This window comes from Catenuloplanes japonicus, assembly GCF_000717135.1.
Taxonomy (GTDB): domain Bacteria; phylum Actinomycetota; class Actinomycetes; order Mycobacteriales; family Micromonosporaceae; genus Catenuloplanes; species Catenuloplanes japonicus.
Genome location: NZ_JNXY01000038.1, coordinates 1 through 57,671 on the forward strand (window position 1 = coordinate 1; position 57,671 = coordinate 57,671).

Annotated in this window: 43 protein-coding genes (1 of these 43 running past the window's edge); 30 read left to right on the forward strand and 13 right to left on the reverse strand. The window is 70.2% G+C overall.

The annotated features are described in order from the left end of the window. Positions 1-2,087: 2,087 nt before the first annotated feature. The 3 genes from OP04_RS41080 to OP04_RS41090 all read right to left on the reverse strand — a co-directional run bounded on the left by OP04_RS41080 (position 2,088) and on the right by OP04_RS41090 (position 4,751). Positions 2,088-2,447 (reverse strand): hypothetical protein, encoded by a 360-nt coding sequence (locus tag OP04_RS41080; protein ID WP_033345434.1) that lies wholly within the window; start codon positions 2,445-2,447, stop codon positions 2,088-2,090. A gap of 398 nt (positions 2,448-2,845) precedes the next feature. Continuing rightward, positions 2,846-3,226 carry a hypothetical protein gene (locus OP04_RS41085; protein WP_157241043.1) on the reverse strand — a complete coding sequence of 127 codons (381 nt, stop codon included), beginning with the start codon at positions 3,224-3,226 and terminating at the stop codon, positions 2,846-2,848. A 79-nt stretch (positions 3,227-3,305) separates the two neighbouring features. Further along, the gene (locus OP04_RS41090; protein WP_157241045.1) at positions 3,306-4,751 is read right to left on the reverse strand and encodes a hypothetical protein; all 1,446 of its coding nucleotides are present in this window, start codon (positions 4,749-4,751) and stop codon (positions 3,306-3,308) included. Positions 4,752-5,197: 446 nt separating this feature from the next. Between OP04_RS41090 and OP04_RS41095 the strand changes: the two genes are divergently transcribed. The 8 genes from OP04_RS41095 to OP04_RS41130 all read left to right on the forward strand — a co-directional run bounded on the left by OP04_RS41095 (position 5,198) and on the right by OP04_RS41130 (position 19,935). After that, entirely contained in the window at positions 5,198-6,391 is a 1,194-nt protein-coding gene (locus tag OP04_RS41095; RefSeq protein ID WP_157241047.1) for a hypothetical protein, read from the forward strand. A gap of 418 nt (positions 6,392-6,809) precedes the next feature. Further along, positions 6,810-7,817, forward strand: a complete 1,008-nt coding sequence (locus tag OP04_RS41100) for a TauD/TfdA dioxygenase family protein (RefSeq protein ID WP_033345437.1) — start codon at positions 6,810-6,812, stop codon at positions 7,815-7,817. A 122-nt stretch (positions 7,818-7,939) separates the two neighbouring features. Beyond that, entirely contained in the window at positions 7,940-8,536 is a 597-nt protein-coding gene (locus OP04_RS41105) for a DUF6875 domain-containing protein (protein WP_033345438.1), read from the forward strand. Then, positions 8,533-15,621: a non-ribosomal peptide synthetase gene (locus tag OP04_RS41110; protein ID WP_033345439.1), complete on the forward strand. Its 7,089-nt coding sequence runs from the start codon at positions 8,533-8,535 to the stop codon at positions 15,619-15,621. Before OP04_RS41105 ends, OP04_RS41110 begins: the two co-directional genes overlap by 4 nt. A gap of 53 nt (positions 15,622-15,674) precedes the next feature. Beyond that, positions 15,675-16,664, forward strand: a complete 990-nt coding sequence (locus OP04_RS41115) for an ATP-grasp domain-containing protein (RefSeq protein WP_033345440.1) — start codon at positions 15,675-15,677, stop codon at positions 16,662-16,664. A 32-nt stretch (positions 16,665-16,696) separates the two neighbouring features. Beyond that, positions 16,697-17,191, forward strand: coding sequence for a nitroreductase family deazaflavin-dependent oxidoreductase (locus tag OP04_RS41120; RefSeq protein WP_063746857.1), 495 nt, complete (start codon positions 16,697-16,699; stop codon positions 17,189-17,191). After that, positions 17,178-18,251 (forward strand): acyl-CoA dehydrogenase family protein, encoded by a 1,074-nt coding sequence (locus OP04_RS50670; RefSeq protein ID WP_085067176.1) that lies wholly within the window; start codon positions 17,178-17,180, stop codon positions 18,249-18,251. Before OP04_RS41120 ends, OP04_RS50670 begins: the two co-directional genes overlap by 14 nt. A 193-nt stretch (positions 18,252-18,444) precedes the next feature. Further along, complete coding sequence (locus OP04_RS41130) at positions 18,445-19,935, forward strand: IMP dehydrogenase (protein ID WP_033345441.1); 1,491 nt, start codon at positions 18,445-18,447, stop codon at positions 19,933-19,935. 557 nt (positions 19,936-20,492) lie between these two features. Here OP04_RS41130 and OP04_RS41135 read toward each other — a convergent pair. Beyond that, a complete protein-coding gene (locus OP04_RS41135; RefSeq protein WP_033345442.1) occupies positions 20,493-20,705 on the reverse strand; it encodes a DUF397 domain-containing protein in 213 nt (70 codons plus the stop codon). Further along, the gene (locus OP04_RS41140) at positions 20,695-21,585 is read right to left on the reverse strand and encodes a helix-turn-helix domain-containing protein (RefSeq protein WP_051799856.1); all 891 of its coding nucleotides are present in this window, start codon (positions 21,583-21,585) and stop codon (positions 20,695-20,697) included. Before OP04_RS41140 ends, OP04_RS41135 begins: the two co-directional genes overlap by 11 nt. 612 nt (positions 21,586-22,197) lie before the next feature. Here OP04_RS41140 and OP04_RS52515 point away from each other — a divergent pair. Continuing rightward, positions 22,198-23,526 (forward strand): inositol monophosphatase family protein, encoded by a 1,329-nt coding sequence (locus OP04_RS52515; protein ID WP_198154162.1) that lies wholly within the window; start codon positions 22,198-22,200, stop codon positions 23,524-23,526. Positions 23,527-24,892: 1,366 nt separating this feature from the next. On the opposite strand, the gene OP04_RS52520 is transcribed toward OP04_RS52515, so the two are convergent. The 8 genes from OP04_RS52520 to OP04_RS50675 all read right to left on the reverse strand — a co-directional run bounded on the left by OP04_RS52520 (position 24,893) and on the right by OP04_RS50675 (position 31,032). Next, the gene (locus OP04_RS52520) at positions 24,893-25,345 is read right to left on the reverse strand and encodes an NUDIX domain-containing protein (protein ID WP_085067178.1); all 453 of its coding nucleotides are present in this window, start codon (positions 25,343-25,345) and stop codon (positions 24,893-24,895) included. A 399-nt stretch (positions 25,346-25,744) separates the two neighbouring features. Continuing rightward, on the reverse strand, positions 25,745-26,413 hold the full coding sequence (locus OP04_RS41155; RefSeq protein ID WP_033345445.1) for a 3'-5' exonuclease: 669 nt from the start codon (positions 26,411-26,413) through the stop codon (positions 25,745-25,747). A 21-nt stretch (positions 26,414-26,434) separates the two neighbouring features. After that, on the reverse strand, positions 26,435-27,676 hold the full coding sequence (locus tag OP04_RS41160) for a radical SAM protein (protein WP_033345446.1): 1,242 nt from the start codon (positions 27,674-27,676) through the stop codon (positions 26,435-26,437). Next, positions 27,673-28,263 carry a nucleoside-diphosphate kinase gene (locus OP04_RS41165; RefSeq protein WP_051799857.1) on the reverse strand — a complete coding sequence of 197 codons (591 nt, stop codon included), beginning with the start codon at positions 28,261-28,263 and terminating at the stop codon, positions 27,673-27,675. The genes OP04_RS41160 and OP04_RS41165 overlap by 4 nt, the downstream gene beginning before the upstream one ends. Then, the gene (locus OP04_RS41170) at positions 28,194-29,240 is read right to left on the reverse strand and encodes a thymidylate synthase (RefSeq protein WP_198154163.1); all 1,047 of its coding nucleotides are present in this window, start codon (positions 29,238-29,240) and stop codon (positions 28,194-28,196) included. The genes OP04_RS41165 and OP04_RS41170 overlap by 70 nt, the downstream gene beginning before the upstream one ends. 197 nt (positions 29,241-29,437) lie before the next feature. After that, positions 29,438-30,289 carry a helix-turn-helix domain-containing protein gene (locus tag OP04_RS41175; RefSeq protein WP_033345448.1) on the reverse strand — a complete coding sequence of 284 codons (852 nt, stop codon included), beginning with the start codon at positions 30,287-30,289 and terminating at the stop codon, positions 29,438-29,440. Then, the gene (locus tag OP04_RS41180) at positions 30,270-30,788 is read right to left on the reverse strand and encodes a DUF6879 family protein (RefSeq protein ID WP_033345449.1); all 519 of its coding nucleotides are present in this window, start codon (positions 30,786-30,788) and stop codon (positions 30,270-30,272) included. The genes OP04_RS41175 and OP04_RS41180 overlap by 20 nt, the downstream gene beginning before the upstream one ends. After that, positions 30,772-31,032 carry a hypothetical protein gene (locus OP04_RS50675; RefSeq protein WP_232323931.1) on the reverse strand — a complete coding sequence of 87 codons (261 nt, stop codon included), beginning with the start codon at positions 31,030-31,032 and terminating at the stop codon, positions 30,772-30,774. Before OP04_RS50675 ends, OP04_RS41180 begins: the two co-directional genes overlap by 17 nt. Before the next feature lie 315 nt (positions 31,033-31,347). Between OP04_RS50675 and OP04_RS52525 the strand changes: the two genes are divergently transcribed. The 21 genes from OP04_RS52525 to OP04_RS41275 form a co-directional block, all read left to right on the forward strand. Next, on the forward strand, positions 31,348-32,562 hold the full coding sequence (locus OP04_RS52525) for a helix-turn-helix domain-containing protein (protein WP_085067180.1): 1,215 nt from the start codon (positions 31,348-31,350) through the stop codon (positions 32,560-32,562). 360 nt (positions 32,563-32,922) lie between these two features. Beyond that, positions 32,923-35,346 (forward strand): sensor histidine kinase, encoded by a 2,424-nt coding sequence (locus tag OP04_RS41185; protein ID WP_198154164.1) that lies wholly within the window; start codon positions 32,923-32,925, stop codon positions 35,344-35,346. Continuing rightward, on the forward strand, positions 35,336-35,737 hold the full coding sequence (locus tag OP04_RS41190; protein ID WP_033345451.1) for a roadblock/LC7 domain-containing protein: 402 nt from the start codon (positions 35,336-35,338) through the stop codon (positions 35,735-35,737). The genes OP04_RS41185 and OP04_RS41190 overlap by 11 nt, the downstream gene beginning before the upstream one ends. After that, a complete protein-coding gene (locus OP04_RS41195; RefSeq protein ID WP_051799860.1) occupies positions 35,734-36,345 on the forward strand; it encodes a GTP-binding protein in 612 nt (203 codons plus the stop codon). Before OP04_RS41190 ends, OP04_RS41195 begins: the two co-directional genes overlap by 4 nt. An 18-nt stretch (positions 36,346-36,363) precedes the next feature. Continuing rightward, positions 36,364-37,560 carry an ABC transporter substrate-binding protein gene (locus tag OP04_RS41200; RefSeq protein WP_033345452.1) on the forward strand — a complete coding sequence of 399 codons (1,197 nt, stop codon included), beginning with the start codon at positions 36,364-36,366 and terminating at the stop codon, positions 37,558-37,560. 38 nt (positions 37,561-37,598) lie between these two features. Further along, on the forward strand, positions 37,599-38,420 hold the full coding sequence (locus OP04_RS41205; RefSeq protein WP_033345453.1) for a class I SAM-dependent methyltransferase: 822 nt from the start codon (positions 37,599-37,601) through the stop codon (positions 38,418-38,420). Positions 38,421-38,454: 34 nt separating this feature from the next. Then, the gene (locus OP04_RS41210) at positions 38,455-39,327 is read left to right on the forward strand and encodes a branched-chain amino acid ABC transporter permease (RefSeq protein ID WP_033345454.1); all 873 of its coding nucleotides are present in this window, start codon (positions 38,455-38,457) and stop codon (positions 39,325-39,327) included. Beyond that, on the forward strand, positions 39,324-40,310 hold the full coding sequence (locus OP04_RS41215) for a branched-chain amino acid ABC transporter permease (protein WP_063746856.1): 987 nt from the start codon (positions 39,324-39,326) through the stop codon (positions 40,308-40,310). Before OP04_RS41210 ends, OP04_RS41215 begins: the two co-directional genes overlap by 4 nt. Continuing rightward, positions 40,307-41,836 (forward strand): ATP-binding cassette domain-containing protein, encoded by a 1,530-nt coding sequence (locus OP04_RS41220; protein WP_033345455.1) that lies wholly within the window; start codon positions 40,307-40,309, stop codon positions 41,834-41,836. Before OP04_RS41215 ends, OP04_RS41220 begins: the two co-directional genes overlap by 4 nt. A gap of 359 nt (positions 41,837-42,195) precedes the next feature. Continuing rightward, complete coding sequence (locus OP04_RS41225) at positions 42,196-42,996, forward strand: SAM-dependent methyltransferase (protein ID WP_033345484.1); 801 nt, start codon at positions 42,196-42,198, stop codon at positions 42,994-42,996. 342 nt (positions 42,997-43,338) lie between these two features. After that, complete coding sequence (locus OP04_RS41230; RefSeq protein WP_033345456.1) at positions 43,339-43,662, forward strand: SAM-dependent methyltransferase; 324 nt, start codon at positions 43,339-43,341, stop codon at positions 43,660-43,662. After that, positions 43,653-44,591: an SAM-dependent methyltransferase gene (locus OP04_RS41235; RefSeq protein WP_157241049.1), complete on the forward strand. Its 939-nt coding sequence runs from the start codon at positions 43,653-43,655 to the stop codon at positions 44,589-44,591. Before OP04_RS41230 ends, OP04_RS41235 begins: the two co-directional genes overlap by 10 nt. Further along, complete coding sequence (locus tag OP04_RS50680) at positions 44,588-45,574, forward strand: HAD family hydrolase (RefSeq protein WP_198154166.1); 987 nt, start codon at positions 44,588-44,590, stop codon at positions 45,572-45,574. The genes OP04_RS41235 and OP04_RS50680 overlap by 4 nt, the downstream gene beginning before the upstream one ends. A gap of 111 nt (positions 45,575-45,685) precedes the next feature. Beyond that, a complete protein-coding gene (locus OP04_RS54075) occupies positions 45,686-45,934 on the forward strand; it encodes a hypothetical protein (protein WP_157241053.1) in 249 nt (82 codons plus the stop codon). Continuing rightward, positions 45,924-47,819, forward strand: coding sequence for an HEXXH motif domain-containing protein (locus OP04_RS56615; RefSeq protein WP_085067182.1), 1,896 nt, complete (start codon positions 45,924-45,926; stop codon positions 47,817-47,819). Before OP04_RS54075 ends, OP04_RS56615 begins: the two co-directional genes overlap by 11 nt. Continuing rightward, positions 47,816-50,464, forward strand: coding sequence for a DEAD/DEAH box helicase (locus OP04_RS41250; RefSeq protein WP_033345458.1), 2,649 nt, complete (start codon positions 47,816-47,818; stop codon positions 50,462-50,464). Before OP04_RS56615 ends, OP04_RS41250 begins: the two co-directional genes overlap by 4 nt. Before the next feature lie 82 nt (positions 50,465-50,546). Next, the gene (locus tag OP04_RS41255) at positions 50,547-51,464 is read left to right on the forward strand and encodes a hypothetical protein (RefSeq protein ID WP_033345459.1); all 918 of its coding nucleotides are present in this window, start codon (positions 50,547-50,549) and stop codon (positions 51,462-51,464) included. Continuing rightward, positions 51,461-52,819 carry a hypothetical protein gene (locus tag OP04_RS41260; protein WP_033345460.1) on the forward strand — a complete coding sequence of 453 codons (1,359 nt, stop codon included), beginning with the start codon at positions 51,461-51,463 and terminating at the stop codon, positions 52,817-52,819. The genes OP04_RS41255 and OP04_RS41260 overlap by 4 nt, the downstream gene beginning before the upstream one ends. A gap of 802 nt (positions 52,820-53,621) precedes the next feature. Beyond that, on the forward strand, positions 53,622-55,583 hold the full coding sequence (locus OP04_RS41265; RefSeq protein WP_033345461.1) for an NB-ARC domain-containing protein: 1,962 nt from the start codon (positions 53,622-53,624) through the stop codon (positions 55,581-55,583). 377 nt (positions 55,584-55,960) lie between these two features. Next, on the forward strand, positions 55,961-56,917 hold the full coding sequence (locus OP04_RS41270) for a S1 family peptidase (RefSeq protein ID WP_157241057.1): 957 nt from the start codon (positions 55,961-55,963) through the stop codon (positions 56,915-56,917). A gap of 529 nt (positions 56,918-57,446) precedes the next feature. Next, positions 57,447-57,671: the 5' portion of a hypothetical protein gene (locus OP04_RS41275; protein WP_157241058.1), read on the forward strand. 342 nt of this gene lie beyond the right edge of the window; only the first 225 of its 567 coding nucleotides appear in the window; its start codon is at positions 57,447-57,449; its stop codon lies beyond the right edge, outside the window.

The following is a 57,671-nucleotide window of genomic DNA, read 5'->3' on the forward strand; positions in this document are numbered from 1 at the left end:
ATCTTGGTCGACTGCTGTCTTACCTGGAGCCTCGCCCTTATCGATACCCGGGCCACCCACACCTGCCGTGAACAGCACCGCCAGGTTGAAAAAGGCTCAGTGCACACCCGGCTTGCAGACGATTCTGATCGGGCAAGTCGAAAGACCGGACTGCGGCCGAGAGTAATCGCATTAGAGCAGCGCGATTATCTATTCTAGTTACGTTGCTGTGTTTTGTTCGCTCTGTTAATGTGCGGAACTGGCCCTGCGCCGAGCGGACAACTCGGCGCAGGGCGGTAGAAGGGCCCCTCGGTGAATCTGACAAGTTAAGCATGAGGGGGATTTGCGAGTATGAAGCCCTGGTTGACGGTCAGGTCAACCAGGGCCACCGCCGGGTGCGATGAAGGCGAAGATCTGCACCACCGCAGCAGTCAACTGGACGGTGCAGATGATCACTTCACCTGCGTTGCGCCAGGTAAAGTGACGTAGAAACGTCTTTCGTGGGCTTCTTCGCCTGGGTGGGCGACGCGAACTCGGCGCCAGTGGAGTCTCCTCTAAGAGTAGAAATCCCGCCGTCCCGCATCGAGGATCCTTCTCCTCCTTGTTGCCGTGTAGCGGGGCCGGAATGGGCTGACGGAAATCACTCTAGATGATTCCGGCGACCATCATGGAGCCGTGATCCCGTATACTCCTTTATCGATACGCACGCTGTTGACGGGTAAAACTCCAGGCGCTATCGGGCGGCATGTTCCGCGCCCGAAATATCGGTATATTTCGGGCGCCCGCGAGTGTTTGTAAAATGTGCTACGCGTCACGTGTGGGCGGCTGGTGCATGTGCTGAGCGCGGGCGGCATCCGCAATCTGATCCGTTTCCAATCTGTCCTCCGGATTACGAGTGCCGCACGTCGAGCGGCCGCTGCGCAGTCGGCGCCTTCTGAGCCGATCAGTGCGGGCGACACGAGCTCTCCGGCGTGGCGTCGACCGCCGCCACCACGTGTCCGGTCCGCGCATCGGCGCGGCCGTCCTCGGTGCAGCCCGGCGGGTGCACCTCAAGACCCTCGATCATCCCGCCGGGCCCATAGGCAGACAGGACCGTACCGGGACTGACGACGTCATCCAGCGACCCGCCGCCGCGTGCCGACGGGCCGTTGCTGTGGCCTGGGGCGGACGACACGGAAGAGTGAGGGCGGGGCGGCGGCGTCCTGCGCGCGGCTAGGCTTCACTCGCCAGTCAGGTACGGCGGCCCGCGCTCCCACGGACGTGGTCGAGCGCGGGCCTGACCGGGAGATTGTCGTGATCGAGATGAGCCCAGCATCCCGGTTCCGGCTCGGCGGCCGGCACCAGCTGCTCTATCGTCCCGGCTGATGTGTTTCACCTGCTGTCGAATGCGCGCCATCCGTCTGAGTGCTTCACGGCCGCGCGGACCTGCCGGCCATCGACGTGTGCGACGGGCGATGTCCATGCAGGCCGGGAACCGGGATGGCGGACACGCCGTGGCCGGCAGCGTCCGGTAGCCGGGAACCACCCGATCGCCGGCATACCGCATCCCGCCTGCCGTCAGCGAAGCCGGCATCTTCGCCGGGGCGCGCCCGGCGCGGGCGAGCTGCGCGACGGCGGACTGTGGGGCGGGAACGCGAGCGGCGGAGAGCTGTCTCCCGCGATCTGTCCGGATGTGGCGGTGAGCCGGCGCGGCGCGTGCGCATCATTCAGGCTTGCGTCGGCCGTAACGATCTGCTGAGGCGAGCGGACTGGTTCGCGAAGAGGCCCGGGTGGCGGGAGGATGGTGTCGTGACCAAGTTGAGTCGTTGCGCGCCGGGCGCTGGGTGGTGAAGCCGGACATGGCACCCGCTTGCTGCCCGTCCTGCCGCCGACTGGAGGCGACGAAGGAGACGAAGGACGAGTGGGCGGTCTATGGGGCTGCTGACATCGGCTCGTGCCCGGACGTCGGCTGTCTGTGGGGTGCCGACAGATGCTGGGCCTCGCAGACGTGCACGTTTACCGCGGAGACGGTGCGTGAGGTGGTCGTGGCGGCGCGCAGAGTGCGTGGCCGGCGTCGCTGGGCCGACGTGGCGCATCCGGTGCCCGCGTCCTGAGCCGGCGCGGTGCTGTCACCGGCCGGTGCTTGCGGGGTCGGTGGTGTTGCCGGTGGCGGGTGCGGTGGCCCGCCTGGTGCTCAGGAGAGCGTCGTAGCGGGACAGGTCGGTCGGTGGCCGGGTATCGGCGGGTAGTGGGCGTCGGTGTGTTTCGGCGATGCGCCGGCACACTGCGGCCGCGTGGATGATGGCGTCGGCTGCGGCGGCGAGTTCGCCAGCCTCGCTGTCGCTGAGGGTGTCCCGCGTGCGTGGATGGGCCAGGCTCGTCTGGAGCGCTCGTACCGCCTTGTCGGCGTGGCCGGCGGCGAAGACCAGCTCCAGCAGATGCGGTGGCAGCGCGACGGCCCACGGGATGGAGCCAGCGTCGCCGGTCATAGCCCGCATCGTATGCGCGGCCCGGTACGACCTGGGACATCTGGCACCTGTGAGTCCCCCGCCAGAGTGATACAGCTGGAGAACACCGCCGGAAACCAGCGTTGCCGCTGCGCCGCAGGGCTGCCTCCCGGATCGGCGGCGGGCTTCGCGGGCGCGTTGTCTCGGTCAGCGTGTGCGGGCGAGGGCGACGAGGACAGCCGGTTGGGGGCGGGGCGTTGCGGTCCTCGGGGGTCGGGATGCCAGCCGATGGCGGCGACGACCTGATGACGGCCAGTACGCAGTCAGCCGTCGTAGTCACCGGCCCGCGCGGCGTAGGCGCGTTGAATCTGTCTGTAGAGTTGGCAGCTGATGTGCATGTTCGATCCCGTTCGCATGCTGTCGGGGGTCGTGGGCGATCCTTACGCAGGCAGCAGGTGTACCCGCGGGCCGTCATCCGCGGCCCCGGCATCGTCCATTAGGTACAGCGCGAGCAGCCGGCCGCCCTCTGCTGCGGGCTGGGCGGTGCGCACGCGCGCTGTGTGATTCCGCGCTTCTTCGCTGTCGAACCGGCGTGGGATCTCCTTGCGGCCCAGCTGGTGTACCGCCGTGACGGCTCTGGGCTGGGACGCCGGAGCCGGCCAGGCGTGGGCCGAGCCCACCTGCCGAGCGGGGTGCTGCGGCGCCGCTTCGTTGGCGTGCCGGCCCGGCGAGAGCTGCCAGGTGGCGTAGTGCCCGGTATGGGCGATCACCATCGCCGCGAGAAGCAGCGGCACTATAGGTCCGTATTCGTCGGTATTCACGCTTCCAGGATGACGGAAAGGTGCATCCTTTTCGCGATGTAGCGTCGAACGGCGGGTGGCGCACTGCTGGGGAGATCCTCTACACGGTGCGTGGCGTGGCTGGCGCGCGGAGCATCTCGTCGGCGTCGAGACAGAAGTCGCGGACGACTGGGGTTCGGTGGTACGGGCGTAGGTGGTGGACGAGATCGCGTAGGTGGGTGACGCAGCGAGGGGAGTCGACCTGGCCGCTGAGGGTGGCCAGCGCCTGGTTTCCCAGGCCGCACGCGCGCCCGAGGTCGGGCCGGTCCTGTCGGGCGTATGTCGTGGCGAGCAGGACGTCGCGGAGTGCGCCTTCGCGGGCGGATTCCTGGTGGTGCTGTTTGCTGGAGCGGATCAGGTGTTGGCGAGCACGGTTCCAGTCGCCGAGCTGCATGTAGCAGTACCCGGCCTGAGCGTCGCCGTGTGCGGGCGTGAGCCAGTAGGACCAGGCGGGGTCGCCGAAGCTGTCCGGGCTGCCGTCGAGGCTGTCGAACGCCGCGTCGATCGCCGCTCTGGTTCGGCCGGTGTCCTGGGCGTTGGCGTGGGCCTCGGCGATGCGGAAGCCGAGGATCGCCGCCACCTGGGGAGACCGGCCCTTGTATCCGGTCCGAGCCGTTTCGGCGAAGCTGATCGCTGCGCGGATCTGCCCGATGTCCTTGGCCAGGCAGCTCTGGAAACCGAGAATGTTCGCGCCCAGGGCCCTGTCGCCGGCGGCGTGGGCGGCGCGCAGCGCGGCGTCCCAGAAGCGTTGCGCCTGGGCGTGCCGGCCGGCGTCGAACGCCAGCCAGCCCGCGAGACGCAGCATCTCTCCCGCGCTGCCGTACAGGCGCCGACCGACCTGATCGCCGTAGCGCCGGGTCTCGATGATCTCGATGGTGGTATGCAGATGCATCCGCACGAGGTCGAATGCCTGCGTGCCACCGAGCTGGTCGTCCATGCGCCGGAGGCTGCCGGTCATCACGTCCAGGCAGTCCACAATCTCCATCGGCAGCGGGTGCCCGGCGCGGCGTGAGACGTCGCCGGCGGGGTGGGCAATCAGCCACTCGAGGGCCGATTCGGTCATGCCGGAGCCGAGCACGGCCAGGAACATCGTCCGTCGCCGCATGGCCCCCTCCTCCATCACCGCCTTGCACGCGCGCACGGCGCCCAGGTCGTTCCAGGGACCGTCGAGGCCCGCGGTGGCGGGCATCAGCTGCGTCCCTTCATCCTTCCAGCCCAGGTCCGACGCTTCGATGATCCGCTGAAGTCGCTCGCTGAGCAAGGCGCACGTCAATGTCGGCCACGGTGCGCGCGGCCCGCTTCCCTTGATCCACTTATAGGGGGTCTTGCGGTGCACTCGCGTGGCGTATCCGTGAAGGCCGGCGAAGCGGTTCAGCCTGTCCGCCAGATCCTCTGGGCGCCATCCGACCTGGACGAGCAGGGTGCCGAGTTGACCATCTATGTCCGTCATCGCGGCCACCTCACCGGCAGCGCGCCGGCCGGAGGCGTGATGCCGCTCCGTTCGCATCGGTGACACCTCCGACGAATCGTTGCCGAGTGGCGGTGAAGGCTGGGTACTCCGCGCAGGCACACAGCATCAAGGCCAGCACCGCGTCGATCTCACTCACCGTGCGTTTCAGGGTGGCCGAGAGCGGGGTGCCGGAAAAGAGCAACGGTGTAGTCCGCCTGTAGCCTCTCGTTGAGCAAAAGCCGCGAATGCGGGAAAAGCAATACGCGCTGCGGACCCGCCGCAGGAGAGTTGGGCACTCTTCCGCAGGTGCCTGAGCTGCGAAAATTCCGCTCATGGAAGTTTCATGGATCGATGGTTTCGGACAGTGCCGTGTTGGCTTCCATTCCGGCCGGAGAGTGGGTATGACTCAGGGTGCAGGAGTTGGTGTTCACTAGACGACGAGGTGAAGAGTGACCGGTGCGGCGCATCCACTCACGGTCATACGGTCCCAGCGGGGGTGGTCGTTGAGTGAGACCGCCCGCCGGATCGCCAACCGGGTGCCAGGGATGGCCGTGCACCGGGAGAAGGTCTGGCGCTGGGAGAACAGAGGCGTCGTCCCGGACGACGCTGCGCAGCGCGCGCTCGCGGCCGAGTTCCGGATCAGCGAGCGGCTGGTCGCCGATCATCCGTGGCCCCAGTGGCTGGTCTTCGCCTGCGACGCCGAGCCCACCGGCGGGGTCTGGGACGCGGGGAGCGCGGCTGAGGTTCTCGACAGGGTCCTGTCGTCGGTGGAGGTGGATCGGCGCGATTTCCCGGTCTACGACGCGATGACTATCGGCCACATGGCATGGACCTGGTCGCAGTCGATCATTACGTTGACCGAGAGCCGGGAGAGCGTGAGCCGCCACGTCACCGACTACCTGCAGACCCGTATCGCCCAGTTGTGGCTGCTCGACGACCAGATCGGCGGAGAGCCCTGCTTCGAGGCCGGACTCGGGGAACTACGCCTCGTGACCACGCTGCTGCGTAAAGGCCGGCACGAGCCCGGGGTGCAGCAGCACCTGCTACGGCACCTCGCCGCGCTGGAGCGGTTCACCGGCTGGGCCGCCTTCGACGCAGGCCGGGAGGCCGCCGCGCAGCGGCTGTGGCACGCCGGCCTGCGCACGTCTGCAGCCGCAGGCGATCCCGATCAAGGCGTCTACATCCTGTCCTGCGTAGCGCTGCAGGCCGCCTACGCCGGGGACGGCACCACCACCCTTGATGCGCTCGACGCCGCGCGCAGCCAGGCCGACCCCGCGCAGGACACCGTCCTGGCGATGCTGGACTGCTGGTCCTCGCGTGGGCACGCGTTGCTCGGCGACGCACGACGCACCGCGCATGCGCTGCACCAGGCCGACGCCCACTGGGAGGCGCGCTCGCCCGGTGATGACCCGGACTGGGCGTATTGGATGCCCCAGCCGTCGGCGACCTGTGAGGCCGGCACGGCGCTGCTGCACGTCGGGGAGCTTCAGGCCGCCGAGCAGGCATTGACCGCCGGGCTGGCAGCCCTCGGCGCCGACGACGCGCGCGACCGCGCGCTCTACCTCGCACGGATGGCGGAACTGCACTACGCCGCCGGCCGCCGCGATCAGGCCGACGCGCTCGCCGTGACCGTGTCCGCACAGCTGGAGCAGGTGCATTCACAGCGCGTACGCAACCAGATCGCCAAGATCGCCTAGGAGCGGCGGCGCGCGTCGTGCCGCGGTTGGCATCGCAGCAGTGCGTCATGCGCTCGCCGCAGGGTTCCCCACTTGATCGGCTCGGCAGCCCAGGCGATCACCGAGTCGCGCCGGGACTCGTACGCCTCGATCAGTGCAGCCGGCCGCGGTCACCACTCCGCTGGGTGGGGCGAGTCTGTTTCGGTCGGTAACCGGTGGTGCGCGCGCCGTGCTGGAACCTTTGCTGCTCGCCGCGGGCGGCCGCGGCGAGCTCTCATTCGCGCCTGACGGACGGTAGCGGCTCACGGTGCGTATGGCGGCCGACGCCGTCGAAGGGCACCAACTCGCACCTCCGGCACCAGGTCCCTCTTGGCCTCGTCTGCACTGAGCTGGAAGCAGCCGGATCACTCGACCCGGCTGAGACCAGGAGGCGAAGACGATGCTGGAAACACCAACCGTCACGAAGCTTGACGTGCGCCGTGCCGCCGGGCACATCGGTGCGTACGTCGATGGCGTCGACCTGGCGTCCGACCTCGGCACCGGCACGGCCGCCGAGCTGCGCCGCCTGCTGTTGCAGCACCGGGTGCTGTTCTTCCGTGACCAGCCGATGGACCACGCGGCGCAGGTGGCGCTCGGCAGGCGGTTCGGGACCTTGCACGTGCGGCCGCGCACGCAGGACACGGAGGAACTCGCCGCGTACCCGGAGATTCTGACGCTGTCGCCGCAGCTGGACCAGAAGTTGGTCGGCGCGAACTACGAGGCGGTCTTCCGCAACAAGTGGGAGACCAGCATCAGTGGCTGGCACATCGACACCTCACAGGTGGTGAACCCGCCGGCGATAGCGATCCTGCGCGCGGAAAAGGTTCCCCCGTTTGGTGGGGACACGCACTGGACGAACCTGGTGGCCGCCTATGCCGGGCTGTCGGCGCCGATCCGGAGGCTGTGCGACGGGCTCCAGGCGGAGCACACCTTCTGGGCGGCACACCGCATGGACACCTCCGACCCGGTCGAGAAGAAGGCCGTCGACATGATCGGCAACCAGCGGATCGCCGTGCACCCGGTGGTGCGGGTGCACCCGGAGACCGGGGAGCGGTCACTGTTCGTCAATCCGTCGAGGACCGCCCGGATCATCGGGCTGAACCCGGTCGAGAGCCGTCAGTTGCTGCACCTGCTGTTCGAGGAGCTGACCAGGCCGCAGTACACGACCCGGTTCACCTGGGCGCCGGGGTCGGTGGCGATCTGGGACAACCGGTTCACCGCGCACCTGGCTGCCGCGGACATCGACCATCTCGAAGGCGCCGACGCGGTGCGGATCATGCACCGCGTGTCGACCGTCGGTGAGACACCTGTCGGCCCGGACGGATTCACCTCGCACGCGGTGACGGGCGAGCCGCTGATCGAGCCGTCCGCGCAGCCTGCGGAGGCCGTCAGCACCTCGGCGCGGTGACCTCGGCGGCCATGCCCGGACCAGCGCTCCCGGCGACGGCCCCGTCGGTCGTCCCCGGGTCGCTGGTCCGCGCTACTGAAGCGCAGGCTGCCTTCGATCGGTTCCCGGCATACCGGGCGGGGATGCGCTGGCTGACCGAGTTCGTCACCCAGCCGCACCCCGATCTTGGCCGGGCGGGCGCCGTCTGCCCGCGGCTGGCACCCGCCCTGCACCTCGGCACCGTCTGGCTGGTCGCGATCAGAGTCCACCGCGCGCACCCTGACGACGCCGTCGAAGCCGGGCGGCTGCTGATGCGGGTGTTCGACGCACTGCCCGGCACCGGTGAGCGGTCCTCGCACGCGCTGCTGGGGTTCTTCCCTGACCTGGCGGCCACCGCCGCAGCCGCGTTCATCGACGTCGGGCACCGGCTGTTACGTCCGGAAGTCGCCGCGCGCGGGCTGATGCTTGGTGAGTTCCACCCCGCCAGCACCGTCGGCGGTGTGCACAACCGGGACTTCCCGGTGATGCGCTGCCCGGTGCCGATGTTCGCCGTGCGGGTCATGACCCCGCACGACCTGCTCTTCGCCGACCAGCCCGGGACCCCGCCTGCGGACCGGCTGGCCTACCTGGAGCAGTTCGCCCGGCACGTCGGGCCCCGGCTGCGTCCCCCCGGTCAGGACGACCTGCGTGCCCGTCTCACCGCTGCCCGCGACGCCTTGCCCCCTGGAGACCCGCTGTGACCCCCAGCTTGCCCGCCCTCACCGACGCCCCGCCGACTCTCGGCGCCGCCCTGAACACCGCTTTCGCCCGCTATCGGACCGCTGCGGCAATCGTCGCCGGGACGACGACGTGGACGTATGAGGACCTGGCCGCGCGCGTCCGCGCGGTCGCCGCCGGCGTCGCGGCCCACACCGACGGGCAGGCGCCGATCGTGGCGGTTGTCCTCGAGCGCTCGCCCGAGTTCGTCGCCACGGTCCTCGGTGTGCTCGACGCCGGGGCGGTGTATCTGCCGCTCGACCCGGACGCGCCCGACGCCTACCTACGGCAGGTTTTCGAGGCGGCGCGGCCGGGGCTGGTGATCACCAGCCCCGGCCGCGCCGCTCAGCTGACCGCCACCACCAGCGCACCCGTCCGCACTGTTCCCGGCCTGGTCACACCACCGGCGACTGCGCGGGCCGCGACGGCGCCGGAACCGTCGTCGCCGGCGTACCTGATCTACACGTCCGGGTCGACCGGCACCCCGAAGGGCGTGCTCGTGCCGCACACGGCGTTGCTGCACTCCACCGTCGGCCGCACCGACCGGTACGGGCCCGCGGGCCGGGTGCCGCTGCTGCACTCCCCGGCATTCGACCTGACCACCGGGGTCATCTTCTGGGTCCTGCTGACCGGCGGCACCCTGGTCGTCAATCCTGCGCCGCTGGCCGACGTCGCCGCGACCCTGGACCTGATCCACCAGCACGACATCACGCATCTGATCTACCCGGCGTCGCTGTACGGCGTCCTGCTGGACCGCGCCGCCGACCGGCCGCCGGTCACCCTGCGCGCCGTCGGGATCGGCAGCGAGCGCTGGAGCCCGGTCCTCATCGACCGGCACGCCACGGTGCTGCCCGGCACGGCTCTGATCAACGAGTACGGGCCGACTGAAGCCTGCGTCTGCTCCAGCTACGCCCTGGTCTACAACCCCACCAACCCCAGCACCAGGCGCAAGCTGCCGTTGAGCCTCGGCCAGCCGGTCCGCGGCACTCGATACCTCGTCCTCGACGGCGCCGGGAACCCGGCCGGCACCTCCGGCGAACTCGCCATCACCGGCGCGAACCTCGCCCTCGGCTACCTTGGCCAGCCCGAGCTGACCAGCGCGCGGTTCGTCACCATCGGCGGCGAGCGCGCCTACCTCACCGGTGACCTCGTCACCTACGACCGGGACGGCCACCCCGTGTTCCTGGAACGCGCGGACCGGCAGGTCCAGGTCGGCGGTCACCGGGTCGAACCCGGGCACGTCGAGACAGTCCTGCTGGGGCACCCCGCGATCCGGCAAGCCCATGTCACCGCCCGCCCCGGACCCGCCAACACCGGCTCGGCCACGCTCATCGCGTACGTGGTGCCGATCCCCGGCACCGGCATCCCCGACGGATCGCGCGGCGAGGTCTGGGACGACTACCTGCGCGAACGGCTGCCGGCCTACCTGATCCCCCGCGCGTACGTCGTCCTGGACGATCTCCCTCGGACACCCGCCGGGAAGATCGACAGCAGCCGCCTGCCGCACCCTGGCGAGGACCGCCTCGCGCCAGGCCCGGACGACCTCAGCGACCCGCTGCTGCGCTACCTCACCGAGACCACTGCCGGCATCCTCGGCGTCGACCACGTGGGTGCGCACCAGCCGCTCGCGGCGCTCGGCGCCAGCTCTCTGGCGCTGATCCGGCTCGCCGCCGCGCTCGCCGCGGATCACGGCGTGGACGTGCCGATCAGCGCGCTGTTCACCGCCACAACGCTCACCGGCATCGCCGGCCTGGTCCGTGACGCCCGCCCGGTCACCCGCCGGCTCCTGCCCCGCCCCGGCGACGCCATCGGCAAGGCATTCCCGCTCAGCGGCCAGCAGGAACAGATCTGGGTCCTGACCCAGCTGGCCCCGCACGCGCGCGCCTACAACACCCAGTTCTCCCTGCACCTGCACGGCCCGCTGGACATCGACGCGCTGCAGGCGGCGCTGTCGCTGATCGTGGACCGGCACGAAATCCTGCGGACCACGTTCCACGACCACCCGGACGGCCCCGTCCAGGTCGTACACGCCCCCTGGCCGGCCGTCGTGGACGTCGTGGACCTCACCGGCCTCGACGACCACGCGCGCGAGACGCAGCTGACCGGCCGTATGCAGGCCGCGGTCGGCGACGGTTTCGACGTGGGCCGGCTGCCGCTGGTGCGCTGGCACCTGTTCCGCCTCGGACCCGACCGGTGGCAGCTGCTGCAGGTCGAGCACCACTTCGCGCACGACGGCTGGTCGGCGCAGCTGTTCCTGGCCGAGCTCCGCGACGCCTACACCTCGCTCGCCGCCGACCGGGAACCACAGCTTGCCGTCCTGCCGGCGCAGTACCGCGACGTCGCGGTCTGGTACCGCCGCTGGCGGGACACCGACGACCACGCCGCCCAGCTCGGATACTGGCGCAGCCAGCTCGACGGCTGCCCGGACGAAGGCCCGACGTTCACCCCGGACCGCCCGCGCCCGGCAGCGCGGTCGTTTCGCGGCGGCCGGCTGACCGCGCACCTGCCCGCACACGTCGTGCAGCAGCTCGACGACCTGGCCGCACGGCACGGGGTGAGCCGGTTCGCGGTATTCCTGACCGGGTTCGCGCTGCAGGTGTGGCAGCACACCGGCGCGCACGACATCGTCCTCGGATCGGCGCTGGTCAACCGGCGTCTGCCCGGCACCGCACCGCTGCTGGGCATGTTCGTCAACGCGCTACCGCTGCGGGTCACCGTCGACCCGGACGCGCACCTCGGCGCCGTGCTGCAGGCGACCATGCGGATGCTGCTCGGCGCGCAGGACCATCAGGAGCTGCCGCTGCTCGACCTGCTCGCCGATCTTGGCCGGCGGCGGGATCCCGGCCGCAACCCGCTGTTCCAGCTCATGTTCGCCTTCCACGACACACCCCGGCCGACGCTGCAGATGGGCGAGATGACAGCCATGCTGTCCATCGAGCACAACGACACCGCCAAAGGCGACCTCAACGTGGTGTGCGTACCCGACCCGTCCGGTGACGGCCCGGCAGGGATGACGATCCTCTGGGAGTACGACGCGGACCTGTTCGACCCCGACACCGCCGCCGCGCTGCTCACCGCCTTCACCACGCTCCTCACCCAGCTGGCCCAGGCCGACGACCAGCCCATCCGGGATCTGGACCTGCTCGGCGCGGCCGAGACCGCCCGCATCCTCGCGCTGTCCACCGGCCCGCAGGACCCGGCCCCGTTCACGAGCCTGCATGCCGGGTTCGACGCCGCAGCCACCATCCACCCGGACGCCGTCGCCGTCGCGCACGCCGGCACCCAGCTCACCTACCGCGCACTCGCCGCATCCACCACCCGGCTCCAGGCGCACCTCACCACGCGCGGCATCCGCGCCGGCAGCATCGTGGCGATCGCCTGCCCCGCCGGGATCGAGCTGGTCACCGCGATCCTCGCCACGCTCCGCGCGGGCGCCGCCTACGTCTGCCTCGACCCGACCCAGCCGCCCACCCGTACCACCGCAATGCTTGACGACGCCGACCCTGACCTCATCATCACCACCCGCCGGAGCGCCACTGTGCTGGGACGGCCGCACTCGAGCACGGTGCTGTACGCCGACGATCTCCCACCCGCACCGCCCACAACCGCCGCGGTCACGGCGGATGCCGGCCCGGACGACCCGGCGTACCTGGTCTATACCTCCGGGTCCACCGGCGCACCGAAGGCGGTCGTCGCGACGCACGGCAACGCGTGCGTCGCCGTGCATGCCCGCACCCGGTTCCTGCACAACGCCGGCCCTCGCACCGGCACGGTGCGGACGCTGATCACCCTTCCGGTGATCTTCGACGTCGCACCGCACATGATCATGTGGACGCTGTGGTCCGGTGGGACCGTCGTCATCCCGGACAAGGTCGGCCAGGTCCAGGACCCGGACGGCCTCCTCGACCTGATCGACCGGGCCGCGATCACGCACGTCAACTTCACCGCGTCGTTCTACCGTCATCTGCTGCCGCGGATACCGGACGGCTGGCGGCCGGCGCTGCAGGTCGTCGCCGTCGGCGGTGAAGCCTGCCACCCGCAGGACATCACCGCGCACGCCGCCCGGCTGCCGGGCGTGGCGCTCGACCACGAGTACGGCCCGACCGAGACCACCGCCTGGTGCGCCGCCCGCCGCCTGCACCCGCACGCACCGGACGCGCCGGGGCGGGTGAGCGTCGGAGGGCCCCTGACCGGTTACACGATGACGGTCCTCGACACCGGCGGGCGCCTGCTTCCGGCCGGAGCCGCCGGGGAACTGTTCATCGGCGGTGCCGGGGTCGCCGCCGGCTACCACCGCCGTCCCGACCTGACCACCGCCCGGTTCGTCACCCCCGGTACCGGGCCGCTCGCCGGCCAGCGGCTGTACCGCACGGGGGACCGGGCCCGCCTCACCCGGGCCGGCTTCGAGATCCTCGGCCGAGACGACGGCCAGGTGAAGATCCGCGGGTTCCGGGTCGAGCTCGGCGAGGTCGCCGCGTGCCTTCGACGGCACCCTGCCGTCACCGACACCGCGGTGCTCTGCCACGGCGACGGTGACACGGCCCGGCTCGTCGCCTACATCGCGGTCCCGGACCCGCGCGAGGACGTCGCCGCCCGGTTGCAGGCCTGGGCCGCCCAGCACCTTCCCCCGTACATGACCCCGGCCGCGTACGTGGTCACCGACAGCCTCCCCCGGACCGCGACCGGCAAGCTCCAGTCCGCCCGCCTGCCCGACCCGCCGCTGGCGGATGGTCACGGTGCCTGGCCTGCCACGGACCGGCAGTGGCTGCTGACTCGGGTATGGCGCGAGACGCTGCAACAGCCCGCGCTCGGCATCGACGACGACTTCTTCGCCTCCGGCGGCGACTCCCTGCTGGCGATCCGGGCCGCCGCCCGCGCCACCATCCTCGGCGCACCGGTCAGCGTCGCGGACCTGATCGCCGCACCCACCGTCCGCGCGCTGGACAACCTGATCACCGACCGTCCCGCACCGGAGCCCGCGCCGGTCGTCGCGCGCCGCCCGGCCGGCACCATCCTCGCCCTCACCCCGATCCAGGAGTGGTTCTTCAACCAGGAGTTCGCTGACCCGGATCACCTCCACCAGGCCCGGCTCTTCACACTCGGCACGGACTACGACCGCGGCGTGCTCACCGCCGCCCTGGAGTGGGCGCTGGCCCGCCATGACGCGTTCCGGACCCGGTTCACCCACGCTGACGACACCTGGACCGCGCGCCTGGACGACCAGCCCCTCCCTGACCTGATCGGACACCACACCCTCACCGACCCTGGCGCACCGGACCCGGCGCTGGACGTCCTGCTGCGGGATCTGCACCACACGATCAGCATTGAGGGCGGCCGGCTCGCCACGTGCGCCATCGTCGATGATCCGGCCGGCCGGGCGTGGCTGTACCTGATCGCGCACCACCTGATCATCGATGCCGTCTCCTGGCAGACCCTGGCCGCCGACATCGGACATGCCTACCGGCTGCTCGCCGACCGGCAGCCCGTGCCGGACGGCGCCGCGCCCGGCCTCCCCGGCCACGACCACGCTGCCCCCGTTGTCGCGGACTCGCGCCGCTGGCACCGCCTCGCGGCCTCGGAGAAACCGCGCCTGGCCGGCGCCACCACCGTGACCCCCGCCCCGGCCGGATCCCGGATCCAGGTGACGCGGCGCCTGTCCAGCCGGGCCGGCGCGTATCTGCGCCTGGACGTCCCCCGTCTGCACGGTATCGGCGCGCAGGCCGTCCTGCTCGCGGCGCTGCGGCGCGCGCTCAGCCCGCACACCCACGGCACCGGCCTGTACGTGTGGCTGGAGGGCCACGGCCGCACCGGCGTGGCAACCGGCGGCCTTGCTCACGTCGTCGGCTGGCTGACCACTCTCCACCCGGCCTTGTTCACCGGCGGCGACCCCGACCCGGTCCGACTGGTCGACGCCGCCGCCGACATCCATCAGCAGCTGGCCGCGGCCCCGGACGACGGCATCAGTTTCGGTGAAGCCGTCCTGCGGCATCCCGGCTCGGAGCTGGCACAGCACCTGACCGCCGCCGGCCTGCCGCAGATCACGTTCAACTACCTCGGGCAGCCGCCCGGCCCCGTCGACCAGCTCCTGCAACCCGCCCCGGCACCGCACGCCGCGACGATCGGCCGCGCGAACGTGCTGCCCACCCCGTTCGACGTGACCATCAGCCCCGCCACCGACGGCACGGTGACCTGCGACTTCTCGGCCGATCCAGGTCTTCTGCCGGGCGCCGACCTACACCAGGTCGCCGACCGGCTCGCCGACCAGATCGAGACCGCCGCCCGACTCGTCCCGCTCACCCCCGCAGCCCGCCGCCGCCCGGCAGCCCGCACCCTGTTCCTCATCCACCCGGTCGGCGGGCTGCTCGACTGGTACACGCACCTCGTCGACGGCCTCGGCGGTTCCTGGGACTGCTACGGCATCCCGCACGACCGGACCACCGACGACCTGACGCTCCCGGCCATGGCACGCCGATACCTGCACCGCATCCGCGCCGCGGCCCCATCCGGCCGGTACACGCTGGCCGGCTGGTGCCTGGGCGGGCCCATCGCCTACGAGATCGCCCGGCAGGCACACACCGACGGCGACAGCGACCGCATCGACGACGTGGTCCTCATCGACCCGCCGCGCGCCGAAACGCCCCGTAACCCCCACGAGGTGCTGATCACCCACATCCACAACGCGTGCCCGCACCAGAGCACCGAGAGCGTGGTCCGCGCGCTGCAGGCGACCGCGCATCTGCCGGTCGAGGAACGCGCCGTCGCGCTCGTCGGCCTGCTCGGCCCGGCCGGTCCCGGAAGACCCGACTTCCCGCTGCTGAGCCAGCTACGCACCCGGCTCTCCTGCCACGCGGCGATGTCCGCCTGGCGGCCCGCCGGCCGGGTACGGCACCTGAGCGTGCATCTGCCGCGCACACCCAACCCGGACAACACCGGCGCCAGCGGCACCTGGCAGGCCTACGGCGACGCCCTGACCGTGACCACCATCCCCGGAGACCACGAAACCATGCTCACCACCGACGAACTGCGCTCCGCCGTCGACGGCCCGCACCGGCCGGACGGTCTCCGATGAACCAGCGGGAAGAAGCCCCGCCACGCCGGTGGCGCGGCATCGAGGAGAGTGACGTGCGCAACCGCCCGTATCTGATCGTCGTGTTCCGTCCCGATGACTTCGAGCCCACCTACCTGCGCACAGCCACCGACCGGTTCTTCGCCGCAGCAGCCGCAGACGCCCACCATGCCGGCCTGCGGTTCCGTGCCATCCCGCACCACGCCCTGATCCCCGGCGCCGGCGACGGGCCGCAGCTCTGGTGCGACGGCGAGGACCTGCTACGGCACAAGCACCTGTTCCAGGTGGATGAGTTCAGCTGGATGCCGCAGGCACATCACCACCTGCACGCCATCCGCCGCACGGTCATCGCCAGCGACTCGATCCTGCTCAACCACCTGCCAGGCACCCCCGACCATCTGACGACCGACAAGCTGGCGATCGTCCACCACGCTGCCGGGCTGGGTATGCCCGCCCTGCCGACGATCGCGATCCCGTTCGGCCGCTACGCCCGCACCGCGCTCTCCCACGTACAAGAGCTGATCGGGGACGGTCCGTACATTCTGAAGCCGCGCGAGATGGGCATGGGATTCGGTGTACTGCGATGCGACACCGCAGAGCAGCTGGCTGCGGCGATCGACATCACCGCGCAGACCGGGGCGGGATACATCGTCCAGCCGTACCTGCCCAACGACGGCGACGTGCGGATCTTCACCGTGGACGGGTCCGTCGTCGCCACCCAGCATCGCCGTCCGGCCGCAGACCACTATCTGGCCAACATCAGTCAGGGAGGCAGCAGCACCGATGGTTCCGGCCTGGCCGATCTGAACGACATGACCGAGCAGATCGCCGGCAGCCTGGGCAGCGGTTTCATCTACGTCGACTGGCTGCTGACCGACGTCGGCCCGGTCGTCAACGAATGGAGCTGCGGATTCGGAGGCCACGTCTCGCTCCCTGAGCAGGATCGCACACGCGTGAGCAAAGCCTGCCTGGACTGGGCGCGGATGCTGTGGGACGGCCCGGCACGCCAGGACACCGCGCACGACGACCCAGTGGCGGCGCCGTGAACCGGTCCGGCGACGCCGCAGACAGCCGCGTCATGAACGACATGGCCACCCCGACGGACAGCCGTGTTCCCGCCGTTGCGCAGCACGCCCACGCATATGCCGCGACCGACGGCGCCGACGGCCACATCTGGCACGGTGTCCCGACGCTGCTGCTGACCACCACGGGTCGCAGAAGCGGCGCCGCCCGCCGCACCGTGCTCATCTACGGCCGCCACGAGGGCCTGCTCCTGCTCGCTGCCTCCCACCGCGGGGCGGCACACCACCCCGACTGGTACCTCAACTTGCAATCCAACCCCCTGGTGACGGTGCAGATACGCGGCGAGCGGCTGCCGGCGCGCGCCCGGACCCTCGCCGGGCCGGCGCGCGAGCAGGCCTGGACGACCATGGCGCAGCTGTACCCGGAGTACGTCCGGTACCAGGCACAAACGTCGCGGATCATCCCCGTCGTCGCGCTGGAGCCCATCGGGCCAGCCACACCAGAAGCCACCACACCTACACCGTCTGGGAGTCCTCATGCACAGACTTGATGTCGCCGCGGCGGCCGCGTGCGCTGCGGCGCACGCGGATCGTGACGGTGAACTGCACCCCGACGTCATGACCGCCATCCGTAGCAGCGGTCTGCTGCGGCACTTCACCCCGCGGCAGTGGGGCGGCGGCCCGGACACGTTCGCGGACGCCGCCGAAGCCCTCAGCCGGCTCGGTCACGCCGACCCGGCCGCCGGCTGGTGCACCGCGGTCATGATGTCCGCGGCACGGATGGCCACCCACCTGCCACCCGCCGGACAGCAGATCCTGTGGGAGGACGACCCTGACGCCATGATCGCGTCCACGCTCAGACCCGAAGGCACCGCCGTACCGGTCGAAGACGGCTGGCTGATCGACGGCACGTGGCGCTACGTCAGCGGCATCACCCACTGCCAATGGGTGCTGCTGTCGACCCGCAGCGGTACCGAAAACCGATTCATGCTGGTCCCGCACCGCGCATGGTCCGTCCAGGACACGTGGGACGCGGTGGGACTGCGCGCCACCGGCACGCACACGGTCAGAGTCGCCAGCACCTTCGTACCCGCGGCGCTGTCGTTCACCCGGCAGCAGCTGATGGACGGCCACAGCACCACGACCCGCAGCGTGCCGCACGAAGCGGTGTCCGGCCTGTTCTTCGTCGCGCCCCTGCTCGGCGCGGCCAGACAGTTTCTCCACACCAGCCAGCAGGACTGGCGCGGCAGAGCAGGCGAGGCCGGCAGCGAGGGCCGCGCTCTGGCCCTGGGGAACGGGACCGGCTACCTGGCCGCGGCCGAGTCGCTGCTGATGCGCGCCGCCCGGACCGCAGACGCCGACCAGATCAGCCCCGCCGCGACCCAACGACTCCGGCTGGAACACGCGACGATCGCCGACATCCTCGCCCGCACCGTCGGCATGCTGTTCCGCGAAGGCGGCACCCGAGCCGCCGCCAACGCCAGCCCGCTGGCCCGCCTCTGGCGAGACATCAGCACCGGCCTGCTCCACCCCGCGCTCAACCTCACCCGGATCGCCATCGAATATGCGCAGTCCGCGCCACCACCTCACGAGACGGACTCACCGGCATGACCGGTACGGCCCGCCGCCGACCGATGTCACCACCTTCACCACCGGTGTCCCGCCCAGGCCGGGGACTGGCCCCGCGAACCGCTCGAAAGAGGGAATTCAGCCATTCGATGTCTGATAACGGCGGCTGGTAACGTCATCCGATCACATCCCAACCCCGACAAAGCCGCCATATCGACCGTCAAGGAGTACGTCAGTGCGGATCCTGTCCGAGATCTCCCGCACCTTCGGTGAATACCTTCTCCTGCCCAATCTCACCGATGAGCGCTGCACTCCGGACAACGTGGACATGTCCGCGCCACTGGTCCGGCACAAGGTCGGCGAGCAGCCCGCGATCTGGATCGCCACCCCGCTCGTCAGCGCAATCATGGGCGCCGTGTCGTCCCCCCGGCTCGCGATCGCGCTCGCGCAGGTCGGTGGCATCTCCTTCATCCACCAGAACCAGACGATCGCCGAGCAGGCCGAGATGGTCGCCGCGGTCAAGCGGCACAAGGCCGGGTTCCGGCACAATGACGTCAACATCAAACCATCGGCCACACTCGGTGAAGCCGACACGCTGCTGCAGACCGCCGACGGGAATGTCGTCGTCGTCACCGACGACGGCACGGCATCCGGGACGTTCCTCGGGCTGATCGCCGCCCAGGACTTCAACTTCCACCGCCACCACCGCGACGACAGCGTCGAATCCCGGATGCGCCCGCGCGCCGACCTGGTCACCGGCACCGCCGGAACGTCCCTGACCACCGCGAACGCCCTGCTGTGGGACTCCCGCCAGGACGTCCTGCCGATCGTCGACGGCGACGGCCGCGTCACCGCGCTCGTGCAGCGCCGTGACTACGAACTGCACCAGCAGTTCCGCACCGAGACCGTCGACGACGCCAAACGATTCCGCGTCGGCGCCGGCGTGAACTCCCGCGACTACCGCGAGCGGATCCCGGCGCTGGTCGAAGCCGGCGCCGACGTACTCTGCCTGGACTCCTCCGACGGCTACTCGGTCTGGCAGAAGAACGTCCTCGAGTTCGTGCGCGACTCCTACGGCAACACCGTCCGGATCGGGGCCGGCAACGTCGTGGACGGAAAGGGCTTCCGCTACCTCGCCGACGCCGGCGCCGACTTCGTCAAGGTCGGCATCGGCGGCGGATCGATCTGCATCACCCGCGACCAGAAAGGCATCGGCCGCGGCCAAGCCTCCGCGCTCGCAGAGATCGTTACAGAGCGCGACGCCTACGCCCAGCAGACCGGCGACTACGTACCGCTGTGCTCCGACGGCGGCATCATCCACGACTCGCATATGGCCGTCGCTTTCGCGTTCGGCGCCGACTTCCTCATGCTGGGCCGGTACTTCGCCCGATTCACCGAAAGCCCCGCACCACAGGTCAAGGTCAGCGGGAAAATCCTCAAGGAATACTGGGGCGAGGGCAGCACGCGCGCCCGCAACGCGGCCCGGTACGGCCAAGGCGACACACTCGCCTTCGAGGAAGGCGTCGACGGATTCGTCCCCTACGCGGGCAGCCTGTACGACAACGTGAAGGTCACCCTCGCCAAAATCCGATCGACCATGATCAGTTGTGGCTCCGTCAGCCTGCGGGAGTTTCACGACAGCGCCACGCTCGTGCAGGTGTCCCAGCAGACCTTCGCGCAGAACTCCGAGGACATCGACCGAAACGAGCGCCCTTCCGTCGTCTGAGAAGGACTTGTACCAATCCCATATGGCCCCGGCTTTTCGCGCGTTGCAGTCGAGGAGTGTTGATGAGCCGGGCCTTCTCGGCCCGGCGGATCGCCGACCAGATACGGCAGAGTGCGACATCTGCCCGGGTTCTCGTGCCCTCAGTGCATCATGCTCACGGCCCCCTGGTCGGGCAGGGTGGGCCGGGCGCCGTGCAGGCGCCGGGACTTCAGCCGGTCGAGGGTGAACGCAAGCCCTTCGTCGTGCGCGTGTAGTGCTCTGAGCAGGGAGAACAAGGTTTCCGTTTGCTGGGGTCCGTAGTCCAGCATTCGAGGCGTGGCTGGCGCCGTCGGGCCGAGGTGATCGGCGAAGTAGCTCTTCCCGTCAAGGCGCCTACCTCTCCGTACCGCTGTTGCGGTGTGGGTTCCGCACCGCAACAGCGACAAGCCTTCGACTGTCCACCTGCGGTCCAGGATCGACCCGGCGTCAGCCTGCCGGTGGAAGGTGCTGGCGCCGATGGCTGGTGGCGTGTGCTGCTTCGTTTCCGCGGCCCGGGGGTACGGGACGACGAGGTCGGGTCAGGGGCGGTAGTGGCTGTGGTTGATGCCGCCGAGGAACCTCTGCCAGGTGGCGGTGCTGAATGTGAGTGTGGCCCGGGTGCGGTTTTTGCTGTCCCGGATGTCGGCGCCGGTGGGTGTGCGGCGGGCTTCGAGGCATTGGCCACTCGCCCCGCTGCGGGTGGAGGTGGTCCAGGTGCCGTCGTGGGGGAGTCCGGTGTGGTCAGAACGCATGTGCTCGTTCCTTCATGAATGCGAGGGAGTCGGCCGGTGGCATGGCCAGGGTTTTCAGTGTGTCGTGGACGCCGATGACCCGTGAGACCTGGTCGGGGTCCTCAAGGAAGATCTGTCCGCCGAGGGTTTCGAAGTAGGCCATGTGGGGTTCGTCGGGGCCGAAGCCGAGGATGGTGAACGAGTGGCTGTCGGCGCGGTGCGGGCCGGCTGCGAACCGCAGGACCTGGACCGTGACGTGCGGCAGGGTGGCGGCGATCTCGGTGACGTGCAGGATCTGTGCGCGCATGACGTCCGGTCCGCCGACGACGGTGTGCAGGACGGTCTCGGAGATGACGGTGTGCAGCCGCAGTGGTGGGCGGACATCCTCGCCGTGGAGGAGTTTCTGTCGTGCCATGCGGGTGTGGAGCAGGCTCGTGAACTCCGGTGAGTCCGGCGGGTGGCCGGCGGCGATGACGGCGCTGGCGTAGTCGCGGGTCTGGAGCTGGCCGGGGAAGACGTGCGCCTCGAAGGTGGACAGGTCGGTCGCTTCGTCCTCGTAGCCGATATACATCTGGTACTCGCCGGCCAGGGCTTTGCCGTGTCCGGCCCACCAGTCGGGTGTCGTCGCTGCGCGTGCCGTCGCCACGAGGTTCTGGAACTCCGGGGAGTCTTTGCCGAGACCGTAGACCTCGAGCATGCTCATCAGCGTGCCGATCGGTGGCACGACCTGGCCGGTCTCGTAGCGGCTGAGCGCGCTCGCGGTCTTGACCTGCGCGCCCGGCCTCTTCGCGAGCTCGACCAAGGCCTCGGCCTGGCTGAGGCCGGCGTCGCGCCGTAGCTGGGTCAGCCGTCGGCCCAGGCGTCGGGTGCGCGGGGTCACCGGGTAGGCGCGGCCGGCCATGACAGGTGCCTCCTGCTCGTGTGTGGGCGCGCTATTCGTAGCACATTCTCCGCGACCGACCGCCGCCCACGCACGTCATCCCCACGCACTAGGCCTACACGCAAATGCGCGTGCGCACTTGCGCAGACCGTATGTGTGCGGGAAGGTGGGTTCCACGAAGCGCGCGGAACGGCCGGAGGCCTCGCCTGCGGCTGAGCTGCGACCTCACCGCTGGTGGGTGCGGGCCGTTCCGCGCAGCTCCGGCCCCACCGCGCCCGCAGCTCAAGGGCGGATCCTTTTCTCCGTGACCTCCAACCACCACGGGAGCAGTCATGAACGACGACATCCCGCAACCCACGACCGCGGCCCAGCGCCCGCCGGGCCTACCCGCACCGGCACCCGTCCGGCCGCAGACATCTGGCACGGAGCCGGCATCGCATGGCGAGTCCGAGGCGGCGCTGATGCACGGCAACGACCGCTGGCTCCATCTCGCGGACCGGACTTGCTGGGAGGGCGGCATGTGTCATCCGTGCGCTACGCGCCGCTCGACCTGGCACACACGCCGACTGTCGATCACCGTCGATGTCTAGCGCCCGCACGTTCCCGCACCTCACTGAGGCGGCCCATGCGGCCGTGGGCGCGTCGTTCCTGCTGCGCGGGCTGGTCATCCACTCGCTGTGCGGACAACCGATGCACACCACCACCGCACCAGACGGACACCGCTACTACACATGCCGCATTCCCACCTGCGGAAACACCAGGATCGACGCGATACCGCTCGAACGCGTGGTCTGGGGGCAAATCTGGCGGCGCGACCCGATCGCCGCCGGCTTCCGCGCCGAGCGCCAGCAACTGCTCCACCGCCTGATCCGCGAGATCAGCGTCGGCACCAGCTGGAAGCAATCCGAAATCCGCTACACACACGAGCACACCGAGGAACCGCCCTCATCGACACCTGCGAGCCATGCTCCACCCAGGCCCGCCCACCGCGACGACATCGACTGCGGCGGAGCGCCGCAGCCGCTACCGGCTGACGCCACGGCGCACAGCTGCCCGTCGCAGGCCACGACGGAACCCGCGCAACCACCCGGGACGGCTCCGCCTAGGGCACTATCCGTACCGCCCGCCGCCGGGTGTACCGGACATGCCCGGCCGGTATCGGATCACCACAGGAGACCAGTGAGGGCCAGCAAACCCGCAGATATGCAATTCGCGTTCGATACCGCTCGTCTCGCCGGCGATGTCGTGAAGAGACGCCTCGGCGTGCCCGCTGGCGTGAAAGCGGACGGCGCCCCGGTCACCCGCGCTGACGAGGAGATCAACGCGTTGGTGCGCGCCGCGGTGTCTGACCGGGGCGAGGTGATGCTAGGTGAGGAGTACGACGTTCACCGCGCGGCGACCAGTGGCCGGGTATGGGTGTGTGATCTGGTTGACGGCACGTGGCTGCTCGCGGCCGGTATGCCCGGCCCGGTGTTCTCCCTGGCCCTCGTCGACGACGGCGTCCCGGTTGTGGGTGTGGTGTACGACCCGTGGACCGACCGCCTCATCCACGCCACCGCGGGCGGCGGCGCCTTCATCAACGACCGCCCGACCGCCGTCAACACGGTCGACCGGTTCGCCGGAGCCTGTCTTGCCCTGCCGGGGAGCCGGGCCTCGGCCTTCGACGTCGGCCGACTGTTCGTGCAGGCGGTGGACGCGGGCGCGGATGTGGTGACCAGCGGATCGGCGGTCCACGACGCCGCGATGGTGCCGCTGGGATTCGCCGCCGCCGCGGTGTACCCCTACACCTCGGTGTGGGACATGGCCGCCATCGCCGTGATCGTCGTCGAGGCCGGCGGCCAGATCACCGACCTGCACGGCACCGACCAGCGATACGACGCACCGATCAAAGGCGCGGTGATCAGCAACGGCCGGATCCACGACCGGCTTGTGGAGTTGGTCGCGGCGGCTTCCGGGGTGTGATGGCCGAATGGCCCGGTTCTGACGGCTGCGCCGGCTCCCGGGTTGTCAGGGCGGCGGGCCACTGATGTGGACCATCATTCGGCGTCGAGGCCGCCGCTAGAGGAAGTGATCGACTAATCACGTGCTGAATCGGGGGCCCGGACTCGGCGGCGCGTAGGACTGATCGGCGTGCTGCCCAGGTCGTGGTTGGTGTCATGTCGATGCCCCATCAGCCGCCTATCGTCCGGGACCGGCATCCCGGCGGACAGTCGGCCGGGGCGGGGATTTGGTGCGTGCCGGGTTCCGAAGGGTGCGCGAGCAGCGCCCTGTCCCGTATTCGTGCGGCTACATGCAAATTGCATTTCGTGGCTGCACGGAGATCCGCTCGTTACGATTCTTTGCCGTGTGGGAAGCAAATTCGTTGACAAGCAGCGATTAATTGCCGAAACGGGCTGATGTCGCACACCGCGTCCGTATGAAAAGCCATCGTGTCCAGGTTGGATCGTCCCGGCGGAAGCGGCTTGCTGATGCTGGGGACGGGGGCGGCACGCCAATCTTGGGAGACTCGTGCGCCGCCCCCTCCTCCCGCGCTGATCCTCGAAGGGACACGGGAGTAATGACCGTAACAAGGTCGCGAGGCGGATCAAAGGTGCGCGCCAGACCACGACGCACGAGACCCGCGGTGAAGGACATCGCGGTGTTGATCACCGCCGTCAGCGGCTTGATCACCGCTGTGAGCGGCGTCGTGGCGGCGCTGCTTCACTGACCCGCGATGTGTAGTGGTGGTGGGCCCCGTTCACGTAGAAGGGGCCCACCATCCGGGGCGCTGCGTGCTGCGTCTATCTCTGGGCCATCAGACGCCCTTGGCTGATCGAGGACGACTTCCACCGCGCAGCGGCAGCGCAGGCCCGCCTCTGTCGCGCGTGATCGGAGCCGCCCGGGGATCAGGTGCGCGGCGGGTCGGAGCCGCAGCCGTGTCGCAGGGAGCCGAGTGCGGCGTGGCCGGTGCTCGTGGTCCGGCGCGCTGATCCGCTGGCAGCCGGTCGTTCGCTCGCAGTGTCGCGTGCTGCGCCGGACTCGCCACCAGTGGGCTATGTCGATACGGCGGGTCGTGGCATGGCGTCATCTTGGGCGGGCGGCACATCCGCGACGTTCGGGTGGTGACTGGTCGTCCTCGGATGTCAGAGGCGCGGACGTGAACGGTTACTGGTCGTCTTGGTCCTTGTCCTGGTCGCCGGCCTCTTCGAGATCGAAACGACCAGGGGCGCGCCTGATACCAGTCAGTGGTACTCATCGCGTTCCAAGCCGAATGGGTTCACTCGTCGGCTGACGTTCTCACGTCAGAGAGATGGCAGTCTTCGCCATCACGTGCCACGACGCGTGGCTGTCAATCTGCCCAGCCGCTGAGGGCGAGGCGGTTCTGGGCGCGCCATGCGGTGATGGCGGCGGTGGAGTATGGGTAGGTGTTGCTGGGTAGCATGTCAGCCGGGAACCAGCTGATTTTGGCGCATTTGTGGGGTTCGGCGTTGGTTGGTTCACCGTGCCGCGTGGGGTCGTGGGCGGCGGTGAATGTGAGTCCGATGCGGCCTTGGCCTGCTGTGTTGCGGTGGTGGACGGCCCCGGTTGCGTGTAGGTCGGTGCGGGTGAGGTGGAGGCCGATCTCTTCGCGGGTTTCGCGCTGGATGGCGTTGAGGGCGTCTTCGCCGTGTTCGAGTTTGCCGCTGGGGAGGTTCCATTGGCCGTCGGCGTAGCCGGTGCCTTCTCGCAGGGCGAGTAGGACGCGGTCGCCGTCGGTGAGGATCAGCAGGACGTCGACGGGGTGAGTCGGGTGGGGCGCCACGGTCGTCGAGGCTAGCCGGACCCGGTGTGGAGGAGTGTGTCGACGTGCCGGGCGATGTGGGTGATTCGTTCTTGCAGGTCGGGTCCGGCGGGTACGTCCTGGAGGGTGACCCTGGCGTCGGCGCAGGCCGTGCGCACGGCGGTTGCTGACACAGTCAGACACCCGTGACGAAGGGTCGAGGGCACAGCGCCTGGCCCCGCGGTGAGCAGCCAATTCTCTCGGGCATCGGCCAGCTGTTGCAGTTCCGACATGCGCATCTCCGTCCCGAAAATGGATGGCTGAGCGTCTGTATCCTGCCGGGTCTGGGCCGGTGGACGGCGAGCTTGCCGGAGATCGTGACCGATGGTTCAGGTCGCGGTAGGTGCCAGGGCCGGCGTCGCCGCTGATCCTGGCCGGTGGTCAGCTGGGGTGGCGTGTGTCGATGTCGAACAGTGTCTCCTGGTCCGGGCTCGATGTCGCCGGGGCGTCGTTGGAGTCGATGGGAATGCCGGCGATGTCGAGGAGCGCAGTTAGGGTCGGCTCCCTTGCCCAATGGTGCCGGACCAGGGTGCGGAGCAGGACGGCGGTGCCTGCGGTGTCCCAGAGCGCGCGGTGCGGTCGACTTCCGGTCGCTGCGGTGATCTCGTCGGTGAGCTCGAAGTGGTCGAGGAGTGTGGTCAGGGAGTATCGGATGCCGCTGATGGTGGCGCGGGCGAGGCGGAGCGTGTCGATGAGACCCGTAACGGTGATCGTGGGGTAGTGGCGGCGGAGCAGGTTCCAGTCGACGCGGATGTTGTGGCCGACGAGATAGCAGCTGCGGAGCCTCGGTTCTAGGTCGGCGCCGATCTCGGCGGTGGTGGGCGCGGTGGCCAATGTGGTGTCGGTGAGGCCGGGGCTGATCCATGGCCGGGGCGGGATGGGCCGGCCGGGGTTGACGAGGCTGTGGAACGCGGTGGTGTACTCGGGCCTGCCGTCGGCCAGCCGGATGGCGGCGACCTCGAGGATTGCCTCTCGATCCTTGTCTTGGCTGCCGGTTCCTTCGAGATCGAAGGCGACGAGGGGAGCCTGGTTCCAGGTGGTGCTGTTCATGGTGCTCCAGGTCGGCGGTGTTCAGTCGTCGGTGGTAACGATCTGCTGGGCGAACGTGTCGCGGATGTGTGCGAACTCCCGCTGTTGAGCGTCGGGGAGCTGGTGTCCGGTGAGTGCCCGGCCGTGGGCGTGGAGGATGTGTGGTTGGTCGATCTCCCAGATCTGGTACCTGAGGGTGTGCTGGAGAGCGTAGCGGCGTTGTTCGCCGAGGCCGTGGGTCCAGACGTGGCCGTTGTCGATCACGTACGGGGATTCGTATCCGAACTGGTCGAGGACGTCGCGCATGTTCTGTTCGGTGGGCTGCCGGTGGGCGGTGGTGCACCGTTCGCGTTGGGCTGCCGGGCAGATGTCGCAGAGCTCTCGTACGCCCCAGTGGCCGTTGTAGTCGGGCTCGCGGTGGCTGTAGGTGACGCCACACGAGGTTTTGCGGAACAGCGGGGTGCTGATTCCTGAGGTGCGCCACGCGGCGACGACGCGGGCGTCCAGGTCGGCCGCCATGGTCTTACGCCGATGGTATTCGTCTGCTCCGTAGGGCAGGGTGACGCCGAGGCTGGTCAGGTAGGCGGCGTTCTCCTTCTTGTGATACAGGCCGGTGAATACGAGCGCGTCGGCGTCGCGGCCGGAGTCCAGTACGTGTGCCATCGTGTCCGCGCTGTCGTTCCATCCGGGGACGATCGGCCGCCAGTACAGGATGACTTTCGTCCGGCGGCGCGGGTAGGTGGTGGCGGTGTGGATGGAGCGGGTGGTGATCTGGCTGCGGGTGATCGGCTCGATCCGGGAATCTGTGATCCCGGAGTAGGTCAGCAGCAGGGTCACCTTCAGGTGCGCCAGCTCTTCGAGGGCTGCCATGTCGGCGGCGGTGACGGTGAACCGGGTGATGATCAGGACATGGTTCGTGTAGCCCGCGGCGTCGAGTGCGCGGAGTACCTCGAACAGGTGGGGCTTCACCCCGGGCAGGAACGGGTCGGTGGCCTTGTTGAAGATCTGCAAGGGTGTGACGTGAGGCTGGAACGCGGGATGCGTGACGAGCATCTGGACCGCCTCCGCGGTCGATACCAGGAGCTGGGGTGTCTTCACGTCGAAGTTGCCCCAGAAGTGACGCACGCAGTAGCCGCAGTCGAGCGGGCATCCGATGATGTGGTTGAGCGACAGTCCGGACTTGCGGTATCCGACGATCGTGGCCATGTACTCGTCGAGTTGCGCCTGCTGGCCGACCGGCATGAGCGGCAGGTGTCGCGGGCCGGTGGGTATGTCGAGCGTCATGATGTCCTCCCGGGGGTGGGGACGTGCGGCCGGCCGAGCAGGTGCCGGTGCTGCGGTCCGTACCAGATGTCGAAGTCGCGCGCGGCCGCGTCGGCGGTGTCGGAGCTGTGTATGAGGTTGTCGATGAGCCGGCCGTCACGCATCGCGGCGGCGAGGCTGTCCGTACCGAACCGGCCGCGGATGGTGCCCGGGGGAGCGGCAGCGGGGTCGGTCGGACCGAGAACGACTCTCAGGCGCAGGGCGGCCTGGATTCCGTGCGCGAGCGCGATACCGGCCGGCTGGCCGACGTAGATCCGCCGCAGCTCGGCGGGGACGTCTCGTCCGAGCGCAGTTGAGCGGTGCAGGATGTCGTCATAGTGGGCGAAGATCTGCGCCTCGGCCGGCAAGACGGTGCGTCTATCCACGATGTCTAGGTGCAGCCGCACCACGTCGAGGACCTCGTCGGCCAGGCCGCGGCGCAGGCAATCCGGCTTGAGCAGGACGACCGTCCACATATCCCAGTCGATCGCACTGCTACTCATGATCTGGGCCCGGCGGGCTGCTCGTGTGGGGGTATCCGGTTCGGCCAGCGCGACGCCATCAGCCATCGGTGAGCCGGGCCCATCAGCGCAAGGGCCGTCTCGCCGACACGCGTGGAGGTGTGCCTGATCTGCCGGTATGCCTCCAGCACGCCCAGCGCCTGCCGCCAGAACCCGTGGACAGGTAGCGTCTGAGCTTCGGCGCCGGTCAGCGCCCTCAGGTTCCTCCTCAGCTGCTCTTCCCAGCGCAACACGGTGCCCAGTTCGCCTGGGCTGGCTGCCGTCATGGGCTCGGGACCACAGGTGGGCGACGGACTGCGGTGCGCGTCGTCGATGATCTCCAATGCTCGGGGTATGTCCGGGAGGTTGATGTGCATGGAGCCGGCGTGATGGGTGTAGTCACCGACCTCCGCGCCGAGCAGGGCGGCGGCGTGCTCCTGGATGACGGTGAACGCGTAGGTGTCACCGAGCAGGCCGATCAGCGCGTCGTTGCCACGCATGTAGGTCGTCAGGTGCAGACGGCCGTCGCGCAGCATCAGGTGCAGGGCGAGCGTGCAGGAGACATCCGGGTTCCCGGGATCGGCGACCTCGCCCGGCCTCATCACGATCAACGCGGCGCGTTTCGTGGCCGGATCCTGCCGGATGAGGTCGATGACCTGATCGAACTGCGACCGGCCATCGGTGCCGCTAGGGCGAAACAGGGGCGGGCCGTACGCGGTTCCGGTCAGCATCCCGTCCGCGCCCGCCAGCTTCATCAGCCGCGGCGCGTAGTAGCCGATCATCTCCGCGTCCGCGCGCCCGGACAGATACCACAGAGTCTCCGCGATGTTGAACGCGACGTTCGCCCGCCGTGCGCGCAGAAGCACCAGACGCTGCCGCGGGTCGCTCACACGAAACGACACGTCCCGACACTCCCAGCACGGGTGCCCGACATTCCCGACCCGCTCATGGTGGTGCGCGTGAACATGCCGCAACACCGCGACATACGCGGCGGACAACGTGGGAAACACCACGGGACCAAGCGAATCGGGTCCGGAGATCACCACGGGGTCACCGTGCACGTTGCGAACGCACAGCCGTCTCGTGCGTCGGTGATGCGGACCAGCCAGACCGACACCGTTGATTACCTCCCGATGGCCCGCAGCGCGCACCGAATTCAGGCGCGATTCACATCGACTGCGATGCGTATCCGAGGCTATGGACGGCCGCCAGCACGAGTCCACGATGTTGCGAAATGTTGCTGCTAGCCCAGATCCCGGATTACGGCGCCGACGATGGCACGGGCCTGCCGCCCGTAGACCGCAGCGGTCTGCAGATGACCGAACATGCGCACGTACAGCTCGATCTCCTGAGGGCGGGTGACCTCGATGCTGGCGGTCGGCGTCTCCAACGCCACCAGCACATCGTCGAAGATCCAGAAGCCGGTCGACGCCACGCCGGCCCGCTGTGCCATCAGGGGAATCACGCCGACGGAGACATTCGGCAACGACATCACCGCGAGGAGCCGGTCAAGGACACCGGCCTGCACGCCGTCGTCGCCGAACCACGTACGCAGCGCCTGCTCCTCAACAACGACGGCGAAACGCCGGCCCCGCTCGTACAGGACCCGCTGACGCTCCATCCGTACCGCTACAGCGGCGTCAAGGTCATCCGGCGTCTGCAGGAAACCGATCCAGAACGACAACATCGCGGCGCAGTAGTCAGCCGTCTGGAACAGGCCTGGAATGACGTTGTGCTCGTAGATCCGGAACGTGGAGGTCTGCTGATACCGGTCGAGGGTGTGTGCGCCGAGCACCCGCTTCATCCCGGACCGGCCCTGCCGGCGGAACTCCTGATATGCCGACTCGATCGCCCGCAGGCTCGCCAGCAGGTCGGGGAAGTGCTCCTCAGCACCGCAGGCACGGCACCACACCTCGATGTCGCGTGGTGTCGGCGCCTGCGTACCGTTCTCGATCTTGCTGACGCGGGTGTAGTGCTGGCCGGTGGCCGCCGCCAGCGCACGCCCGGTGAAACCCGCCTCCTTACGCATCTCCCGCAGGAGGGCGCCGAGGGCGGCCTGGGCTTGCCGGGCGGCGCTAGACGGGCTGGTACTCACGATGCGGAATGGCCACCTTCCACACCGCCTCGAACGCGGACCGGCACAACGCGACATCGCCGGGGTCTGTAGAGGTCTCGAACGCCGCGTTCAGCCCGTCGCCGGTGTAGAGGAGGAAGATCACCAGCCGGCCGTCGAGCAGGTAGAAATCGTTGCCCGGCAGGCCGATCGAGGACACGAGCCAGCGTGGCACCCAGCGGATGTCCTCGCCCGCGTCGACCATCGGATGGGCGATGCTGTACGACCATCGCTGGTAGGCGCTCAACGGCTCGGACACGATCCGTGCCCGCCGGACAGTCGCACCGCGGGCGGTGTGAGCCCGCAGGGTGTCACACCAGCCGGCCAGCCACGCCAGGTCGTCGGGTTCCCCTCTCGACCACGCGGCCATGTAGGGAAGCTCGGTCTCCGTGCCGTACGCGTCCCGCATCTCCAGATGCAGCGACTCACGTCCGAACGTCTCCAGCAGCCTGCCGAACTCGGCCTCACTGATCGACGGCACGATCCTCCTTGAAGAACTGAATCATCCGATCCGGGATCTCGACACACGTCTCACCATCAGGGATGTCCATCTGCGCGAGAGCCAGCTGATCGGTCACCACCCATCCCTGCACCACCCAGCTACCACGATCGGTGCGATAGACAGTCGGCGAGCCGGTGGGATTCGACTCCGGATCCTTCCCGACGAATGTTAAGCGCATGGTCGGCTCCTGACTTCGATGTTGCAAAATGTTGCGATGTTGCATCAATCGTTGTCATCCGTTGGAGGCGCCGTCAACGATGTTGCGCGAGGTTGCGAATGCCCATCGCTGAAGCCGGCCGCGTCACACCTCACATGCAACATCCCTGGTTATGGCGCCGCAGGACTGGCACCCAAGAGACCGACTCCGTCACTCCTCTGGCGCGGTGCTCACCGTGACCGCTGCCCACGGCTCCGAGGCTGCCGTCTTTGCAGCGTGGTGGGAACTCGGGGTGAACCCGGTGCGTTGTACGGTTGGGTAGTAGGCCAGCCCTAGTCAAGGGCTGTCCGAGTTGCCCAGACCGCTACCTGGGAGAGTGCCATGGCCAGCCGCTCAACGGTCCCTGCCGATGCCCCGATCGGAGACCACATCCGTCGTTTGCGTACTGAGCGCGGCATGACACAGGAGGCGCTCGCCGAGGCGGCGAGTGTGAGCACCGATCTGATCAAGAAGCTGGAACAGGGCAAGCGCACCAGTGCGCGCCTCGCGACCCTCATGCAAATCGCCGACGCGTTCGACGTATCAATCGCTGAGATGACCGGGAAGAAGCCCCGCCTCGACAGCATCGGCGACCGACTGGTTCTCGGGTTGCGTGACGCGATGCTGGATCCTGGATACTTGCCAGGGATCGACGTCGCTGACGACGATGGTGCTCCAACTCCGCTGGCAGACCTGGAGCACACGCTCAGTCGAGCCTGGTCAGACTATTGGTCTGGACAATTCGAGGAACTCGCCCGGATGATGCCTCATTTGTTGGCGGAGGCACGAGTTACGGCGCGGGGCCGCCCGGTGGAAACCGCAGGCGTACTTGCTCAAGCACACCAGCTCGCTGCATGTCTTCTCGTTCACCTTGGTCGCGACGACCTAGCCACGATCGGCGCCGAACGGGCCATCGCGGCAGCCCAGAACGGTAATGATGAGCTCCAGGCGGCAACGCTGATGGGCACGTATTCCTGGACGCTGCTTCATCAGGGACGACCAGCTGAGGCTGCACGTCTAGCCGGCGATCAGGCAGAACGGGTTGAGCCACGAATGAGCCGGGCGACACCGCAGCAGATCACTGTGTGGGGCGGTCTTGCTATCACTGCAATGGCCGCTGCGGCTGCCGCTGGGGACGGCGGGACTGTGAGCGAGCTGGCCTCTCTCGCCGCGTCCGGTGCTGCACGGATCGGTGCTGACCGGCGCGACTATGAAGTTGCGTTCGGTCCCGCCCAGCTTGCAGTGCAGACTACTCACGCGCGAACGGTCCTCGGCCAGCCCGAGCGCGCCCTGGAAGCGGCTGCGAAAGTAGACCCCAGATTCTTGAGGCCGGTTGAGCACGGCCGGCATCTGATCGACGTGGCCGGTGCGCATGCTGCCAGCATCCGAGGCCGCGACCGAGCTGTGATGACTCTTCAGCGTGCGCGTGACGCTGGCGGTGCTGTGTGGCTGCGGCACCAAGGGCCTGCACGCGCCATTATTTCCGATCTTGCCGAGAAGCAAGCGCGTATGTCGCCGGCGCTGCGTGAGTTGGTTCAAACCCTCGATGGTCGTTGAGGAGGACAATCTGTCCTCCTTTAATCGAGTCATCTGTCCGAAGAGGACGTAACGTGCCTGTACTGGCTATTTGGCCGTCCGTAGCGTCTTGGCTACGACGCGGCGGCCAGCTCTGAGGGTCCTCGACCCGATGGTTGCTTAGGACCACAACGCCGCCCGCCTCGTATCTGACCAGACGCGGCGGGAGTTATGAGGCATTCCCGCCGTCGTCGTGCAATCGACGGAGGCGGTACCGGTGACGGAGCTGTGGGCGATCTACGCCACGATGTTGGCGCCTCCACACCCACCTGGTCATGTTCGGGTCTGTGGACGGTCGCTCCAAATTCCCATGCTCCGGGCCAGGTGCGTCTAGTGACGAGGATGCCCGTCAAGCTGAGCGACCTGCGGATCCAGGCGAAGCTGTCGCTGATCGCCGTCCTGCCGTTGGTGACGGTGGTGGTTCTCGCTGCGGTGGCGATGTCGTCAGCGTCTGTTGGTGCGGCGCGGCTGGAGCTGGCGCGTCGGATGGCGGTGCTGGGGACGGCTGCCGGGGATCTTGCTGCGGCTTTGCAGGGTGAGCGGGCGGGCGCGGCGTTGGTGTTCGCGGAGTCGTCGAGTCCTGGTTCGGTGGCAGATTTTCGGGTGCGGGTCCGTGAGACGGATCAGCGCGTTCTTCGGTACCGAGGGGCATCGGCCGGCGTGGTGCCGCCCGCGGGGCCGGGTGCGGTGTTGAGGCGGATTGACGGGCACCTTGCTGGCTTGGATGCGGTGCGGGATCAGGTGGTTGCGGCGCCGGACGCGGTGGGTTCGGCGGTGGTGTTCAGCTACAGGGCTTTTCTGGCCGAGTTGGTGGCGTATCGGCAGGGTCTCGGTCAGATCGGGGTGGCCGCTGACTCGGCGGCGGGCCTTCGGGCCGGCGGAGCGTTGTCGCAGGCGTCGGAGGCGCTGGGCCTGATCCAGATCGCCGGTATCAGAGCGATTGGCGCGGGGGTGTTGACGTCGGCGGGGCAGCAGGAGGCGATCGGCGCTGATGCGGCGTTTACCGAGGTGTTGATCGACTTTCGGGAGTTGGCGCCGGCGGGGTGGGCGGAGACGTTGAACCGGCGGGTGACTGGTGACCGGGTGGTCGCTGCGGAGCGGTTGCAGGGCGCGTTGGTGCGGCAGTCGCCTGGTGTGGCGCTGACGGTGGGTGTGGACGCGGGGGAGTGGTCTGCGGCGATCGGTGCGCGGATGCAGCTGCTGGAAGCGGTCGGCCGGGATCTGGACCGAGCGTTGATCGCGGACGTGACCGGGCAGCGGGATGCGCTGTGGCGCGATTCCGGCCTGGTGGGCGGCGGTGTCTTGGCGATGCTGATCCTGATCGGGCTGCTGGGCCGGCAGGTGACCCGGTCGCTGACGAGCTCGTTGTCGCGCCTGCAGTCGCAGGCGGAGGCGGTGGCCGGCGTGCGGCTGCCGCGGATGGTCGACGAGCTGGCCGGTAGCGGTGGTGATCCGCAGGTGGTCGCGCGGTTGATCGGGCAGGCGGCGGCACCGATCGAGGTCGGTGGTCGTGATGAGGTCGGTCAGGTCGCGGCCGCGTTCAACGCGGTGGTGGCGAGGGCGGCGCGGCTGGCGGGTGATGAGGCGGCGTTGCGTGCGCAGGTCGCGGGGATCTTCGCGGCGTTGTCGCGGCGGCTGCAGCGTCGTACCGGCAAGGCGCTGGCGGATTTGGACGCGTTGCAGCGTGACGAGAAGGATCCGGACCGGCTCGCGGACCTGTTCAAGCTGGATCATCACACGACACTGCTGGGGCGTCTGGTCGTCAATCTGATGGTCCTGGCCGGTGGGTCGGTTCCGCAGCGGGTGTCGGTGCCGCAGGCGGTCCCGGCGCTGGTGCAGGCCGCGCTGAGCGAGATCGAAGGCTATCGGCGTGTCGAGGTCGTGCGCGCTCCGCAGTCGGTGTTCGTGCGGGAGTTCGCGGTCGGTGGGCTGGTGCATCTGCTGGCGGAGCTGCTGGACAACGCGGCGCAGTCCTCGGCGCCGGAGACGATGGTGGTGGTCGAGTGCGGCCTCGTCGGTGATCAGCTGCATGTGCAGATCCGTGACCACGGTACGGGCATGCATGCCGACGACGTACGGCTGCTGATGGCGCGGATGACCGCCGCGCAGCCGGTCGACCGGCACACCGCACAGCAGATGGGTGCCCCGGTGATCGGTGCGATTGCCCGGCAGTTCGGCGTGCAGATCGCCGTGCATTCGATTCCGGGTCAGGGCACCACGGTCGATCTCACGGTGCCGGCCACCCTGCTGACAACGAAGGCCCCAGACCATGCACCCACCGCCGACGGCCGGTTCCGGGTGAACAGCGAAGGCGCAGGTCCCGGCGCGGACGTCACCCGGGAGCTGCCGCTGCACCTGCAGGCGGCGCCGGAACGGTCGGCGTGTCCCGTGGAATGGCCGCCGCCGCGGAAGCCGGTCGCCACCGCGCCAGCCGTTCTCATCGCACCAGCAGCGCCGTCAGGTTCGTGGTTCAGCTCCGAGGTGACGCCGACACTGCCGCAGCAGTGGCAGCAGGCGGCCGTCGCCGGTCCGGTTGAGGAGCCTCCGGAACAGACGCCGGGCGGCCTGCCGGTCCGGCAGCGGCGCACGAAGCGTCGTCCCGCGCACGCCGCCGCGTCCCCGCCAGTTGTTGCGGTGGCGGCCGCGCGGCCGCCGGTACGGGATGCCGCGCATGCGCACCGTCAGATGTCGGCGTACCAGTCCGGGGCTGCTGCCGCGCGCCGCCCTATCCACCCTCTGTTCGAAGGACACCGTGATGACCACTGACAAACCCACCTGGGGCTTCTTGCTCGACGGTCTCTGCCGTGAGGTGGCCGGGGTGCAGCACGCGATGGCGTTGTCCGCCGACGGGCTCGCGCTGGCGTTCAGTGAGAGGCTGGCCAAGGACACTGCGGACTCGCTCGCGGCGTCGGCGTCCGGGCTGGCGAGCCTGACGCGGGCGACCGCTGAGCTGGTGCAGGGCGGTCCGGCTGCCCGGACCGTGATCGAGATGGCTGGCGGCTATGTCGTGATCACCGCGATCGGTGACGGCTCGCATCTGGTGGTCCTCGCTGACCGAGCCTGTGATCTTGGCCAGGTCGCTTACGAAACGGTTATGTTGATCAACCGGGCGGGCGCGGCGCTGACCCCGGTCGCGCGGATGCCGCAGCACGCATGAGCGGTAGCGCTCCGCCGGTCATAGCCGGGCGCCCTGTGCAGGCGCCTGCGGTGACGTCGGCGAAGATCCTGGTTGCGGGTGGGTTCGGGGTCGGGAAGACCACGTTCGTCGGTGCGATTTCGGAGATCCCGCCGTTGCGGACCGAGGCGCTGCTGACCGAGGCGAGCGTGGGTGTCGACGACACCGTCATGTTGCCGGACAAGGTGAGCACGACGGTGGCGCTGGACTTCGGCCGGATCACCCTCGACGCGGGTCTGATCTTGTATCTGTTCGGGACCCCGGGTCAGGACCGGTTCTGGTTTATGTGGGACGAGCTGGTCCGGGGTGCGATCGGTGCGGTGGTCCTGGCCGATACCCGTCGGCTGGAGGACTGCTTCGACGCGCTCGGTTTCTTCGACGAGCGGGGCCTGCCCTACGTCGTGGCGCTCAACCGGTTCCCGGACCTGCCCGCATACGCCGAGGCGGAGCTGCGGCAGGCGCTGTCGATCCCCGACGGCGTGCCCCTGGTGTCCTGCGACGCCCGCGACCGCGCCGACGTCCAGGCCACCCTCATCGACCTGGTCACACATGTCCTCGCCCTGCGCGCCGCACCCACCCCTTCACCTTGACCTTCCTGGAGCCCTGTTATGAGATGGCGATCATTGCGTGGCTGGCTGTCCGCTGCCGCGGTCGTGTTGCTGGCGCTGGTGGCCGGCTGTTCCGGTTCCAGCCTCGACGACACCACCGACACTGGCGGCGGGCCGGTCCGGATCGGGTTGCTGTGGCCGCAGTCCGGCGGTTACAAGGACATCGGCACCGACCTGGCCCGCGGCTGGCAGTTCTACCTCGACAACCACGAGGGAAGACTCGGCGGCCACGACGTAGAGGTGAGCGTCATGGACGAGGGCGACGGGACCACGCCTGCGCTGAACGGTGCGAAGAAGCTCCTCGATTCCGACCGGTCGATCGTCCTCGTCGGCGGTGCCACCGCGAACACGACCGTGTCGATCAAGGAGTTGGTCACGTCCCGGAAGGTGCCGTTCATCGGTACCGGCGGGCGGCCGTCGACGGTGGAGGACGTGACCTGGATTAGGCACACGTCGTGGCAGTCGGTCGAGGTCGGCACCGCGATCGCCGACTACATACGCACCACCGTCAACGGCCCCGTGTACGCGGTCGGCCCGGACTACCAGGGCGGCTACGACAACATCAACGGATTCGTCACCGCGTTTACCGCTGGCGGCGGGCGGTTGGCGAACCCGGACGGCAAGCCTGAGTGGACCCCGTGGAACCCGCCCACGACGAACTTCCAGACGACCCTGACGAAGATCAAGAACAGTGGTGCGAAGGCGGTCTTCGCGTTCTACGCCGGCAGTTCGGCGACGAACTTCGTCAAGCAGTACGCGCAGGCCGGCCTCGACATCCCGCTGTACGGGTCCGGGTTCCTCACCGAAGGCGACAGCGTGCTGGACGCGCAGGGTGATGCGGCTCTCGGGGTCCGGACCGTCCTGAACTACGGCGGCAGCGTCGACAACCAGGCCAACCGTGCCTTCGCCCCGGCCTTCCAGTCGGCGTATGGGGACACGCCGAACATCTATCACGTCACCGCCTACGACGCGGCGATGGTCCTCGACCGGGCGCTCGCCGTAGCCGGCCCTCATCCGACGAGCGAGTCGATCAACGCGGCCCTGGACGAGCTGGGGGAGATCGACAGTCCGCGCGGGCCGTGGCGGTTCGGGGCCGGGCATGCGCCGGTGCAGGCCTGGTATCTGCGCGAGGTCCAGTTCGACGGCCGGAGCCGGGCGAATGTCGTCATCGCGAACCTCACCACCCTCGGCAACTGAGACACCCCACCCAACCCCTTGGAAATGAGGTCACGGTCATGAGCGCTGCGTCATCGCCGGCGGAATACACCTTCGACAACGTGCACCCCGAGGCTGCCACCCAGCTGCGGTTGCTCGGCCAGATTCTCGACGGGCGCACCCATGACGTGCTCGACCCGCTGCTGATAGCCGGGGATCGGTGCCTGGACGTCGGCGCCGGGGCCGGCACGATCGCGTCCTGGATGCTGTCGAAGGTCCGCACCGGCTTTACTGACCTGCCCGGCGGGGTGGTCGCGTTCGACCGCAAACCGATCCACGTCCCTCCCGCCGACGGCCTGACCGTCGTGACCGGCGACGCCACCAGCCACGACTTCGGCGACAGTATATACAACGTCATCCATGCCCGGCTGGTGTTGATGCACCTGCCGGACCGTGAGGCGGTCCTGGCCACGCTGGTCCGGGCGCTGCGTCCGGGCGGGCGGCTGGTCGTCTCTGACTGGGACTGCACCCAGCCGGAACGGATGCTTCTGCGTGGCAGCCCGGACACCATCACCAACTTCCTCGCCTTCCAGCGGGCGCTGCTTGGCTTCGCCGTGTCCAACGGCGCCTCGCTGGACTGGGCCCAGCGTCTCCCCAGGGCGCTGGAGTACGCCGGACTGACCGAGGTCCGGGCGGATGTCCACAGCCAGATGTGGCGGGGCGGGGAACCCGGTGCGCTCCTGCACGCCAGTAACAGCGTGCAGCTGCAGCAGCAGCTTCTCGATCGTGGTGTCGAGCTCGCGGATCTGGAGCAGATGCGGCTGGCGCTGGACGACCCGGCGACCTGCCTGTGGCAGTACCCGATGGTCACCGCCGTCGGTACCCGCAGCGTCGACGCCTGACCTACACATGCGGCAAACAGGAGAGGAGGGCGTGGTGGGCACGGTGGGGATGTGGGTGGTGACCGGGGTGGACGGGGTGGCGTTCGGGATGCTGCTGTTCACCGCGGCGATTGGGCTCACGCTCATCTTCGGGGTGATGGGCGTGCTGAACCTGGCGCACGGCGTCTTCTACCTGGCCGGCGCCTACCTGGCCTACCTCATCGCCGACGGCTCCCTGCTCCTGCTCGCCGGCGCGTTCGCCGCTGCTGTCGTCCTCGGTGCCACGGCGGGCGCGGGCCTGGCCGTGGCGCTGGCCCCGGTGCGCGGGCATCTCGATCAGGCGCTGGTCACTCTCGGGTTGGCGTTCCTGGCCGCGGACGTCTTCACCACTGTGTTCGGTGCCGGCCCGCAGTTGGCGGAGCCGCCCGAGGTGCTGGCCGGGCACGTCATGCTCGGCGGGTACGGGTATCCGGTCTACCGGCTGGTGTTTATCGCCGTCGCCGGCCTGCTCGCGGTGGTCCTGCACCTTGTGGTGCGGCATACGACGGCCGGGATTCTGCTGCGGGCCACGGTCGCCGACCCGGCGATGAGCGCCGCGATGGGCGTGCGCCCTGGCCGGGTCCAGACCGCGGCGATGGCCGTCGGCGGGAGTCTGGCGGTCGTGGCGGGGGTGCTGGGTGCGCCTGTGCTCGGCCCCGCGCCGGGCGTCGATGCCACCGTGCTGGTCCTGGCGCTGATCATCGTGGTCCTCGGCGGCGCCGGGTCCGTGCCCGGCACCGCCGCCGGGGCGCTGCTGGTCGGGCAGGTCCAGACCACCGGCACCCTGCTCGCCTCCGCCGCCGCACCGTTCGTCCTGTTCGCCGCGCTGCTGGTGGTCCTGGTCGTGCGCGGCCGCCGCCAGCCGCAGGCTGCGGGGAGCCCGGCATGACCGATCTGATCACTGCACCGGCCCGCCGCGCGGTCGTGGCAGCGACCGCGCAGCGGCGGGCCCGCCCGATCGCGCTGGTGGGGGCAGTGGTGGCCGCGGCGGGGCTTCCAGCGGTCGTGGACCGGTACACGATCACCCTGGCTGGCGCGGCGCTGGTGCTGGCCGGGCTGGCGATGAGCACGCAGCTGCTGGTCGGTACAGCCGGCCTGCCCGCGTTCGGCCAGCCCGCCTACTTCGGCGCCGGCGCCTACACCGCCGCACTCGCGGCCCAGGCCGGGATCACCAACGGCCCCGCCCAGCTCGCCGCAGCCGCTGGCGCAGGGGCGGTCGCGGCGGTGTTGACCGCGCCGGTCGTGCTCCGCACCCGCGGGACCGCGTTCCTGATGGTGACCTTCGCGGTCCAGTCCTTGACCGCGACCGCCGCCTCCCGGTGGCGGACCGTGACCGGCGGCGACGACGGCCTGCACACCCCGCCGATCACCGTCCCGGCCGCCGGCGCCCTGACCAGTCCCGCCCACGTGTACTGGTACACCCTCGCCGCGTTCCTGTGCCTGTGCGCCGCGGTGGCGGTGCTGCTGCGCTCGCCGCTCGGGCTGCGGCTGGCCGGCTGCGCCGGCCAGCCACCACGGATGTCCGCGCTCGGCCACCCCGTCAACACCCTGCTCGGCGCCGGATACACCGCGGCGGGAGCGGTGGCGGGCGCGTCCGGTGCGCTGCTGGTCGCGGTCCACCAGTACGTGTCCCCGGCCGACATCGGCTTCGAAACCGCCGCGGTCACCTTGCTGGCGGCTGCGCTCGGCGCCGGGACGATGACAGGCGCGATCGCCGGAGCGGTCGCGGTCGTCGCCTGCCGGGACTGGATCGGCGCGCCCACCGCCGGGCACGGCCACGCCCTGCTTGGCCTGCTCTTCCTCACCGTCGCCTACACCCGCCCGGTCACCGCCCACGCACGCCAGCTGTTCGCCCGCCGGAGCCGGCCATGACCGACCTCCTGCACCTCGACCAGGTGAGCCGCCGGTACGGGGGCCTGAACGCCCTGCACCCGATCGACCTGCACATCCCGCAAGGGCGCCGGCACGGGATCATCGGCCCGAACGGCGCCGGAAAATCCACCCTCCTGCACCTGATCGCCGGCACCATTCGCCCCAGCAGCGGCCGGATCCTGCTCCACGGCACCGACATCACCTCCCACACCCCCGACCGGCGGGCACGCCGGGGTATCGGCCGGACCTGGCAGCACCCTGCCGTGTTCCCCCGCCTGACGGTCGCCGACAACATCGCCCTCGCCCTGCCCTCTCGCTCCTGCTTTACCGCACCGTTCGGCACAGACCCCGCCCCCGCGCAGACGGAGAGTGTTCTGGCGCGGTTCGGGCTCGCGGACCTGGCCGGCCTACGGGCGGGCGCGTTGTCCTACGGACAGCAACGGCTGCTCGAACTCGCGCTCGCCACGGCCGGACGGCCGCGCCTGCTGCTGCTCGACGAGCCCTCCGCCGGCCTCGGCCCCGACGACATCCGGCAGCTGGCCGACACGCTCGGCCAGCTACCGACCGATGTCACGATCATCTGTGTCGATCACGACCTCGACCTGATCTGGCAGCTGTGCGACACCGTCACCGTCCTCGACCACGGCCGGCACCTGACTACCGGCACGCCCGCGCAGGTCCGCGCCCACAACGGCGCCCGCGCCGCCTATCTCCAACCCACCACCACTCCCGCGGACCGGAGCCCCGAAGCTGACCGCCCGGAATCGGCACCCGGATCACGCACGGGCGGGGTGTCCGTCGCCGGCCTGACCGCCGGATACCACGGTCACCCGGTCGTACACGACCTCGACCTCGACATCCCCGCCGGAGGCATCCACGCGCTGCTTGGCCGTAACGGCGCCGGGAAGAGCACCACCCTCGCCGCGCTCGCCGGCCACCTGCCCCCCGCCGCGGGCACTGCGGTCACCATCGGCGGGAAGCCGGTGCCGCTGGGTCGGCCGGCGTGTGCGGCCGCCGCCGGAATCGGATACGTGCCCCAAGGCCGCCGCCTGTTCGGGCCGTTGACCGTCGCCGAACATCTCACCGCCGCCACGGCCGCCCGCCAGACCACCCACGGCCACCCGTGGCGCACCGATGAGGTACTGGACCTGTTCCCGACCCTGCACGACCGGCTCGCCACCCCGGCCGGCCGGCTGTCCGGCGGCGAACAACAGATGCTCGCCCTCGCCCGTGCCCTGCTCGCCCATCCCCGCCTGCTCCTGCTCGACGAACCCACCGAAGGACTCGCGCCCGCGATCGTCGCCCAGCTCGCCGGCACCATCCACCGTCTTGCCGGTGCCGGGGTCAGCGTCCTGCTCGCCGAACACCGGATTCCGTTCGCCGTGCAGGCCGCGGATCAGTGCAGCGTCCTCGCGCACGGCACCATCGCGATGACCGCCACCCCTGCCGAACTCGCCACCGCAGGGCAGCGCCAGCAACTCGGGCACCTGCTCGGCATCCACCACACCCTGGGCAGCCTGGCATGACCACACACGCCGGACACCCGCGATCATCCGCCCCACTGCCCGGGGCGCAGGCCACCTCAGCCCTGAGCAGCCGACCTCACGAGCGATACCAGACAGCGACACCCCCTGCGCGGCCGCACACCACGCGGCCGTCGTGTGACCACATTCGCCGGCGCATCTCAGACTGCGGTCTCGCAGGCGCCGGCCGAGGGCGATGGCAGGTCGCCTCCCCCGTAAAGGGGTTCTGCCACCGGCCCTCCGGGTGGTGCGCCGCGCAACGCCCCGGCGGCGCACCACCCATCACCCTCACCCCGGACAGGAGAACACCGATGCACCACCCCGCCCAGCCGTCCGGTGAGCCCGGCCCGCCGGACGACGCGATGAGCGATCCGTTCGATCCCACGGTCGCGCGCAGCGCCCGGGTCTATGACGTCCTGCTCGGCGGGAAGACGAACTTCGCCGCGGACCGGGCCGCCGCGGCGCACCTCACCGCGCAGTTCCCGTCCGCGCCCCTCGTAGCCCGGGAGAACCGGCGATTCATGCAACGGGTCGTGCACTGGATGGCCCTGCACGGTGTGACGCAGTTCCTCGATCTGGGCACCGGCATCCCGACCTCCCCGAACGTCCACGAGATCGCCCAGCAGGTCACACCCCGGGCCAGGGTCGTCTACGTCGACCATGACCCGCTCGTCCTCGCCCACGCCCGCGCCCTGCTGATCAGCCACCCCGCCGGAGCCGTCGCATACATTCACGCCGATATCCGCGACCCGGTCGCGATCCTCGGCGCCGCGCGGCTGCATGACGTGATCGACCTCGCGCAGCCCGTCGGACTGCTCGCGATCGCCGCCCTGCACTTCGTACCCGACCCGTACGCGCAGCAGACGATGAGGGAGCTGCTCAGCGTCCTCACTCCGGGCAGCTTCGTGGCCGTCACGCACTTCACTACCGACCTGCGCGCGCCCGCGGACGCCGCGCGGGCTAGGGACGTCGCCGCGCGGATGGGCACAGGCGTGGTGCCCCGGACCCGGGACGAGCTCGCCCGGCTCTTCGACGGGCGGGAACTGGTGGAACCCGGCATCGTCGCGCTACCCCGATGGCAGCCCGATGGCGGCCAGGCTGAGCCCGGCGGGCTGTCGGACGCCGACGTCAGCATGTTCGCGGCGGTCGCCTCATGTTCGTGACTACCCCTGCCCCAGCCGGCACCGCGGCCGTCCGGACCGCGTCACCCAGGGGCTGGCTGAGGCCACCGTCGTGCTCCACCCAGGCCGCGGCCACGCCACCCACGTCAGTCCATTCCCCTGACGTGCGGGCTTTTATCCGAGCGATGAGCCCGCCACCGGGGGAGACGGCCGGGGCGGCTGGCACCATTCCGGCCGTCTCCCCCACCCACTACTGACAGTGAAGGACACCACCGTGCCATACCGCAGTGACGACCAGTCCGATGCGTCGTGCACCGGCAGCATGCGCCACACGCTCACCGGCCAGGCCCCGGCCGCACACCGGCCGACGGAAGGGAGTCGGCAGTGACGGCGCAGTCCACGATGCCGCTGCCGGACGACGGGGCGCTGTTCCCGCGCGCGGCGTTCGTGTCCGCTCTGCTGCTGGGGCAGGACGTCGGCACGGCGGTCGAGCGGGCGGCCGCGGCCGCCCGCTCGACCGCCGTACAGATGGACACCGGCCTCACCACCCGATCCCACGCCGACATCGTACGGATACTGCACGGCACCACACTGCTGGAAACGGGCACCGTCTCCGTACCACAGTGGCGCCCCGACGTGACCGAGACCGTCGCCGGACTGGCGGACACCGACGTGCACATGTGGGCGGCGGTGACCCGATGCGGCTGACACACCGCACCCACCTGCCCCCGCGGCCGTCCGGGTCCGCACTGGACGCGGACATTCCCTGGTACACGCAGTTCATCCCGCACGAGCCCGGCACGGGACGTTTACGGGCCCGGCCGGCCGGAGTCGAAGCCGTCCTTGCAGGCGGGACGATGAGCACGGCCGCGGACCGGGCGATCGCCGCCCGCCTCACCGCTGCCGCGCCCGACTTCGCCGCCTGGCTCGCCGCGCACCGCCTCGTCCAGCAGCGGGCGCTGCGCTACGCCGTCGACGTCCTCGGCCTTCGTCAGGTGCTGGAACTCGGATGCGGGCACTGGACCAGCCCCGGCTCCGCCTACTCGTGGATCTGGCGCTGGGAGACGAACCACCCCGGTCAGCGGCTGCGATACGTCGGACTCGACGCTGACCCGATCGTCACCGGTGCCATCCACCAAGGCACCGGCACATGGCCTGCCCACACCGTGGTCAGAGGCGACCTGGCGAACCTCGGCACCCTCTGCGACGGCATCCGGCTGGCCGGGCAGCTCGATCTCACCGCGCCGGTACTCGTCCTGGCCACCGGTGTCCTGCAACACCTCGACCGGCCCGGCCCGGTCCTCTCCGAGGCCCGCGCGCAGGCGTGTGCCGGCTCGGTCCTGGCGGTGTCGCACCCTGCCCTGCCAGCCCGCGCGAGCACAGAGCTATATGACGCGATCGAGGAGTATCGGCGGGATGTCGCGCCGTGGTGGCCACGACTCGCCTCCGCCGCAGGCGAGATCCTCTCTGCCTGGTCGGTCCCGCCGGGCGACATCATGCCGGTCGGCCGATGGCATCCACCCACCCCGACACCGGGCGACAACGATCCGGTCCCGGTACCGGTCGCCGACGCGCCCGGCTGGGCGGCGCTCGCCGTCATCCCCCACACCTCGTTCCCCGAGCGCGGCCGCGCATGAACCGGGAACTGCCCGCGGAGGGCCGTCACGTGATCCTGGTGGATCTGGATGACACCCAGGTCGCCGACCGGCCCGCCGCTCGTGTAGCGATAGCCGCGACCCTCGCCGGTGAACGGCTTCCGTACGGGCAGAGCGCGGTGAAGACGGTCCTGGGCTGTGCGGAGCGGTGCTGGGCGACGCACCGTTACCGGCGGTTCGGGCCGTTGACGTATGTCAGTGCGTGGGAGGCGCTGTGGCTACCGACCGCAGGGACCGGTCTGCCCGTGCACATCGCCGCCGCGATCGCTGTCCATCCGCGTGAGGTGTGGCGGACCGCGCTGGGACAGCTCGGCGGCGATCCGTGCCGGGCCGGCGCCGCTGCGGAAGCTTTCCGTACGCACCGTTTGACGCTGCTCGCCCCGATGCCCGGGGTCCTGGCGGCGCTGGACGCGCTGGCGCGGACGCATGTGCTGTGGCTGGCCACCAACGGCCTGCCCGCCCACCAGTTCGGCAAGATCGACGCGGCCGGGCTGACCAGCCGGTTCACCCGCATCCTCATCTCCGGGCAGATCGGCGCGGCCAAGAACGAACCAGGCTTCGCCGCCCGCGTGCAGGCGGTACTCGCCGCCGAGCACCGGCGCGTGTGTCTCGTGATCGGGGATAGCATCGTGCACGATCTAGGCCTGGCCCGCCATGGGGGCTGGTCAGCAGCGCACCTGTGCCTGCCGCGACGCTGCCCTGCCCGACAGGAGCCGGCGACGCCCGGCCCCCAGCCGGTGTGGCACACCGCCGACCTCGCCGCCACTGCCGCCTACTGCGCTTGCGCGGCCGGCTCACCACCCGCCGTCGCCCAGCACCGGCCTATCCCACCGGCGGTAGTCGGCGCCGAGGTAGCCGGGCCGCGCGAACCTGTACCCGGCGGCGGTTGGCTGGGGTCCGCCTGTGGAGGCTCGCCCTGGTCCGCTGCGCTGCTCTGCGGGATTGCCATCGCCGCACCCTCGTAACCGATCCGCACGGCACGGGCACTCACCATGTCCCGCCAGTGTGCGCCGTTTCCCGCGCGCACCAGTGACATCTGCATGTCGATCACCCCTCATCATGAAAAGGAGCTATTTATGAGTACAAATCGGTATCTCGTTGCCAGGCCAGGCCAGGGCGCCGCGCGGAGACCGGCCGATCCGGGGCCTGCACCCGCGACCGGCCGGCTGACCCAGGTGCAGGATCTGTCGGGTGTGCGGCTCGCGGACGACTCCGTGGCTGTCGTGGCCGCGGCGCAGCCGACGTGTGTGCGGATCTGGGCGATGGCCGGCAACCCTGGCCGGTCCATCTCCGACTACCGGCCGCAGCGCGCCGATGAGCAGTAACCGCAGCCACGCAGGCGACCGTCCGCTCACCCGCAGCACGGACGGGTTGTTGCCGGCGCACGAGATGTCTGAGGATGTGTTGGCCCGGCTGCTGGCCGGCCGCGGGGACGCGGCCGCGGTCCGGACGCTCGCGGGGACGGAGCGCAGCTGGCGGCTGCTCAGCCTGCACATGCTGATGGTCGACCTCGCGCATCTCGACCTGGGCCCGTTACCGCCGGTCGGTGACGCCCGTCAGCTGCTGGTCGCCGCGGAGACCGCGTCCGAGGTGCAGGCCGCGGACGTGATCGGCTATCCGCAGGCCGGGATCTGGGTGGCCCACATGCTGCGCCGCCTGCGCCGGCCCGCGGCGAGTGACGGCCCGTGGTGGCCGGACGCGGGATATCTGCACCTGCTCGCGGCGGCGGCCGCGATCCGCGCCCGCGTCGATTTCACCCTCGAGGTGCCGTTGCGCAGCGGGGCGGTGGTCCTGCCCACGCTCGGAAGGGCCGCGTTCCCCGGCGCCGCCGACGGTGTCGCGCGGGTCGCCCGCACCGGCCGTACGGCTACGGTCTCGGCCGGGGACCGGACGGTGGAGGTCGGGCGTGCCGGCTGGGAGCCGGTCGCCCGGCTGACCGCGCAGGCAGGCGGCCTGACCATCGGCTGCTACCTCGATGACATCGACCCCTACCGGGATCTGCGCGGCTACCGGCCGCCCGCCCCGCTGCCGACGGCGGACGTGGCCCGCTGGCAGGAGCTCCTCTCCGGCGCCTGGGAGATACTCGTCGCCCAGGACCGGGCCCGTGCGGAGACGATCGCCGCCGCGCTGATCTCGATCAACCCGCTGCCCGCCGCGGGCCGGTACCGGCCGGTCAGCGCTTCCTGCGGCGAGGCGTTCGGTGCGATGCTCGCCTCCGCCCCGTCCGACCCGATCGAGCTCGCGGTCACCCTGGTCCACGAAACCGCGCACATGCAACTCGGTGCCCTCATGCACCTGCTGCCGTTCGTGACGCCGTCCGGCGAGGACGCCGCCGGGCCGCTGCGGTACGCGCCGTGGCGGGACGACCCGCGTCCGCTGCCCGGCCTGTTGCAGGGCGTGTACGCGTTCACGGGGATCACCGACTTCTGGCGCCACCAGCAGACCCCGGCCGGCCGGTTCGAGTACGCGTTGTGGCATACCGGCCTGAACCGCACCCTGCGCACCCTGCACGACGATCCGCAGCTGTCCGCGGACGGCCGTCACCTCATCGACAGCCTCACCGCGACCGCCGCCGCCTGGCCCGCCGCGACCGGCACCACCGCCCGCCTCGCCGCCGACGCCGCCACCGACCATCACACCCAATGGCGGGCACGCCACATCCCGCCACCGCCAGGCTGGGTGACCGAGACGGCCCGCGCGTGGAAGGCCGGGCAGCCGTGCCCGCCGATCGATCCCGACCCGGCCGATACCTACGAGACGGACCGGACAGCCCGATGGCTGGACGCGAGGGCGGTCCTGATCCGGACGATGCTCGACGACCGGCCGGCATTCCACGCCCTCACCACCGATCCGGCACGCACCGCCCACGCCGTGCCCGGCGCCCTGCCCGCCGACCTCGCCCTCCTCGCCGGCGACTACGCGCAGGCCAGGGACGGCTACCTCACCCACCTCACCACCCAGCCCGACGACCCGGCAGCGTGGGCCGGACTCGCACTCGCCCTGCGCGCGCTCGGCGACCCGCAGGCGGCCCTGCTGCTCCAGCGGCCGGAACTGATCCGGGCAGCCGCCACCGCGCTGACCCCCGACGACCTGACCGCGCTGACGACCTGGATGTCCGCGGCGCTGCCCACCGCCATCCCGCGCGCCACACCTGGCGACCGCCTTCCCGCAGCGCGGGCGGGCGACGGCGAGCGGCGGGCCACGGCATGACGGACGTGCGGCCACCGGCACCGATGCGCGGATGGCAGGAGGAGGCGTACGCCGCGGTGCGGCGGGTGATCGCCGAAGGCGGTCGTACCCAGGTACACGCGGCGTGCGGGACCGGGAAGACCATGCTCGCCGTGCACGCCGCCTACGGCCTGGCCCGGGACCAGCTGATCGTGGGCGCGTACCCGTCCGTGGCATTGATCGCGCAGAACCTGCGCGTCTGGTCCCGGCAGCGCCCAGACATGGCCGTCCTCGCGGTGTGCAGTGACGACACCGTCCGTGGTGACGTCGCGGCACGGGCGGAGGATCTGCCGTGTGAGGTGACGACCTCGGCCGAGACGGTCGTGGACTGGCTGCGTAGCGCAGGACATCGTCCGGCGCTGATCTGCACCACGTACGCGTCGGCCTCGGTGGTCGCCGAAGCGCTGCGGCGGGCCGACGCCAGCGCGGGCCTGTTGATCGTGGACGAGGCACACCGCACGGCCGGTGCGGGAGACAAGCAGGCCATGGTCGTGCACGATGACGTGCTGATGCCGGCCGTGCGGCGGCTGTATCTGACGGCGACACCGCGCGTGGTGCCAGGCCGTCGTACGGCCGACGGGGAGGTGATCCGGCGGCCCGGCATGGTGTCGATGGACGACGAGAAGACGTACGGGCCGGTCGCGTTCCGGTATCCGTTCAAGGCCGGGATCCGGGACGGCTGGCTGGACGACTTCCGGGTGGTCGGCATCGGTGTGAGCCGCGCGGAGCTGCTGCCGATGCTGCGCACGATCGACCACCGCACCGCGGGCGAGGCACAGGCGCTGCGTACCGCGGTGGTACAGACGGCGCTGATCCGCGCCGCGGTCCGGTACGACCTGCGGCGGGTCATCGCGTTCTGCCCGACGATCACCGCGTCACGTCGTTTCACGGAATCGCTGCCGCAGACACTCGACCGGCTCCCCGCCGGCCACCGGCCCGCACGTCCGGTCACGGTCGCGCACGTCGACGGGACGATGCCGGCCCGGCAGCGGATCCGGGAACTGGACATCCTGACCACACCGCCCGACGACGGCTGGGCCGTGGTCAGCAACCCCGGCTGTCTCGGCGAAGGCCTGGACCTGCCGGCAGTCGACGGTGTGCTCTACACCGCCCCGAAGCAGAGCCCGATCGACATCGTGCAGTCCGCCAGCCGGGCACTGCGGCGCAACCCGGCCGGGACCGGCGTCTCCACGATTATGGTCGCCTTCCTGCTGCCTGACGACCCCGCGCAGGCCGAAGGACACGACGACGGTGAGTACGACGCGCTGTTCGCCGTCATCCGGGCCCTGCGTGAACACGATGACACGTTCGCCGCGGCCCTGGACGACGCACGCCGTGCCCGGCGCCACGAGGAACAGGACGACCTCGAGCCGCGCGCGGAACTGCCGGCGCAGATCGAGGTGAATCTGCCCGCCGGCTACCGGCTCGACGACTTCCTGCCGCACCTGACCGTACGTGTCCTGACCGCGACGACATCACCCTGGCTGGACCAGTTCGCGGCGGCCCAGGCGTACGCGGCCGCGCGCGGCGACCTGCTGGTGCCACAGGAGTACACCGACGCGGACGGGTTCCGGCTCGGAAGCTGGATATCGAACCAGCGCAGCCTGCACGGCCAGGGTCTCCTGGCCACCGACCGTGTGGCGCAGCTAGAGAGCATCGGCATGAGGTGGAACGCCTTCGACGCACGCTTCGAGACCATGCTTGCCGCGGCGACCCGGTACGTCCGCGACCACGGGTGCCTGCCGCCTTGGAAATACGTCACCTCGGACGGTCTCAAACTCGGTCCATGGCTGACAAATTGTCGTGCGGCGCACAAAGCCGGGCGTTTGAGCGAGCAACGGCGTACGGCTCTGGACACGATCGGAATGACATGGGAGACAGACGATCCCTGGGAGATCGGACTGCGGCACGCGCGCACCTACCACGCCCAGCACGGGCATCTCCGCGCCCCGATCACCTACAAGACGCCGGACAGCTACCCGCTCGGGAAGTGGATCAAGGAGAAACGCGGCGCACACAAGGCCGGCCGCCTGTCCGGCGCGCGCGTCGCCGTACTGGAAGGTCTCGGTATCGCGTGGGATGCCGCCGCAGTGATCGCCGCAGCCGAATGGCAGGCCGGAATCGAGGCGGCCCGATCATTCATCGCCCACCACGGCCATCTGCACCCGAAACGCGGTCAACGCTGGAACGACATCCCGATCAGCACGTGGATCACGACGCAGCGCGCCAGGTATCGCCGAGGCGTGCTGACCCCAGCCGAGATCAGCGAGCTTGACGGGCTCGGCGTGACATGGGTCTTGGGAGCGCACGATCGGGCGTGGCAGCGAGGCCTCGCGGCGGCCCAGGCATACCGCGACCGGCACGGCCATCTGCGCGTGCCTGTCGGGCACGACGAGACCGGCATCAACCTCTTTGGATGGCTGACCGTTGCGCGGAGAAACAGGCGATCCGGAACGTTGACCGCCGCCAGACAGCAACAGCTCGACAGCCTGGGAATCGACTGGAATCCCCAGGCGCGTCATCACCCCGGTAACGATGTAGCAGCCGCCGCACAGCGGCCCGCCGAGCCCATGGCACCACCGCCTGCACCTCATCGGCCAAGACCTGGCGCCCGCGGCACGAACTGAAGAACCACCACCCCATCGACGCCGCCGGCCCGCACGGCACTGCCCACCGGCAAATCCGAGTCACCACAGGAAGGGGCACACCATGACCACTGACGCGCTTCTGGTCAGCACGTGGAATCTCTGGGAGTTCATGCGCCGGGACGGCCCGGACGACCTGGCCCGACATGAGACGGTCGCCGCCCGTATCGCCGCCGACCGGCCGGACACGCCGATGATCCTGCTCGTCCAGGAACTGTCCGGGAACCGGGAGACGGAGACCGTCACCCAACTGCACACGCTCGCGGAGATGACCGGCATGCGCTGCCGGACCGGCCACTCGGAGACCACCCACTCCTACCATGGTGCGCACTGGTCGCAGCTGGGGATCCTGTGGCGGCCCGGCCGGATCACGCCGATACCCGGCTCACGGCTGGTCCCGCGCGAGGGTGACCCGGAGAACTGGCTGTTCGTCAGCTTCATCGTCGACGGCTGTGAGTTGCAGGCCGGGACGACGCATTTCAGCCCGTTCGCGCGGGACGGGCGCCCGGACGCGGTCCGGCGGTTCGCGGCCGCAGCCCGGGTCGCCCGCCGGCCGACGTGGACCGGGTTCGACCTCAACGCCTCCCCGGCGTACCGGAATCCTGATGGCGCGTTCTACGACGAGAGCGTGCTGGACGGGAAGCCGTGGCAGCCGGCCTTCGCCGACCAGGCCTGGCGGGTGCGTACCCCTGAGGGCTGGGAGTGTGTGGTCGACCGGGCCGCCGGCGAGGCGATGATCGAGGCCGGCATGCACGACATCGCCCCGTCCCTGGGGATGCCGTGGCAGTCGACCGCCGGTGACGGCCCGCATGCGGGCGAGCTGGTGGTGCCGCGCCGTATCGACGTGCTCGCCGCGCACAGCGACGCCGCCCTCGCCGCGACCACCGGCTATCAGGTCGATGACGCGCCCGGCACGGAGAACCTGTCTGATCACAAGCGCGTTACCGCCGTGGTCGATCCGAGACGGCTGCGCGCAGCATGACCGCCTCCATACCTGCTGGTCACGGGCGTGCACGTGACGGATCCGACAGCCCCGAGAGCATCGAGGCCGCCTACGCCGTTCTCGGCCCCGAGGCGGCCCGTATATACCGGCTGTTCGGTGTGCACCCGGGCGACGCGCTCAGCGTCGATGCGGTCGCGGCCGCCTGCCACCTCACCGGCTTCGCGGCGCAGAAACTCCTCGACGGGCTCACCATGGCCGGCCTCGCCGAGGAGACCACCACCGACAACATCGACGACGGCGCAGGCACCTACCGCCTGCACCCGCCCGCCCTCACGCACGCACGCGGCCTGGCAGCGACCGACCCGGACCGGAAACGGTTGTGGCAGCGGCTGGCCGAGTGGTTCCTCGACGGGACGTTCGCCGCCGGCCGCCGGCTGACCCCTTACCGGCAAGACCCGCCTGCCGTCTTCACCGTGCTCCCGCGGAACGTGGTGGTGCTGGACGGGCGAGATCAGGCGCTGGACTGGCTGGAACTCGAGCTGGACAACCTCCAGGCCGTCATCACCGCGCTGGAGGAGGACCAGCCGCTGCTGGCGTACCAGATCGCGTGGGGGATGTGGCCGGTCTTTCACCTGCTGCGCCAGCATACGGTCCGCCAGCGTGTCGACGAGATCATGGTGCGGTGCGCCGTGCGCCTGGACCATCCGCCGCGGATCATTGAGGCGTGGTGTCGGGCTGGCTGGGGTCACTACGACCGAGGCGAGTACGCCGACGCGGTCGCGGTCTTCGGCCAGGCACAGGACCTGTGCGCCCGCAGCGGTGACAAGTCCGGGGCGGCGAGCGCGGCCAGCGGGATGGGCATGACCGCGCTCGCACTCGGCCACACCGACGACGCCTACCAGCTGCTCCGCGATCAGGAGGCTGTATTCGCCGCACTCAGGGCGCACCGGGCCGCAGGCATCGCGGCGTATCGGATCGGACTGGTCCACGCCGCGGGCGGCGCCCACCCGCTGGCGCTGACCGCGCTCACGCGTGCGGTGACGGTGCTGCGTGAGGGCGCCCCGCCCGACCTGTACCACCTTCACTTGGCCGGGATCGCGCAGGCCCGCGCCCTCATCCGGTGCGGGCGGCCGGACGAGGCGAAGGCCGTTCTGCTGGAGGCGCTGCGGGAGATGACCGTGCTGCGGTCACTGCACGGCCAGGCAGAAGCGCTGCTCGGCCTCGCCGAGCACGCGATCGACCGCGGCGATACCAGGCTCGTGTATCGCCGCCTGGCCCACGCCGCCGAGTGCTACGCCGGGGCCGGCGATCACGCTGACGTCGCCCTGGTCCACCGCCTGATCGCCGCGCATCGCCCTGCCGTTCCCGGCCGCCCGGCCGGCACCGCGCTGTAACACCCGGGCCGCGTCACCACCCTCGATCACACCCGACTATTTCCTGCTCCGGCCCGGCCGCGGGCAGCCTGATTGGACTCTTCCGCCACCATGGCCTCTTCCCACCTCCGATGCCGGATATCCGTCCGGCCCGGCCGGCAGGGCGCGTTCCTGCCCGCGGCCGTGACCGCGGTCGCGGCCGCGGCTCCCGTCCTGGCCTGCCCGCTGGCCGCTCGCACGGTGCACGCCGCAACTGTCTGGGCGGCACCGGGCACCGATCGCGTCCTCGGCCGATGGACGTCCTCCCGGACGGCGTCGACGGCCTCGTCGCGGCCGGCCCGCAGCGCGGGTGTTTGCCGGCACACGGCGCGACGTGGATTCGCTATCCGGCGCGGCTGCACCGGCCGCGGCACCTGGGGGAGACCTGTGACGCCCGGCAACATCGGGGTCGCGTACTCCCTCCGTGGCCCGGGGCCGGCCCGCGTCTATCTGTTGCCCGGTGTGGACTCGGGTACCGGGCTGAGCGTCGTCACGGTCGCGGCCGCCTGCGGCTACCAGCGGTCCGTGGCGCCGAAGCGCGTCGGCCCGCTCGTGGAGGACATGCCGGCACGCGCTGATTCCCGGCGTGGCCGATGTGTGCGCAGGACATACGGTCCCGGTCTGGAGACTCCCGGTCCGAGGCTGATGGCAGGCCCATTTGCCACGACCTCTCAGCCGGCTGCGACGTGTGCGGGGGACGGCCGATGATGTCCGCGTCCCGTACCGGGGCGGCCGTGTCTGCCGTACGGGTCCTCGCGCCGAAATGTCGCGGCAGGCAGGCCGCATGAACGCCACGGCCGAAGACACCCGTTTCCCCGCGGCTGGTACCACGTCGGTGCCACGGCAGTTGCCCGCCGCCGTGGGGGACTGGGTCGGCCGCGAGGATCTGCTCGCGGCGCTGGACCGGTTCGCCGATGCATCCGGGCTGATCGGGGTGACCGGGCCTGCCGGGATCGGCAAGACCGCCCTCGCGGTGCGGTGGGCCCGTCAGGTCGCGGCCCGGTTCCCGGACGGGCAGCTGTTCGTCCGGCTCGGCGCCGATGACCCGGCGGGACCACGTGACCCCGGTGATGTCCTGGCGGTGATGCTGCGCGCCTGCGGTATCCCGGACGGGCGGCTACCTGCCGGCACCGATGACCTCGCCTCGTTGTGGCGTGGCTTCACCGCCGGCCGGCGGCTGCTTGTCCTGTTCGACAACGCCAGTGGCGTAGAGCAGCTCGGACCGCTGCTGCCTGCGGGACCGGGCACCCTTGTGCTGTTCACCACTCGTACCGGCCACGCCGCGCTGGCCCGTGTCGGCGCCAGGCTGCTGGCGGTGCCTCCGCTCTCCGACGACACGGCCGGGCTGCTGCTGCACCAGGTCACCGGCGGCACCACCGGCGGCTCTGACGGCATCAGGCAGATGCTGGCATCATGCGCGGGCTGGCCGCTGGCGCTGGTCCTCACCGGTGCCGCTCTTGCCGCGGAGCCTTCCCACCAGGCCGTCGCATCGGCCGCAGTCGTCCCCCGCCCACGCCGTGCTCCGGACCACGACGGCGAGGACACGATCATCGGCAAGGCGCTCTCCGTGGCCTACGGCGCCCTGCCCGGCCCGGTGCGGGCCTGCTATCACGTCCTCGGCCTGCACCCCGGCCGGTCGGCCGGGCTACCGGTCATCGCCGCCGCGCTCGGCATCAGCGAGGCCGACGCCGCCCGGCACCTGCATCAGTTGATCCGGGCACGTCTGGCCGAGCCATTGCCGGCCGGCCGATACCGGCTGCATGACGCGGTGAGACGGCACGCCGCCCGGCACACCGCCACCGATGCCGCACAGCATCGGGAACTCCTGGCCCGGATCCATGACTGGTACCTGACCGTAGCCCGCGCCGCCGCCGAGACGGCGGCCTCACACCGGCAGCCGCACCCGGCGCCGGCCCTCAGCTTTGTTCCCGGACCGGTGCGGTTCGCGGCCGTGGAGGAGGCGGTGCAGTGGCTGGAGACCGAGTACGACACCCTCCTCGCTCTCGCCCGCGAGTTCGTTGCACGCGATCCGCGGCTGGTGTGGCTGCTCACGGATGCCATGCACACCCTGTTCATGTACCGGCGCCGGCTCCGTGACCGTGCTCAGCTCGGCGACATGGCGCTGGAGTGCGCGCAGGCGGCAGAGGATCCGGTCTGGCTCGCGCAGGTGTGGCTGCGGCTGGGCTGGCATGACTACGACATCGGATGGATCGGCTGCGCCGCAACCTCGTTCCGGATCGCGGCTGAATGGGCAGCCACGATCCCGGACGATGACGCCCGGTTCGCCGGGGTGACGACCGCCGCGTTCGGACTGGCTGCGATCGCCGGCATCCGCGGCGAGCGGGCTCCCGCACTGCAGCTGATCGACGGCCCGCGAGGCGTCTATCTCGATCCTGGCGAGACGCACCGCGAGATGTCGGCCACCGGCCGTCCGGTGCACCCCGGATGGCGGCACACCGCGCACGCACTGATCAACGTATGGAGCCTGGTTACCGCAGGCTGCGCGCTTGCCGTATTCGTGCAGCTGGCGCAGGGGGAGACACTGAAGATCGGCTATGCGGTCATCGGGCGGTGTGACGGGGCCGCGGTACGGCAGATCGCCGCGCGGGAGCACACCGCGGCCGTCCTGCTGGCCGCGATGGCGGCCGCACCGACGTCTGCACGCGCGGCACTCGGCGTCACTGCCGCCGGCCAACTCCTCGACGTCACCGTGCTGCCGGAGCGGCTGGCATGTCTGGCGCCATGACCGGGCGTCCCCGGCACCTGGCAGCGCAGCCCGGTGCTGCCGGGCCGGCGATCGCTCTGACAGTTCTGTCGGGCGGCGGGACCGCCGTGCCAACGATCGCGGGAGGGACGCGCCCCTCGTATGCCGCGCCAGGATCGCGCCCGCGGTACCCACCCGCCCCGGGCCGTAGCGATGAGGATCGCCGGTGCGCCGGATCCACGCCGGCTGGGCCGGTGAGCGCGCCGCCGCGGCACCTGCACCGGCCGGCACTCCTGCCGCACCCCGGCCCCGAGACGGCCGGGATGCGGTCACCCATCACTGACGTGCCGACCTTGACGGCGGCGCGCGCCTGTCACACCCGTGGCAGCGCGACACCTACGACGAAAAGAGAAACACTCGTGAGACGCACAGCCCGCACGTACGCTGCCGTGGCGGTGGCAGTGGCCGCGGCGATGCTGCTGGCCGGTCCTGCCACAGCGGCCGTCCCCGCGGCGGCCGCGGGGACGGGGCCCGCAGTGGCGGAGGAGCTGGTGACGCCGCTGATCGTGGGCGGCCGCCCGGCCAGCCAGGTCTACCGGGGGCTCGGCTCGCTGCAGTACGCGCGCGGGACGGATCCGGACTGGCACACCTGCGCGGTCAACCTGTGGACGCCCTGGCACGCGGTCACGAACGCGCACTGCGTGACCAGCTACCCGGACGGCCTGCCCAAGGACCCCGCGATCTACAAGGTCCAGTGGAGTGCGGCGGACCGGCTGGCGGGCCGGCCAGTGACCGGTGTGACCCGGATCGTCGTCCATGAGCTGTGGGACTGGGGCGCGCCGGGCGGCGATCAGGGCGACATCGCGGTCCTGTGGCTCGACCGCCCGGTCGTGCAGGTGCCGTCCGCCCTGCCACCGTCCGTGCTGACGCCCCCGGCGATGGCCGGGAGGCCGGCCAGGATCGCCGGCTGGGGCTACACCTCCATGCCACCGGCCACACCGGCCGCACCGCGGTATCTGTCGGAAGCCGACATGCGGATCGTCGACCCGGCCGCGTGCGCCGCGGCGGGCATTGACGCGGGCGAGATATGTGTTGCCGACCCCGGCCAGCCCGGTGCTGCGGCGTGTTTCGGTGACTCCGGCGGGCCGGTGATGACACCGACCCTGATCGGCGCGACCGCCTGGACTTTGGCCGGGACCGCGTCGCGGGAGACCTCACCGGACTGCACCGGCCCGACCGTCTACACCTCCACCGCCCACTACCGGCCCTGGATCACCGGGACCATCACCGGCCGCACCACACCGGCACCGTACACCGCAGGGCTGGCCGGAGTCCTGCCCGGCTACCGATGGGCCGGCTGCGGCACCTCCTGCTGACCTGCCCTGCAGCACCTGCGTCACCGGTTCCGGTCCGCACGGCGCCCGCGCCGCCCGCACACCGCCATAGGCACGCGGACAAGGCCATCCGGCGGCGTCGCCAGATCTGTCCTCCCGCACCTTCAAGACCACGACCGTTCACTCGGCCCGGGATCCGTACCCCGGGACTTGTATAGGAGCTCGCCCCGTTGAAGATCGACATCACTGGCGCCATGCTGGCCGGACCGCTGGCCGTGCGCAGACCCAGACCGCTCTCCACGGTTCGTGTCCGGCCGATCTCGGCATCCCTGCGAGGTGTTTGCGCGTGCACGGCCGTCGGCGTGCGGAACGCCGCGGCCTCGCCGGGTGGTGCTGCGGTATGTGGCGATGTCCGGCGTCCGCGACTCGTGGCGGCCCGGCATGCTGCGGGTGCGCGGTGAGCACGACCCTCGCCGTCCCGGCGTCGGCCACGCCGCACCGCAACCGAGCGGCCGCTGCGCCCCAGGCGCCGTCCGGCGGTGCTGGGCAGCGCGCCAGCCGCGCTTTGACGGTGGCGGCCGAGATCGAGGCGTACGCGCACTACCTGCGCACTGACGCGGGACTGTCGGCGAAGACGGCCACCAACTACATCGGCACGGTCCGCACGTTCCTCATCGGGCACCCTGTGCCGGTGGCCGAGGTCACCGACGCCATGATCGCAGGTTTCCTCGACAAGACCCCGACACGGCAGACCCGCGTCGAGTATGCCTGCCGTCTGCGCCGGTGGCTGACCTGG

Bases quoted from the DNA above. Each gene is read 5' to 3' on its own strand.
- OP04_RS41080 (WP_033345434.1), bottom strand. From the start codon at position 2,447: ATGACCGGCGACGCTGGCTCCATCCCGTGGGCCGTCGCGCTGCCACCG.
- OP04_RS41090 (WP_157241045.1), bottom strand. From the start codon at position 4,751: ATGCGAACGGAGCGGCATCACGCCTCCGGCCGGCGCGCTGCCGGTGAG.
- OP04_RS41100 (WP_033345437.1), top strand. From the start codon at position 6,810: ATGCTGGAAACACCAACCGTCACGAAGCTTGACGTGCGCCGTGCCGCC.
- OP04_RS41105 (WP_033345438.1), top strand. From the start codon at position 7,940: ATGCGCTGGCTGACCGAGTTCGTCACCCAGCCGCACCCCGATCTTGGC.
- OP04_RS41120 (WP_063746857.1), top strand. From the start codon at position 16,697: ATGAACGACATGGCCACCCCGACGGACAGCCGTGTTCCCGCCGTTGCG.
- OP04_RS50670 (WP_085067176.1), top strand. From the start codon at position 17,178: ATGCACAGACTTGATGTCGCCGCGGCGGCCGCGTGCGCTGCGGCGCAC.
- OP04_RS41135 (WP_033345442.1), bottom strand. From the start codon at position 20,705: ATGCGTTCTGACCACACCGGACTCCCCCACGACGGCACCTGGACCACC.
- OP04_RS41140 (WP_051799856.1), bottom strand. From the start codon at position 21,585: ATGGCCGGCCGCGCCTACCCGGTGACCCCGCGCACCCGACGCCTGGGC.
- OP04_RS41155 (WP_033345445.1), bottom strand. From the start codon at position 26,413: ATGAACAGCACCACCTGGAACCAGGCTCCCCTCGTCGCCTTCGATCTC.
- OP04_RS41160 (WP_033345446.1), bottom strand. From the start codon at position 27,676: ATGACGCTCGACATACCCACCGGCCCGCGACACCTGCCGCTCATGCCG.
- OP04_RS41165 (WP_051799857.1), bottom strand. From the start codon at position 28,263: ATGGCTGATGGCGTCGCGCTGGCCGAACCGGATACCCCCACACGAGCA.
- OP04_RS50675 (WP_232323931.1), bottom strand. From the start codon at position 31,032: ATGCAACATCGCAACATTTTGCAACATCGAAGTCAGGAGCCGACCATG.
- OP04_RS52525 (WP_085067180.1), top strand. From the start codon at position 31,348: ATGGCCAGCCGCTCAACGGTCCCTGCCGATGCCCCGATCGGAGACCAC.
- OP04_RS41185 (WP_198154164.1), top strand. From the start codon at position 32,923: ATGCCCGTCAAGCTGAGCGACCTGCGGATCCAGGCGAAGCTGTCGCTG.
- OP04_RS41190 (WP_033345451.1), top strand. From the start codon at position 35,336: ATGACCACTGACAAACCCACCTGGGGCTTCTTGCTCGACGGTCTCTGC.
- OP04_RS41195 (WP_051799860.1), top strand. From the start codon at position 35,734: ATGAGCGGTAGCGCTCCGCCGGTCATAGCCGGGCGCCCTGTGCAGGCG.
- OP04_RS41200 (WP_033345452.1), top strand. From the start codon at position 36,364: ATGAGATGGCGATCATTGCGTGGCTGGCTGTCCGCTGCCGCGGTCGTG.
- OP04_RS41205 (WP_033345453.1), top strand. From the start codon at position 37,599: ATGAGCGCTGCGTCATCGCCGGCGGAATACACCTTCGACAACGTGCAC.
- OP04_RS41215 (WP_063746856.1), top strand. From the start codon at position 39,324: ATGACCGATCTGATCACTGCACCGGCCCGCCGCGCGGTCGTGGCAGCG.
- OP04_RS41220 (WP_033345455.1), top strand. From the start codon at position 40,307: ATGACCGACCTCCTGCACCTCGACCAGGTGAGCCGCCGGTACGGGGGC.
- OP04_RS41225 (WP_033345484.1), top strand. From the start codon at position 42,196: ATGAGCGATCCGTTCGATCCCACGGTCGCGCGCAGCGCCCGGGTCTAT.
- OP04_RS41235 (WP_157241049.1), top strand. From the start codon at position 43,653: ATGCGGCTGACACACCGCACCCACCTGCCCCCGCGGCCGTCCGGGTCC.
- OP04_RS50680 (WP_198154166.1), top strand. From the start codon at position 44,588: ATGAACCGGGAACTGCCCGCGGAGGGCCGTCACGTGATCCTGGTGGAT.
- OP04_RS54075 (WP_157241053.1), top strand. From the start codon at position 45,686: ATGAGTACAAATCGGTATCTCGTTGCCAGGCCAGGCCAGGGCGCCGCG.
- OP04_RS56615 (WP_085067182.1), top strand. From the start codon at position 45,924: ATGAGCAGTAACCGCAGCCACGCAGGCGACCGTCCGCTCACCCGCAGC.
- OP04_RS41250 (WP_033345458.1), top strand. From the start codon at position 47,816: ATGACGGACGTGCGGCCACCGGCACCGATGCGCGGATGGCAGGAGGAG.
- OP04_RS41255 (WP_033345459.1), top strand. From the start codon at position 50,547: ATGACCACTGACGCGCTTCTGGTCAGCACGTGGAATCTCTGGGAGTTC.
- OP04_RS41260 (WP_033345460.1), top strand. From the start codon at position 51,461: ATGACCGCCTCCATACCTGCTGGTCACGGGCGTGCACGTGACGGATCC.
- OP04_RS41265 (WP_033345461.1), top strand. From the start codon at position 53,622: ATGAACGCCACGGCCGAAGACACCCGTTTCCCCGCGGCTGGTACCACG.